Origin of the sequence: Akkermansia muciniphila (assembly GCF_040616545.1) — a bacterium.
GTDB classification, from domain to species: domain Bacteria; phylum Verrucomicrobiota; class Verrucomicrobiia; order Verrucomicrobiales; family Akkermansiaceae; genus Akkermansia; species Akkermansia muciniphila_E.
Genome location: NZ_CP156688.1, coordinates 691918 through 749588, shown reverse-complemented (window position 1 = coordinate 749588; position 57671 = coordinate 691918). Strand labels below are relative to the sequence as shown.

The following is a 57671-nucleotide window of genomic DNA, read 5'->3' as shown; positions in this document are numbered from 1 at the left end:
AAGCAGGAAGCCAGCGCCGTGGGCACCAAGCCGGTGGTTCAGTTGTGGGTGGAGGGTGACGTTCCCCACCAGCGCGTCATTGACGTGATGAACGCCTTGACGGAAGCCGGGATTACCACAGTGGCCCTGACGGACCTCAAGGACGACTAAGCCATTCGCGGATAGGCCCGTGTTATTGATTTTCAGCTTCCGGACGCCTGTTGGGCGCCGGAAGCTTTTTTTGTTGAATCAAGGGACGGAAGAATTCCGGGAAAAGATGATTGGCTGGCGCAGAAAACCGGAGAAACCGTTTCTTTACTCCTTAGGACTTCTTCATCAGGGCCCTCCGCTTTTATTTCTCTTCTTCCGCGCTCTCTTTTACGGTAACGGGAATGGCCTTTTTTATCCTCTGGTGAAGGGGGAAGGGCGCCTGGCGGTCGTTCCGTTGATGGCCGGAATCCGCTTCTGCCGGGAATGCCGGATTTTTTTGAAAGAGCAGGATTTCCGGAAGTAAAAAGGCCTTTTTGGTTCCAAATCCAACCCTCCGCTAAGGAAACGCAGGCGGGTAGAACTTTCTTGCAAGGATGACTAAAAAGACAGAACTTTCTGCTTTAGAGTTCGCCACATCCTGTTAGAATGACGCAATCCATTACAGATAGGTGCATTCCGTGCATTCGCACAAGTGTTTTTCTATCTATTATCTCTTCTGTTTCAACGAATTTTAAACACATGATCAAATCAAACTATACTACTGCACTGGCTGCAGGCCTGGTTTCCGTGTTGAGCATTGGGGCGGTGATGCCGTCCAGTGCACAGCATGGCCCGCGCGATTACCAGCGCACGGCCCTGACCGCCATGAAGGAAGGCAAGTGGCAGGAAGCCCTGGATGCCGTGGACCGCTGCATCCGCGTTTACGAGCCCCGTATCAAAACGCTGGGGCTTGATGACGGCTTTGGCTGGTTCTATTACCAGAAGGGCGTCTGCCTGGCCCAATTGAAGCAATACAAGGAAGCTGTGGAAGCGTTCAAGGCCTGCTACACCAAGTTCCCGAGCGCCAAGAACCAGCTCGTGAAAATGGCTCTGTTCCGTGAAGGGGAAAACTACTGCCGCCTTGGCGATTTTGCCAAGGGAGCAGAGCTGCTGGAAAAATTCCTGAAGGAGTACCGCAGTGATCCTGTCGCCAGGAACGTCAATGCCGGTGAAGTCCAGGGGCTGCTGGCCCAGTGTTATTTCAAGATGGATCCGCCCTCCTTTGAAAAGGGGCTGGAAAACCTTACCGCCTGCGTCAACTCCCGCTACAAGGGGCGCCGCATTACGGATGCCGTGATTACCAACGCCTTTCTGGCGATGGTGGACGCCGCTATCAAGACCGGCAAGTGCCAGGAAACGGTGAAATTTGTGGAAGCCCATCCTTCCGTGATGAACATCAGCCCCACCCGCGTGGCGCTGTATGCTCCCCGGCTGGTGAGCAACATTGCGGAGGTGCTCGGAAAATCCAGCGCTCTTCTTCAGGAAGGAAAGCAGAAGGAATCTGAAGATTACGCCTCCCTGGCCCTGGTGCTGATGGGGCTCCTGCCGGACCAGGCCGGAGTGATGGCGGACGCCAACCATTCCCTGGACCGCCTTGGCCGCGCCAACGGAGCGGTGCCCGGCGTGACGGACCTTTCCCACACGCTGGACAGGACGAAGGTGAACGCTCTGATCGAACAGTTCAACAAGATGAAGGAGGAAGGCAAGGTCATGGACGCCTTCACGTTCAGCTTCATGGGCAACCAGGCCCTGGTCCACGGCTCCCAGAGGGTGGCCCGCGCCGCCTACAAGCTCATCAATGATTCCTACCCGGACGCCCCGGGCAGGGAAGACAACCTGTACTACCTGGCCATGACCACGTGGCAGCTGGGAGAAGCGGACAAGGGCGGCGAGCTGGTGGCCCAGCACCTGAAGGAATTCCCGAATTCCAAGTATGCCCCCATGCTGAATACGCTGTCCCTGGAGGGCCTCCTGAAGGACAAGAAATTTGATCTCTGCGTCCAGCAGGCGGACAAGGTCATGGAGCTGCACAAGGACGACCCCACCCACAAGTTCTATGAACTGGCCCTGTACTGCAAAGGCGCCTCCCTGTTCAACCTGGGCGCTGCCGACGCCGCCCGCTACAAGGAAGCGGTGCCGGTGCTGGAACGCTTCGTGAAGGAATACCGGGACAGCTCCTACCTGAAAACGGCCATGTACCTGCTGGGTGAAACCTACACGAACCTGGGCAACATGGATGAAGCCATCCAGGCCTTCACCAATTACATTGCCCGTTTCCCGGACAAGAATGACGCCAACATGGCGGCCGTGCTGTATGACCGGGCCTTCAATTACCTGAACCGCAAGAACCCCGGAGACGAGGAGCTTGCCACGGCGGATGCGAAGGAAATCGTGGACAACTTCAAGGACCACCGCCTGTTCCCGTATGCCAACAACCTGCTGGCGAACCTGTACGCCGGCAGCAAGGAGCATGAACAGGAAGCGGAAGGCTATTTCCTGGCCGCGCTGGAATCCGCCAAGAAGCTGGGCGACAAGCGCCCCGCCGCGGAAGCCGTGTACAACCTGCTTATCAATGCCACCAAGAAGCCTCTTCCCGTGGAGCCCAAGGAAGCCGTGGAGGCTGCCAAAACGGCGCGCCGCGACGAAGTCAAGAAATGGTATGACGAGTACTGGAAGAACAGCGACCAGCCCGGCAGCCGCTACAGCCTCCAGCTGGCGGCCGCAGCCATGGACTTCTTCAAGGACGACAAGGAAATGTTTGATCCGGCATCCGTCAAGATGCAGGAAGTCATCGTGCGGGAAGGCAAGAAGGATGATCCCAAAATGACCGTCCTGCTGGAAGAAGCCGTCAACTCCTACACCAAGACGTACATGGCAGGCAATCAGGCCCTGGGCCGCAATCTGGACGCCAACGCCATGCGCAACCACTTCTACCGCTTCCCCGGCGTGGATAATGACAAGGACAAGACGCTGAGCGCCATGCTCCGCATGGCCGTCATTGCCCAGACGCAGGAACGTTATGAAAAGGCCCCCACGGAAACGGATGAACAGCGTGCCGAAAAAGCCGCTCTGGAAGGCCTGGTCAAGCAGCTCTTCGTGGAGCTGAAGCGTGACTTCAAGCCCTCCGACCTGCCTCCGTACACGCTCGTGAAGCTGGGCATGCACCTGGCCAATACGACCCAGCCGGAAGAAAGCATCGCCTACTTTGATGAAATCCTGGACCCCTCGGAACCGGATCCGGTGCGCAAGAAGGCCCGCATCAACGGCGTGTCCAAGTACCGCAAGAATGCGATCTTCGGCAAGGCCGTGGCTCTGGGCCGGAGCAAGGACACCGCCAAGGTGGACACCGCCATCAAGATGATGAAGGATGAACTCAGCAAGGAGGAATCCAGCGCCAACCCGGACCGCAAGGCCATGGAAGACGCCCAGTACAACCTGGTCAAGTTCACCTCCGCCCGCCAGGACTGGCCCGCCGTCATTGCCGCGGCGAACAAGTACCGCGAGAACAAGGCGTACAAGAAGAACCTGCCGGAAGTCCTCTTCCTCCAGGGCCAGGCCTACCTTCAGCAGAATGAGCTGGACAAGGCCCTGATCAACTTCATGAACATCACGGGCACATACAAGGGCCTCGTGAAGTGGTCCGCTCCCGCCGTACTGGCCCAGATGGATACGCTCTGGAAACGGAACAACATGTCCCAGGGCGCGGGCAAGCAGCCCTCCGACAGGTATGTTGCCTGGAAGGCCGGCACCCAGTACGTCCAGTTGCTGGATACTCCCGCCAACCGCAAGAAGATGACTGCGGAAGACAGCGCCCTGGTCAATGAGGTGAAGGATAAGACCGCCAAGTTCGGTTCCGATCCCGCCGTCAGCCAGGAACGGGCGGACATCGCCGCCTATGAAGCCGCCATCCGCGGCGCCAAGGGCCAGAAGTAACAACAAAAGGTTTAGCAATCAACAATATGAAAGCACTTTCAGTAATAATGGTACTGGCCGGCCTGTCCACCCTGGTTCCGGCCATGGCGCAGAATGTCCAGAACGCCCAGCGCCTGCGCGCCCGGGTATCCGCCCAGAGCATCAAGAATGGACGCCCTACGGATATTTTCATCCTTTCCTCCAATGGCCCTACGGTCCAGTTTGTGGAAACCAGGGAGTCCCAGGAAGTTCTCCAGCAGATGGCCAGCGCCTTCAAGACGCTGTACATTTTTGAAACGGATGACTTTGTGGACGCCAAGGTGGCCATGGAAAACCGGAAATACCAGGAGGCGCGCAACAAGTTCCACGCCCTGGTTAACAAATATGCCTCCACCCTTTCCATCAAGGACAGCCTGTCCGCCCGGGCGGCCGTTTATGAATTGGAAGCCGCCATGCGCATGATGGACTGGGCCGGGGTGAAAGCCCTGGTGGCCAGGTTCCCCGTGAGGGCCGGCAACCTGTCTCCCTCCGCCCAGGATGATCTGGAGGTAGCCAAAATCATGGCCCTCATCCCGGACAAGGACTGGAACGGCCTGAAAAGCCGCGCTGCGTCCTTCCTGGCGACCAAGAAGAACGCCACCCGCCTTCAGCAGGCGCGGATGAAGTACGCCCTGGGCGCCGCCGCCATGGTGGCCCAGGATTGGAACAAGGCTCTGGATGACTTTGCGGAAGCCCTGGTGCTGCTGCATGGTTCCGATGAAGAACTGGCCTCCGCCTGCGTGGTCCGTTCCCTGGATGCCTACCTGCGCATGCCGGACGTGGCCAAGTTCCTTGAAGACTCCGCCGTGGCGGCTGCCGTGGAAGCCAGAAAGCATAATCCTGAAACCGTGATCCCGGACATGCAGATGAAGGCGCGGCCCGCTCATGTCAAGGAAGCGGCGGCGTTGTACCGTCTGCATGAACTGATGCTTCCGGACAGGAAGCTGCCGGCCAAGTATGACGGCTTTGCGGTTTCCTACAAGCATCCTTCTGCGCCCGCAGCGGCCCAGGATGCCGCTAAGGCTCCTGCGCAGGCTCCCGCCCAGCCGGAGAAAAAGCAGTAATAAACTGGCGCGGCAGGTTTTCCCCCTAGCCGCCTATCATTTACCAGGGGCTGTCTTCCTGTGAAGGGAGGCAGCCCTTTTGCCGTTCTTCGGCCGTTTCTTCATGAAGGAGCATTCGGAATTCCGGAAAGGAGGCCGTGCCGTACGGGCTGAGGCATGTTTTTCTGGAAACGCAGGCCCGTGCTTTGTTCCGTTCTGGTCCGGAATACGGAAAAACGGCATGGCCGTTTAAAGCTTCAATGGCGGCCTGGGCCTCCCCTCCTTCAAGTTGGGAGGAGGGAATGAAGAATCCCGCATGGACCGACGGCGTGGCAGGTAAAACCCGCTGGCTGGAGAACAGGGGCGCGAGGTTTTTCTGTAGTATATGGTCTGGAGGGCGGCGTCAAGCCGAGGCGCGGCGGTGTAGCACAGACAGGGAGAAGCCAGGCAGGCGCAGGGCGGCCGCGGACGGCATTATGGCTGTGGAATAAAGTGGCGTGCCTTCATGGTAACATGCTCCGCAGGTGGCCGGGAGGGCTGCCATGCCGGAACGGGTGCACGGAGGGGAACCCCGTTCGTGCAACAAGTTGGCCACGGGGAACGGCGGGGAAGAAGGGCTTACCCCAGGACAGGAGCGCTTTTCACGTCCTCCATCCATTTCCTGTACAGGTCCGGGGAGATTTCAGAGGGCTTGATTTCCGAACGCTCTCCCCAGAAGACCGCCGTGTGCAGCACGGGAATGCCCACGGCTTCCAGATGGCGGTCAATGGCCGCCTTATGCTCAAGCACGGCATTTTTTTCCAGGCCGTGCACCACGCCCATGATCTGCGCGCCGCCGAAGATGTCTCCGCCGGTTCTCCAATAGCAGTGGGTCATGCAGATGTGGCGGCCGCATTCCGCTCCCGCCCGGATTTCCATGCCGGCGGGAACCGTCCAGTGGAACAGCCCGTTGTATTTGGTGACGGGGCCGTCATCCGTTTTGGCCCGTACGTGTTCCAGGAAGGTGGCAAAGCGGCCTATCACCTGCTTCCGGTCCAGTTCTTCCGCCGTGCGGCAGTATTCCTCCGTTTCCAGGCCAGCCTGGGCGGCCCGGAGGGACCAGGGGTCTTCCACCATTTCCTCCGGTCTGAGCTGTTCTTTCACGGAAAGGAGCACCTTCCATTCCTGACCAGAGAGGGAAACGGTTTTCGTTTCCTGCATGGGGGCCGGGTCCGGGGTCTTGTCCCCCGGTTGAAGGCCCCTGCGGCGCATGTGACCCACCCCCAGCGCAAAGACGCCGCGTGCGGGCAGCAGAACGTAGTTCTCCGCGCCGATGTGATGCTTGAGAATATCGCAGTGTTCCTCCAGTGTTCCGCAGCCCACGGGCACCTTGACCGTGGTCCAGAGCCTGTAATGGGAGCCGGGATTGGAGGCATCCGTGTTGCGGAGCACCACGTGGCCCGTGAAGGGGTCCTGCTCCTTCATCCAGTCAAAGGCAGCATCCAGGTTCTCCTCCGGCAGGGACCAGGCCACCAGGGCTCCCTGCGCCAGCTTGGTAGCCAGCAGCGTCTGGCGCACGCGGCGCACCACCCCGGCCTCCATCATGGCTTTCAGGCGCTCAATGACCACCGGGACGGGATGTCCGCATTGTTCGGAAATAGCATGAAAGGGCAGGCGGCGGAAACCCTTGACGCGGTCTTCCGCCACCATCAGGATGTCTGTGTTGACGGGATCGTTCGGAGAGGAGGGAATGCTGTTCATGACGGGTTAAAAAAGGGCCGGGCGATGGTGTCGCCCGGCCCGGAAAGCCGGAGTTGTTTTTTTGGTTTTACTGCCCGGACTGGTACAGGGCCTTGTTGTCGTACCGGGCGTCGTAAATGGCGAAGGATTCGCGGTGCTGGTTGTGGTCTCCGCGGAAGATCAGCCTGCCGCTGTGCTGGCGTTCCAGCTCCATGAGGAGGCTGGCGTCTTCATTCTTGAAGCGGGAGAGCACTTCCGAGTTCACGACGATGACCATGTCCCCGATGGTGTCCCGGTATTTCTGGATGCAGGCGTAAATCTGGCGCTGGATTTCCACGCTCATGGTCATCACGGATTTGACGCGGCCGCGGCCTGCGCAGTACGGGCATGGATCATGGACGGATTCCCGGAGGCTTTCATTGAGCCGCTGGCGGGTCATTTCCATCAGGCCGATGGGGGTGATCTGGAGCACCTGGGTCTTGGCCTTGTCACGCTTCAGGCGGTCCTTCATGGCCTTGTACACGGCCTGCTGGTCCTTCCGGTGGCGCATGTCGATGAAGTCCACCACCACCAGGCCGCCGATGTTGCGCAGGCGGAGCTGGCGGGCGATTTCATACGCGGCTTCCAGGTTGGTGTCCAGAATGGTCTTGTCCAGGTCCTTGGTGCCTTTGTTGCGCCCGGTGTTCACGTCAATGGCGATCAGGGCTTCCGTCTCGTCAATCACCAGGTAGCCGCCGCAGGGCAGGAGCACCTGCCGCTGGAAGGCTTCATTGATTTGCTTTTCAATCCCCAGTTCTTCAAAGATGGGCGTGCGCACGGGGAAGTGCTGGATATGGCGCTTGGCGCGGCGGGAGATTTTCCCCGCAATGGAGCGCATGTGCTCCGTGGTTTCCGCGTCGTCGCAGATGATGTTGTCCACGGTGTCCGTCAGGAAGTCCCGGGCCGTGCGTTCAATCAGGTCCGGTTCCTTGTACACGCAGACGGGGGCGGCATTGGCCTCCTTCTTTTCCTCCACGCCGTACCATTGCTCCAGCAGCATGGCGAGGTCGCGGACAAAGTGGCGGTAGCGCTGGCCCTGGGCCACCGTGCGCATGATGATGCCCATGCCGTCCGGCACGTTCAGCTTCTGCATGATTTGGCGCAGGCGCAGGCGTTCCTTGGGGTCTTCAATCTTGCGGGAAATGCCGAACTGGTCCGTGAAGGGCATCAGGACCAGGTAGCGGCCCGCCAGGGAGACGTTCGTGGTGACGCGGGGGCCCTTGGTGCCGATGGGACCCTTGGTGACCTGCACCATGATTTCGGAGCCGATGGGGTAGATGTCCGGAATGTCCTTGGACGTGATTTTGCGCTGCTGCTTCTTCGGGCGCCCTTCGCGTTCGATTTCTTCCAGGCTGGAATCCAGCGCGGCGGGCAGGGCGTCCCAGAAGTGGAGGAAGGCGTTCTTTTCCTGGCCGATGTCCACGAACATGGCCTTCAGGCCCGGCTCGATGTTTTTGACGCGGCCCTTGAAGATGCCGCCTACGATGTTGTCTTCGCCTTCGCGCTCGATGGTGTATTCTTCCAGTACGCCGTTTTCCAGAAGGGCTACGCGGCGTTCAAGTTTCTCGGCATTGATGATGATGGTGGAGCCTTCCATGGGATCACAGGATCCGAAGCCGAAGGCTCTTTTAATTTTTTTAAGCATTTTTGTAAACACGGGGTGTGAGTAAGCTAGGGTGTGCTATTGCCCGCAATGTTCCCGGGGGGCCGTCTCCCGTCAGGAGAGGCTGGAATTCAAGCTGTGGAGATGGCCGGAAAGGAGTCATGCAGGCAGATGCGTGGATGTGATGCGGCAGTACGTCAGGGGCAAGCCCGGAGCGATGGGGCTCCGGAGATTTCGTCTTCAGTCTTCCGCGTCAGTAACATTAGTGAAGAAGTCCAGTTCCTGAAGGGCCTTTCCGGTACCTTCCGCAACGGCGCTCAGCGGATCTTCCGCAATGTGGATGGGCAGGCCGGTCTGCTCGTGAAGGAGCTGGTCCAGCCCGCGCAGCAGGGCGCCTCCGCCGGCCAGAACGATCCCCCGGTCCACAAGGTCGGCGGCCAGTTCGGGGGGGCAGCGTTCCAAAGTCGTCCGCACGGCGTCAACAATCGTGTTGAGTTGTTCCGTGAGCGCTTCACGCACTTCTTCTGATCGGATTGTCACTGTCTTGGGCAGGCCCGCGACCAGGTCGCGGCCCTTGACCTCGATAGAGAGTTCCTGGGGCAGGGGATAAGCGGAGCCGATGCGGATTTTGATGTCCTCGGCGGTGCGTTCCCCGACCATAAGATTGTAGGTTCTCCTCATGTAGGAGATGATGGCGTCATCCAGCTCATCCCCGGCGCAGCGCACGGAACGGCTGTAAACGATGCCGGAGAGGGAAATGAGCGCCACTTCCGTGGTGCCGCCGCCGATGTCCACGATCATGTTGCCCGCGGCCTCCTGTACCGGAAGGCCTACGCCGATGGCGGCGGCCATGGGTTCCTCAATCAGGTGCACGCGGCGCGCGCCTGCCGCCTCCGCGGATTCCTTGACGGCCCTGCGTTCCACTTCCGTAATGCCGGAGGGGATGGCGATCAGCACGCGGGGCTTGATCAGGTAATACCTGGCGGTAGCCTTTTTGATGAAGTAACGGAGCATTTCCTCCGTGATGTAGAAGTCGGCAATGACGCCGTCCTTCAGCGGCCGGATGGCCGTGACGGAGCCGGGGGTGCGGCCCAGCATGCGCTTGGCTTCGTCCCCCACGGCCAGAACCTTGTCCCCCTTGACGGCGACGACCGAGGGCTCGCGCAGAACAATGCCCTGGTCCTTGACGTTGACCAGCGTATTGGCGGTTCCCAGGTCAATGCCAATGTCATAGGAGAAAAGTTTGACAATTTTCTGAAAGAAAGATGACATAAAAAACTAGTGGATAAAGGCGTAGTCCTGAAACAGCCGGAGGAGGAACGCCACGCTTTTTCCTTTTCACGGGACTGAAAGCCTGGCACCCGGACCGGGGCTGCGGGATAATCCCGTACAGGACGAATCGACTATGAAAAAACATGCCTTCCAGGTCAAGCGGAAGATGCCGGATGACATATGTATTTGCATTATCTGCAAGGATGTACTATAGGAATGAAAGATGGCGGCAATGTTTCTCCGTATATCAAAATCACATTTACCTATTCATTGATGAAAGTCACTAACATCCTAGTCGCGGCGGCTTGCGTAGCCGGTTCCTTCTCTCTTTATGCCGATACGGTTTCCGACCAGGAAGAAGCTGCGTCATCCACGGGAGCCTATTCCGTGGCGGGAGCCCTCCGCCTGCCGGAGAATATAACGAAAAGGGATGTCTACGGCATGAACGTGGGCTGGAAGCTGTTCAAGGGGAAGAATGCCCCGGAGGGAATAACCAGTCCGGATTTTAACGATTCCTCCTGGGAATCCGTCAACCTTCCCAACGGCATTGAGCTTCTCCCGGAAGAGGCCAGCGGCTGTTCCAACTACCAGGGGCCGGCATGGTACCGGAAGACGTTCACGCCCCCCGCCCAGCTGGAAGGAAAGAGGAACACCCTGTATTTTGAAGGCATCATGGGAAAGAGCGAGGTTTGGGTGAACGGGGAAAAGGCCGCGGAGCATTTTGGCGGGTATCTTCCCGTGATCGTTAATCTGGACAAGTGGCTGAAGCCGGGGCAAAAGAACGTCATCGTCGTGAAGACGGACAATTCCAACGACGGTTCCTATCCTCCCGGCAAGCCCCAGGAGAATCTGGATTTCTCCTACTTCGGGGGCATTTACCGTGACGTTTACCTGATTTCCACCGGCCCCGTGTACATCACGGACGCGAACGAGGCCGGAACCGTGGCCGGCGGCGGCGTCTTTTTCCGTACGGAATCGCTTGATCCCCGCACCCGCAAGGGCAAGGTGGGAGTGAAGGTGCAGGTGGCCAACCAGACGGACAAGGAGCAGAAGGTGCGCGTGCAGGCGTTGATGACGGACCCCAAGGGCGTGGACCCCGTCGGGGAGACCGCTCCCTTGGTCATCCCGCCCCACTCCACGGGTGAAGTGGACATTCCCCTGGAAATATCCAATGTGAAGCCGTGGTCCCCGGATAATCCCAATTTGTACACCCTGAGCGTGGAAGTGTGGAACGCCGCGGGCGGAAAGAATGCCAAGGATCCGGCCCACCTGCTGGACAACCGCTCCATGAGGGTGGGCGTCCGCACGGTGGAAATTACGGATAAGGGGCTGGTGCTGAACGGCTCCTTGTTCCCTGAAAAGCTGATCGGCGGCAACAGGCACCAGGATTTTGCCCGGCTGGGGAATGCCGCGCCCAACAACCTGCAATGGCAGGACGCCGTGAAGCTGAGGAAGGCGGGCATGCGCGTGATCCGGAGCGCCCACTATCCGCAGGATCCGGCCTTCATGGATGCCTGCGACCGTTTGGGCCTGTTCGTCATCGTCGCTACGCCGGGCTGGCAGTTCTGGGGCAAGGGGCCTTTTGCGGACCGGGTGTATGACGACATCCGCCAGATGGTGCGCCGGGACAGGAACCACCCCTCCGTGATGATGTGGGAGCCCATTCTGAACGAGACCCATTACCCGGCGGATTTCGCCAAGAAGGCCCGCGACCTGGTGCATGAGGAATATCCGTACAAGGGCTGTTACACCGCTTGTGACGCGGTGGCCCAGGGGAACCAGCATTACGAGGTGCTGTACGCCCACCCGGCCACGGGGGACAAGCACTGGTCCATCAAGGAGCGGAAGGACAGCAAGCCGTACTTTACCCGTGAATTCGGGGATAACGTGGATACCTGGTCCGCCCACAATTCCACCTCCCGCGCGGCGCGGCACTGGGGGGAAGGCCCTATGATGGTGCAGGCGCTCCATTACCTCAAGACTTCCTTTCCCTTCACCACGTATGATACGCTGAACGCCGCTCCGGCCTATCACTTCGGCGGCTGCCTGTGGCACCCCTTCGACCACCAGCGCGGCTATCATCCGGACCCGTTCTACGGCGGCATTCTGGATGCCTTCCGGCAGCCCAAGACCTCCTATTACGCCTTCATGTCCCAGCGGCCCCAGAAGACGCGCAACGAACTTGGTTCCGGTCCCGTGGTGTACATCGCCAACGAGTGCACGCCCTTTTCTCCGGAGGATGTGACCGTGTTTTCCAACTGTGATTCCGTTCGCCTGAGCGTCAACGGCGGCGCCCCGGTGGAAAAGAAGGTGGCTTCCTATCCCAACGGCCTCAGGCGCGTTCCCGTCGTGTTCCCGAAGGCCTGGGATTTCATGGAAAACAAGAAGCTCTCCCGCGGCGGCAAGGAAGGCGCGGTGAAGCTGGTGGCGGAAGGCCTGATAGGCGGCAAGGTGGTGACCAGGCATGAAGTGCGGCCGGCCCGCAGGGCGGAAAAAATCCGGCTGCGCCTGGACCGTGAGGAAGGCGTGGACCTGTGCGCCAACGGTTCCGACGTGTTTGCCGTGGTGGCGGAAGTTACGGACAACCGCGGAACGGTGAAGCGTCTGAATGACGAGGAACTTGTCTTCACCGTGGAAGGCCCTGCCGAGCTGCTGACGGATTCACCGGACGGTACCCTCACCCAGCCCGTCAAGTGGGGTTCCGCTCCGGCGCTGGTGCGCCTGGGCACGAAGCCCGGCACGGTGACGGTGAAGGCCTCCGTGAAGCACCCGGGCTCCCAAAAACCCGTCTCCGGCGTCTTAAAGTTTGACACGAAGGCCCCCGGGTTGAAAATGCTCTTCACGGAAGATGCCTTAGGCAAGGTGAAGAAGAACGCCGGCGCGCCGTCTTCCGCGGAAGCTCCTGCCTCAGAACGGGAGAAATCCCTCCAGCTGGAGCTGGAAAAGGTGCGCCATGAACTCAACTCCCTGCGCAATGACAAGGTAAGCGCCCAGCAGACACACTTTGAATAAAGGAAGGCCGCTCCATGCTGAGAGAAAAAATAGTCCGTATCTGCCTGCTCCTGCTCCGGCTGGGGATGGGGGGCTTTTTCCTCTTTGTGGCGGGGCGCAAGCTGTTTCACCTGGACCAGCTCCAGGCGACCATTGACCGGTTCGCCATTTTCCCGGAAGCCTGGGGGCATCCCCTGGCCTGCCTGGGGGTGGCGTGCGAGATAGTGGTGGGGCTGGGGCTCCTGTTCCGCAGAACTTGCGCCGGTGCCGCCCTGCTGGGCAGTGCGCTCACGTTCACGTTCGTGGCCCTCTTCGTGCAGGGCTGGATCAGGGGGCTTGCCCTCTCCTGCAACTGTATCGGCGTGGAAAGGGAGGTGACCAGCTATCCCTTTGAAGTGGCATGGAGGCTGGGACTGTTCCTGCTGATGCTGGTGATCCTGTGGAACTCCTGCCGCAAGGGGAAAACGTATTTCAATGTAACGCGGCTGGATTTCAGTGAAATGTGAGGGAAGGGCGGCGTGACGGGAGTTCAGAGTGGAGTTCTCTTTTCCTTCATACTTGAATCTTCTCCGGAGGGCGGCAGGGGGCTTTTAAGAAAACGCTTTATTTCTGCCGCCGTTCTTTCCCATGCAGGTAAAAGCAGGGCAGCCTCCGCAGAAGCTGCCCTGAAAATATTTACCCGCACTTTTACTGGTATTACAGCTTGTGGCCGAAGGAGTCTTCCGGCTTCAGGGACTTGACCAGTTCCAGCAGAAGCTTGATGGTGGCTTCCACGTCCGCGAGGGCGGCCGTTTCCACCGGGGAGTGCATGTAGCGCAGGGGTACGGATACCAGGGCGGAGGCTACGCCGTTGCGGGAGGTGTAAATGCTGTCCGTATCCGTTCCGGTGCGGCGTCCGGCGGCTTCATGCTGGAGCGGAATTTTGTTCTTGTCCGCCACGATTTCCAGGCGGGCCACCAGGTTGGGATGGTTGGCCGTGCCGTGGATGACCGCGGGTCCGCCGCCCAGCTTGATGTCTCCAAATTTGCCCTTGTCCAGTCCGGGGGAGTCCGTGGCGTGCGTCACGTCAATGCAGATGGCGGCGTCCGGACGCAAACGGTGGGTAATCATTCCCGCGCCGATGCAGCCCACTTCCTCCTGAACGGCGTTCACGAGCGCAACATTCCAGGCCAGGGGTTTTTTCAGCTTGCACAGTTTTCTGGCTATCTCCGCCAGGACAAAACCGCTCAACCGGTTGTCCAGGGCGCGGCATACCAGTTTGCTTTCATTCATCAGCATGGGGCCGTCGCAATAAACGCCCACATGGCCTATGCGCAGGCCGAGCTCCGCCACTTCCTTGTCGGAAGAGGCTCCTACGTCCACGTAGATTTCCCAGATTTTGGGTTCCTTCTCCCCGGGTTCCCTCAGATGGATGGCCGTGTTTCCGGTCACGCCCATTACTTCACCCTGGGATCCCAGGAAACGCACGCGGCGTCCGCGGGCGATGGCCGTGTCCGTGCCGCCCACGCGTTCCACGTACAGGAAGCCGTCCTTGGTGATATGGCGGATCATGAAGCCTATTTCATCCGCATGGGCTTCAATCATCAGCGTGGGGGCGTCTTCCGCATCCGCGGGGAAGACGGCCCAGGTATTGCCGTAGGTATCGCACTGAACGTCTTCCGTGTACTTGCGCAATTCATCCGCCCAGATGCGCTGGGCGTCTATTTCAAACCCGGAGGGGCTGGGCGTTTCCAGAAGTTCCGTTAAAAATTCAAGGCTGTCGTCGCTGATCTTCATGCCGATATAATAGCACTGGTCCGGGAAGCGCTCAACAGGAAAGGACGGCTGCGGCATGGGGGCGGGGAGCATGCCCGCCATAATAAAGGCCCCGCCCGCATGGACTGCGGCGGGGCCTGGAAAATAAGGCAGGGCAGGGAGGCGTCAGGCCTGCCTGTCTGCGGAAAGTCCCGCCAGCACGTCCTGCTTGTCCATGATGTACCCGGTGTCCGGGTCATGGTACTGCGTGGAGTACACGGAAGTTCTGGCGCTGCCGTAGGGGTCCGCTTCCCTGGCGACGGGGAGCCGGTCCGACAGGGAGGGGAAGCAGCTTTCCACCAGTTCAAAGGTGGTGACGGGTTCCGGAACCAGGTTCACGGAGAAGATGCCGCATTCCCACGCTTTCTCCACGTCCCTCACCAGGCGGTGCATGGGGTAGAGCTGGTGGCGCTCCAGCAGGAATACTTCCAGTTCCCCGGTTCCTTCCGCGGCGTTCACCAGCAGGTCCGCCACGCTCATCTCCGCGCCCGTTCCGGTGATTTCCGGCAGGTACACGTTCAGCACGCGCCCGAAGCGGAGGTTAATGAAGTCCCTCAGCTCCGCCAGGGCCGCAAGCCATGGATCTTCTGCTTCATGAAGCAGGGGGGAGAGTTCATTGCCCGCTTCCGGCTGGGTGTCAATGCAGGTGGCGTACGTCACCCGTTCCGCCTTCACTTCATGGAGGATGTTGACCAGGTTGTCCACCTGAGCCGCGAAGCGCGCCGGATCCTTCCGGCTTGCGCTGCACCCTTCCCAGAGGGAGGGGCAGATGATGACGGCCTGCCCGAAGTCCTTGCCGCGCAGTATGGGCAGGTTGCTTTCATCAATCAGGTAGTCAAAGTACCTTTTTGAGGACCAGAAGGCGCCGAGGGCGCAGGTGGAACCGATGAGTGCCGTGTCTGTCATGAGGGTGCGGAGGCTGGGCGGTTGAATGGGATGGTGCCGTTATTTGAGGGCGTCAAAGGCGGACTTGAAGAGGAAGTAGCCCCAGCCCCAGTCTTCATTGCCCGCCCAGTCCTTGTCGTAATGGTGGCGGGGCAGCAGGAAGCGTTCCGGATGGGGCATCAGGCCCATGGCGCGGCCGGTGGAGTCCTGAAGGCCGGCGATGCTGCATTCGCAGCCGTCCCGGTTGTCCACGTATTGCAGGGCCACGTTGCCGGCGGCCAGGTATTTTTCCGCGTCGCCGGGTTTGGTTACCAGGCGCCCTTCCGCGTGGGCGGAAGGCAGTTCAAATTCATCCGGCAGCCCTTGCAGGAAAGGGGAATCCTTGGCCACCTTCACCAGTTTGGCCCACACGCATTCAAAGCGTTCCTTCTTGTTGTCAATGAGGCTGGAGGAAGGCAGGATGCCCATTTTGGTAAGGATCTGGAACCCGTTGCAGATGCCCAGAATCAGGCCGTCATTGGCATGGTGCCTGTGCAGGGAGTCGCCCAGGAAGCGTTCCGTCTCCAGCTGGGCCAGGCGTCCGCTGGTGACGTAGTCTCCGTAGCTGAAACCGCCGCTGAGGACGACGAGCTGGGATTTGGCGACGTGTTCCTGCGTGGCCGTGGCGATGGGCTGGACCTGCGTGGAGAAGCCGGCTGCGCGCAGGGCGCGTTCCGTTTCCGCATCACAGTTGGTGCCGGGGTATTTCAGTAAAAGTGCGTGAGGCATGTCGTTAGATGGTAAATCGTTGATAGGGGTGAATCCTGGCTCCGGAAATCAATAGTAGGGGGTGAGGCCGTCCTTCCAGAGCTTCTTGAGCTTGGCTGCGTCGCACTCCAGCACCTTTTCCCCGCCGCAGCAGGTGGCCGTGAGGAGTTTTTCTTCCGTTGCCTTGCCGATGCAGGCGCAGGGGAAGCCGTTCATGGCCGCCTCAAAGTCCGCGGCAAATTCCGGGTCCACCTCCACCAGAATGCGTCCGGTGCTTTCACTGAACAGGGGGACTGCGGGGGATTTCCATCCGCCGGCGGTCGGCACCTTGGTCAGGTCCAGTTGAACGCCGCCCTTGCCGGAGAAGGCCATCTCCGCCGCCGTGACGGCCAGGCCGCCTTCGGAAACGTCGTGTGCGGAGAGCACCAGGCCGGAGGTCAGGGCATCGTAATAAGCCTTGTACAGGGCCATGTTCCTGGCGCAGTCCGTCTGGGGCACTTTGGCGTCTTCCACGCCGTGGGTGCGGGCGAAGACGGAACCGCCCATTTCATCTTCCGTGTTGCCGATGAGGTACAGCAGGCTGTCCGTGCGGCGCAGGGAGGAACCGGTGGCATGTTCCGGGCTTTCCACCACGCCGAAGCCGGAGCAGAGGAAGGTGACGGGCACGTTGATGGGGCCGTCTTCCGTTTCAAAGTAATTGTAGAAGGAGTCCTTGCCGGAGATGAAGGGGGCGTTGTAGGCGTCCGCCGCATGGGCGATGGCCTTCACGCATTCCACCAGGCGGCCGAGCTCCCTGGGGTCTTCCGGGTTGCCCATGCAGAAGTTGTCCAGGAGGCCGATCTTGTCCGGGTTGGACCCCACCAGGATGAGCTGGCGCACGCATTCGTCCACCGTGCCGGTCCCCATGGCGTACGGGTCCGTCTTGCCCCATTCCGGAAGAATGGCGCAGGCCATGGCCATGCACTTGTCGGAACCGTCAATGTCCACCACGGAGCCGTCCTGCGGAGCGTCGGACTGGGCGCCTGCCAGGGGCTTCAGGATGGTGTTGCCCTGCACCTCGTGGTCGTACTCGCGGATGATGGGCTCGCGGGAGACGATGGCGAAGTCCCCCATGATGGTTTCCATGGACTTGTTCAGGTCCTTGTCCGGCAGCGGCTGGCCGGTAAGGCCCTTGCCGGGGGTGAAGACGGATTCCAGTTTCTTGATGGGGGCGTCATGCAGTTTGGAATTGTCCAGGGAGCAGACCAGTTCCCCGTTGTGCCAGACCTTGAGGATGCCGGTGTCGTCGGAATGGCCCAGGACGGTCAGCTCCGTCTGGAACGTATCGGCCAGCTTTTGGAGTTCCGGCAGGTCCTTTTCCTCCACGGCGATGACCATGCGCTCCTGGGACTCCGACAGGAAGATTTCCCAGGAGATAAGGCCCGGTTCTTTCAGGGGGGCGTTGTCCAGGAAGATTTCCCCGCCCGTGACGGAGAGCATTTCCCCGGCTGCGGAGGAGAAGCCGCCCGCGCCGCAGTCCGTGATGAAGACGATCAGGCCGCGTTCCCGCGCTTCCATGATGAAGTCCAGCGTTTTCTTTTCTTCAATCGGGTTGCCGATCTGCACGGCGGTGAAATCCTCTTCATGGGAGGCTTCGTCCAAGGCGGCGGAGGAGAAGGTGGCTCCCTTCAGGCCGTCGCGGCCCGTCCGTCCGCCGATGACGATCACCTTGAGGCCCGGGCGCATCTCCTTCAGGATGTCCTCGCGGGGAATGACGCCGGCGGTGCCGCAGAATACGAGCGGATTGTAAATGTAAGTGGGGTCAAACTGGATGGCGCCGTTCACGGTGGGAATGCCCATGCGGTTGCCGTAATCCCGCACGCCGCGTACCACGCCGCGCATGATGCCCAGCGGATGGATGACGTCCGGGGCGGTGATGGAGGCGGGGTCCGTATCCGGAGCGCCAAAGCAGAAGACGTCCAGGGAGGCGATGGGCTTGGCGCCCTTGCCCGCGCCCAGGATGTCGCGGATGACGCCGCCCAGGCCGGTATTGGCCCCGGCGTACGGTTCAATGGCGGAGGGATGGTTGTGCGTTTCCGCCTTCAGGCAGACGGCCAGCTTGTCGTCCAGGGCAATGAAGCCGGCGTTGTCGTCAAACGCGCTGAGCACGAAGCCCGGCTTGCGTTCCATGATCTTTTCAGACGGCTTCTTGATGAACGTCTTGAACAGGCTGTTGACGGTTTCCGGTGCGCCGCCGTTCACGCTGTGGCTGATGTCTGCGGAGAAAATGCGGTGTTTGCAGTGCTCGGACCAGGTCTGGGCGATCACTTCCAGCTCCACGTCCGTGGGGTCGCGGTCGATTTCACGGAAAATCTGCTGGACCACTTCCATGTCTTCGCGGGACAGGGAAAGCTTCTGCTTCTTGCTGAGTTCAAGCAGTTCGTCGCTGCTCAGGTCCCTCACGGGAACGGTGCGGTAGGTTTTGGCGGACATGTTCTGAGAAAGGGGAAAGGGGGGTTAGGCGATGGTCCAGTTATGGATGGCGGGGTTGCAGACGTCCTTGGCGAAGAGCGCCGCCAGGGATTCCTTGTCCCCCTGGCCGAAGACGTACACGCGCTGGGTGATTTTCAGGCCGTCCAGGGTAAAACCCATGTTCTTGCGGCCGCGGTAATTTTGCAGGATGGCTTCCTTCTCCAGGTCCAAGGCACCGGCCTTCATGCCGTAGTCAATGGTGAACAGGGCGTCTTTCAGGATGGGGGCGTCCTGTTCGCTGCATTCCTGGGCGATGGGGTCCACCAGCACACTCAGGAGGTACTCGCGGGCTTTCTGTTCATCTCCGCTGATTTCCACGGTGTAAACGCGGCTGCGGCGGAAGGTGAGCCCGGCGTTCAGGGGAGTGTAGAGCAGGGCGTCGGCATTGGCCGCGGCCTGGAATCGGCTGATAACTTCAAAGTGGAGGGTCATATCGCTCAAGAATGTTGGTAAAATGAAAAATGGGGGCCGGTCAGACAACCGGCTCCCATGAAGGGGAAGGGGCTCAGGCCTTGTTCTGGAGCCGGGAGAGGACTTCCTCGTAGGCTTCCATCACGTTGCCCAGGTCCTGGCGGAAGCGGTCCTTGTCCATCTTCTCGCCGGTCTTGATGTCCCACAGGCGGCAGGTGTCCGGGGAAATCTCGTCCGCCAGCACGATCTGGGAGGGGTCTTCCGCCAGACGGCCGAATTCGATCTTGAAGTCCACCAGCGTCAGGCCTACCTGCTTGAAGAAATCAATCAGCACGTCGTTTACGATGCGGGCCTGGTCCTTCAGGAAGGCGCATTCCTCTTCCGTGGCGGCGTTCAGTTCGCGGGCGTAATCGTCATTGATGAAGGGATCGCCCAGATCGTCGTCCTTGTAGGAGAACTCCACAATCGGCTTCTTGAAGGGGGTGCCTTCCTTGACGCCCATGCGGCGGCTGAAGGAACCGGCGGCGATGTTGCGCACGATCACTTCCAGAGGGAGGATGGAAACCTTTTTCACGTCAATGTTGATGTCGTCCACGTCGGCGACCAGGTGGGTCTTCACGCCCTTGCTTTCCAGCATGCGGTAGATGACCAGGGTGATGGCCTTGTTCATCCTGCCCTTGTTCTCAAACTGGGCTTTCTTGGCGCCGTTTCCGGCGGTAGCGTCGTCCTTGTATTCCATGCGGAGGACGTTGGGATTGTCGGTCGTATAAAGCCGTTTGGCCTTGCCTTCGTAGATAGGTTCCATGATACGTGTTGCGCAGGGGTTGAATGCGTGCGGGGATGTTACGCCACCCTCCCCGCAGGGTCAAGCCGCAACTGGACGAAGGAGGGAGCGGCTTTGCGCGTCAAAAACGGGGCTTTACGGAAAAGGAATGGAAGAAAAAACAGGAAGGAAGGCGGATTCCCCGCCTTATGCAGGGCGCCGTTACGTGGAGAAGAACCGGAAGGGGGGAGCCGCAGGCCCTTGCGGCCGTCCAAATGATTACAAGGGCCGGGAGGCCCTTGATCCCGGCAGCGCGGCTGCCAGAGGGCAGCGTAGAAGGGCATGCCGCCATGGTTTGAACAGTATGCCGCCAGTTGGGAAAGGAGGTTTGATGCGCTCATCTTTCAGGTTCGCTTGCCCTTCGGACTTCAAGCTTCGCTTTCCGTCCAACCGGGAAACCCGGTTTTCCGGCCAATCTATCCCGAAGCGCCGCAGGGAATTTTTAAAGGCAGGGCCGACTGGTCCATATCCCCTGTGAAGGAAAGGTGATAATCAACTTGCCACCTGTCCCGGCGGATGTTAGGAAGATGATTGATGTTCAAACTGGCTGCATGTTTCTGCACGGCTCTCGCTCTCGCACTGCCGTCCCGGGCGCAGGACTCCTGTTATTCCGATGTGGAAAGCTGGAGTACTCTGCGGTGCCCGGTCCAGTATTTTGCGGTGGAGTCCCAGGATGGTCATTATTGGACGACTCTTTTTCCGGACAATCCGCCGTTTGTCTACGCGTGCCTGTACCTGCCTTCATTTGACCGGGAATTCGGCTTTTATCTGGACGGAAACGAACTGTGCTGGGCCAGGGCCGTCGGGCCGTGCAGCATGCAGATGCTGTCCCAGTTTCCGGTGGCGGATTTCCAGAACTCGGGGGTGGCGAAGGCTGCCGTGCTGGTGACCCGCCTGCAATTTCCCGTGTTAGGAAATCTTTTGGAAGGCTGGGACTGTCTTGCCGGCAGCACAGCGGAATGCGGCTCTTTTGCCGACAGCACGGCGGAATGCGACCCTTTTGCCGGGAGCACAAAGAGTATGGTTCCGAATCTTCCCCAATTCCGGGAGTATTGCGAGCTTTCTGCCGCCTGGGCGGAGGCCGTGGTCAATCCCGTTCTTTACAGTCATTTATTCGTTAAAAGGGGCCGGATGGCATTGCCCCCTGCCGTGGCGGACGAACTTCGCAGGACTTGGGATGAAGCGGTTGCGCGCAGAACCTTTCCCATGGACCTGTACCGCGAGTACGTAACCGGATGCGACGGGAATTACTGTTATTTCCGCGGGAAGTCCGGCGCTGTGGCGGAAGACCGGTGCATCGGAGCGGGCAGGATGAGGCCGGCCATGAGGTTCCTGGCCTGGGGACTGGCGGATATGACCATGATGGATGATTTGACCCCGGCGGGGGAGCAATGGCTGATGAAGCAGTGCGCCGCCGTCCGGGAGTACGCCGCAGAAGTGGGTGACGAGCCTCCCCCCATGGTGTCCGGGGAATGGGTGAAGGGATTCGCCAAACGGGTTTGGGAACGAATGGAGCGGGAGGAGAAAGCCGCCCGGGAACGGGAAAAAGGCGTTCACGGGGAGGATGCGGCCGTGGAAAAGAAGCCGGTGGAAAAAGCTCCTTCCCCGTATTCAGGGGGAAAATATGTCCGTGGCTTCCGGGAGCGTTTTCTAAAGCCTTTGGGAGAGAATCCCTTTTGGAAGGATTTGTTCCCGGTGGGAACAGAGGGGAAACCCGGCGTGTGCTGTTTGCTTCCCGGGCGCGGCATCTGCGGTTTTTATCTGGACGGTCCCCTCATGGGGCGTGCGGAATCCCGGTCACACCATCCCTGGGAGGTGTATGACGGCTGGTTTTCCCGCCGGGAGCCGGAGAAAGAGCTGTTCCCTTATGAGGGCATTCCGGATGCGCAGGGGGATTGTGAGGCCAGGGTGAAGAGGGAGTGGCTCACCGTTGGAAAGGAAACAGGCGGTTTGATGGAAGGGCTGCTCACCGGGATTGCGAGGGGGGAGCTGGGCGCCGGAAAGGGGAAAACTACCCATGATGCGGATGCCATTGACTTTTGCATCGTGCGCGGAGCTGACGGAACGGAGAGGATCATGTCTGCCGCTGATGCGGATTTGGGCGCCGTGGTGGAGCTGATGGATTTATTGTATACCATGGACCTGTTGTTCACTTGCGATGAGGATTATTTGCAGGGAATTGCACAGAAGCGTGCCGCGCTGCAGGGAAGAACTCCGGAGGAAGGGGAGCGGGAGTATCCCCGCGCAGGCGCCCTGTGAAGCAGCAAGGAGAGGCCGGGCCCGGCGGTTTTAGTCCGGGACCGGGAGGACTGCTCCCTATGCCTTTTCCCGGAACGTCCGGTTCATGGGTCCGCAGCGGCAGGCCCGGAGATGAATTTCCCTTATTAACTTGCCCATGGTATTTTGCCGGTTTAAAAAATGCTGATGTTCAAACAACTACTCTGGCTCTGGATGGCTTTTTTTCTGGTTCCTTCCCCATCGGCGGCAGACGGGGAGGCTGAGGAAGGAATGTCCCTCATCTGCCCCGGTCAATATTTCGCATGCACGTGGGAGGAGGCCTATTGGGGGGACGCCCGCGTTTATTGGGAAATGCTTTTCCCGGAAAATCCTCCTTTCACGTATGCCTGCATTTACCTGGGGTCCTTTGACCAGGAGTTCGGCTTTTACCTGGATGGGGACAAGCTGCACTGGGCGCAGTCTGCAGGCTTTCAGAGCATCCAGATGCTGAGCCAGAAACCTGTAGTGGATTTGCAGACCATGGATGTGTTCCGCGGAGTGCAGCTGCTTGTGCACTTGTGGGCGCCTGCCGGAGGAACTCTGCTGGATGGATGGGACTGGCTGGTGAAAATAAACCCCGGTTTCCTACTGGGGAAGGGAGAGGAAATGCGGTATGTATTCCGTTCTGAAGATGGAGTCGGGATGATGGCCGCATTCGTGGAATCCGTGGTTAATCCGTTCGTGTATTCCAGATGGTACGTCAGGAGGGGGCGGCGGGCATTGAGTCCGGCGCTGGCGGAGTCCCTGCGCCAAACCTGGGATCAAGCCGTGACCGGGCGGACTTGTTTCATGCGGGTGTACCGGGGCTTGCTGCAAGGGACGGATGGCAATTATTGTTATTTCCGCGGGGCTTCAGGTCCGGTGGGGGAGGATTTATGCTGCACCAGCGGAAAGATGAAAGCCTCCATGATGGATTTGGCCCATGGGTTGATCGATATCATGATGATGGATGATTTGAACCCGGAGGCGGAGCGTTGGCTGATGGAGCAATGCTCCATGGTGCGCCGGAATGCTCTTGAGCTGGGGGATGCTCTTCCCCCCATGGCGTCGGACGAATGGGCACAGGGGTTTGCGGACCGGTTTTTTGACAACCTTGAGAAGAAGCAGGCTGCTGCAAACAGGAAAAAGGAGCTGATAGAGCAGGGCCTGGTCGTTCCCAAGGAGGAGAAAAAAGATACGGAGGAATTGGCGCAGCAGGAAGAGAAGAAAGATGAAAGGAAGGAAGCCGTGGAACGGGCAAGATATGCCAAAGGGCACCGGGAGCGCTTTTTCCATCCCCTGGAGAAGAATCCCCTGTGGAATGACCTGTTTCCGAAAGGTTCGGAGGGGAAGGCCGGAGCCCTTTGGTTTGGGGAAAAGGGACTGACGGGCTTTTATCTGGACGGGACGATGATGGCCCGGGCTTCTTCCCTGAATTTGAACCCCGCCCAGATGTACTGCAATTGGTTTTTTGAAGGAACCCCTGAAAGGCGCCTTGTTCCCTATGAAGGCGAACCACTCTGGGAGGATGGCGCGGGCCTGGGCTGGGATTATTCACCCAGGGTAAAACGGGCGTGGATGGATATGGGGAAGGTCCTGTCCCGGCTGGTCATCCGGGTGCTGAACCATGCCGCTTCCGGAGAGATTGCCGCCGGGAAGGCGGAGGGTGATTCAGACCCGGATTCCGTGGGCATGGTGATCATCCGTGGAACGGACGGAAAAACCAGGATACTGACGCCGCAGGAAGAGGGGTTTGAGACCATGGAGAAGCTGCTGGAGTGTGCGTACAGCGCCTGCCAGAATGAAAGCGTGACGGACAGTGTGGGATATATCATGAAGTACTATGATATGTTGCAGGGGAAGGAGCCGCCGGCGGAAGGCTACCCCTGCAAAGAGTGCTTCGGAATCAATGGGAGCCGTTTTAACTGGTAGGGGGAAAGGGGGCAGGCAGCCCTGGATACGCTGGCCGTGCGCTCCTACGGGAATTTAGTCTTGATACCGGTAGGGGTGCGCGTATCATGTGCTTTAGTATGCACGCCGACTTGGAGAAATTATTGTCTCTGGGGAAAATCACCCCCTCTCTCGCTGAAAAACTTGATCGCATCGCACCTGGCCGTTACTGCTTCCATTCTTCATGGGGCGCCGGCAAAGTCATTTCCTGGAACCTGGCCGCCAAAAAGCTGGTTATTGATTTTGAGGAAAATCCGGAACATGAAGTTGCCCTGGAATTTGCTCCCAAAATTTTGGAGTTCCTCCATGATGACCATTTCCTGGCCAGGCGGTATGAAGATACGGAATCCCTCATCAACCTGTCTGTGGATGATCCGGTGGAATTGGTCCGCGTTACCCTGCAGGGCTACGGCAATTCCCTTACCCCGGAAAAGCTGGAATCCGCTCTGAAAGGCACCGTGATCGCGGAGGATAAATGGAAGAACTGGTGGGACAAGGTGCGCGCCATGCTCCGTTCCAACGTCCAGTTCATGATGCCCACCCGCAAGGGAGAGCGCATCACGCTCCGCACGAATATTCTTTCCCGCGCCCAGGCCGCCCTGGAGGATTACAACAAGGCCGCCGACCTGAAAGCCAAGGTGCGCGTGCTGGACGCCATCAAGATGGAAGCGGTCATGACGGAGCCGGACGCCGTCAAGGCCCTGGTTCAGGCAGTGGACGCGGATGTGCGCAACGGCGGCAGCCTGGCTCTCCAGCAGGTGCTGGAACTGGCCGTGCTCCGGGACGACCTGATCGCTGCCGTGAAGGACACGGAGGCGGCCGGGGAAGCCTATCCCCTCCGCTCCATCGTGGAAGCCAACATCGGCGATGTGGAACACTTGGCGGAAGTGCTCAATTCCATGCCTGCTGTACGCCAGAAGCGCGTGTATATGACGCTGCCAGCCATCTTTGGCGAGGAGTGGACGCAGAAGGCCCTGGAGCTGTTTGACGCAAGCGGCGCCCGCGCCGTGGGTGAAATAGCCAAATTCCTGATTGAAGAGGGGCAGGACAAGGCCCTGGTCAAGCATCTGAAGCATGAACTGCTGCGCCAGACCCTTCCGGCGGAATCCCTGATCTGGATCTGCCGCCAGCGCCATGACGCCTCCAAGCCCCTCTTCGGGCTTCCGGTGGGCATCGCCATGCTCTCCCTGATTGAGCAGGACCACATGGACGGGGGCCCCAACCGCATGCTGCGCCTGAAGAACCTGTTCATGGAGGACAAGAACATCATCCAGGAAATGATCAAGGGGCAGGACGTGGCGGAAGTGCGCCAGTTCGCCAAGATGCTGTACAATACGTCCGCCTTCTCCGAACAGGACCGCGGCGCGCTGATGGCCCGCGTGATCGGCGTTTTCCCGAATCTGCACTCCATCGTGCTGGACGCCATGGTGGATACCTCCGACAAGCCGGAACCGATCTTCGTTTCCTGGGACAGCCTGGAAGCCCGCAAGAAGGAGCTGGAGGAACTGGTAAACGTGAAGATTCCGGAAAACCTGCACAACAAGAAGATTTCCCGTGCGGAGGGGGACCTCCGTGAAAACGGCGGCTACCAAGACGCCAAGGAAGTGGAAAAGGTGCTCAACCGCCGCCGCTCCGAACTGGAGCACGCGCTGGCGCTGGCCCGCGGCACGGACTTTGCCGTGACGGATACCTCCAGAGCCGCCATGGGGATGAAGGTGACCCTCCAGCCCCTGGCCGGGGGAGATGCCGTGGTATACACCATTCTGGGGGCATGGGACACGAATCCGGAAAAACACATTGTCTCCTATCTTTCCCAGGTGGGCAAGGAGCTGACGGGCAAGAGCGTGGGAGACCAGGTGAAGATCGTCCCGATGGACGGAGACAAGAAGAAGGTGTTCACGATCACGAAGATTGAAGCCGCTTTTTAGGAAAGCCGCTTTCTTTTTTGACTTAGGCCTTTAAAAAGCTCCCCTTCCAGAGAGAAGGGGAGCTTTTTTGTTGTTCATGGAAAAGCCTTCCGTTGTTTTGCGAATTTAGAATCCGGGGTCAACAAAAAAGACCAGAGCTCCGATTATTATTTCATTAGTATGAATGCCTTAATCAAATAGCTCATTGATTGAGGGGCTAGATAATCTCTCAGGCAAAGACTTGCCTTTCAAGGCGCGAAAAACAAAACTGACTCATTTTCAATGAAATATATAACACATTTCCTAGATTTTTCTTCTAACATACATAACGGATTCTAAATTCGTTATTTGTCGCGGAATGGAAGTGGCGTTTCATCATTTCCAACCACATATCCCATAGACACCATGAAGAAAACATTATTCATTCTGGCAACCATGGTTGCGGCGGCCGTGGCGGCTGAAGCCTCTACGGTTCTGATCTCCTTCGGGATCAATTCAGGCAATGGCACTGCCGTTGTGGATGGCACGTATCTTGGAGAGTCCGGACAGAAAGTGAACAAAATTTCCACCGGACAGAGCAACTCCTATACTTCCGGCACTTTGGTCACTACCGGGGGGGACGGAACCGGCATTACCCTGACGACCGGAGGGCTCTGCTGCGGCGGACCCGGTGTCATGACCGATTCCACCGCCAAAGGCTCAGCCCTGGGCCAGGACAACAAGTTTTACGACGTTTTCGGCCAGGATATGACCACGGGGAATCCCATGGGCGGAGCGGTCAATACCAGCGGCTCCGCGAATGGCAACTTCACGATGTCCCTGAACAATCTGTCCTCCGGCACCTACACGCTCACCATGCTGGTGGGACGCGGAAACAACTACGGTACGGGCAATACCTCTTCCTTCAGCATTGACGGCAGCGGCATCTCCAACATTTCCGCCAGTCTGGATGATTATTCCACCGGTTCCGGCGCCACCCTGAACGGTACAACCGTCACGGGCAGCACGCATACCGGGGACTGGATGCTGATTACTTACACGTTTGACGTGGCGGAGGACGGCACCCAGCTTAATATCAAGTCCCAGGGGGGTACCGGCAACATCAATACCCTGGCGCTGGCCTCCGTTCCGGAGCCGGCCACGGCCAGTCTCGGCCTGCTGGGCCTGGGCGCTCTGCTGATGCGCCGCAGGCGCGCGTAATGTTGTTCTTCATGCAGGCGCCGGCGGTTCGTAAAAGGGACAGCCGGCGCCTGTCTGTTTACGGAAGGGAAAATCATGATGAGAAAACTGAATTGGTGCGGATGGATTCCGGCCGCAGTGGCCGCCTGCTGTCTGGCTCATGCGGAAGAAATAGGGATAGGGGTGCTGAACGGAGCTGCTGCCACGGAGACGGCGTTCCAGCAGGCGCAGCCCGGGACTGTGGCGGAGGAAGGGAAAACCTGGAATTTCATCAAGCCCGCGGCCAATGCCACGACGACCGCCTCCGCCCTGAAAACTACGGAGGGAGTGTCCACGGAAGCCTCCTGCGCCATCAAGCCGGGTTACTGCGCCAGCAACGGCGTCTTTGCGCCCGGCAAAAACCGCGATTATGTTCTCATGGATTCCTGGGCAGGCATCCGGGGGACGGAAAATGTCGTGATTTCCCAGCTTCCGGAGTCCATGGCGGAATACTGCCATGTGGAAATTTACGGGGATTGCAATGATTCGGACCGGGACATGGTTTATACGGCCAACGGCCTCTCCGGCGTCATTCAGGACCGCGGCACGTTTTCCGGCGCTTTTCAGGAAGGAGCCAACAAGCTGACGCTGAAATATGTTCCGGTAACGAACGGGACCATCACCATCACGGGAAACGGGGCTTCCCTGACCCGTTCCGCCATTAATGCCGTCCGCCTGGCGGCGCCCTCTCCCGGCATCGTGTCCTTTACGGCTACTCCTGCGGAAATCATGGAAGATTCGGCTTCCGGAGCCGTGCTGAGCTGGAAAACCTGGAAATGCGGAGCGGTCACGCTGAGCACCAGGGACGGGCAGGACATTCCGGCCACCACGGAGAACGGCGCAGGCTCCGTCACGGTAAAGCCCGGGACCACGACGACTTACGTTCTCCGCGCCGCTTGTGAGGACGGGACCGCTTCCGCGGAAGAAGTAACGGTGACCGTCAAGAAGCAGGAGCCGGAGATACTTCTCTTTGAATCGGACAAAAAGAGGATTACTCCCGGCAGTCATGAAAAGGCCACCCTGACGTGGAGTACGGTGAAGGCGCAAACACTCACCCTGACCGCCAATGGAACGGAGGTGCCCGTCACCAGCACGGCGGGCGCCGGCAGCGTGCAGGTAGCTCCTGCGGAAACCACGCAGTACACGCTGACGCTGACCGCGGCGGACGGCACGGAGAAAAGCAAGTCCCTGATCATTTCCGTTCTGGCGGAGAATGCGCCCAACGTTCTGGTGTTCCTGGTGGACGACATGGGCTGGCAGGATACGTCCGTGCCATTTTACTATAAGGACGGCCAGCCCGTCGTCACGGAGTTGAACTCGTTTTACAAAACGCCCTCCATGGAAAGACTGGCGGTGCAGGGGATGAAGTTCACGAACGCCTACTCGTGCCCCCTGTGTTCCCCGGGCCGCACGTCTCTGATGACGGGGAAGACCTCCGCCCGCCACCGGGTTACCAACTGGACGGCCGTGAATGCCCCCACGCTGAATGAATTCAGCGGCGGGCTCCCCCACATCCGGGCTCCCCAGTGGAACATGGCCGGGATGAGCCAGCAGGAGATTCCCCTCCCCCGGGTTCTTCAGGAAGCGGGTTACAGGACGATTACGGTAGGGAAGGCCCACTTTGCTCCGTCCAACCAGCGTTATTCCAATCCGGCCAATCTGGGATTTGACGTCAACATTGCCGGCTGTTCCGCCGGGCAGCCCGCCTCCTACCGGGGAGAAGACCATTTCGGCTCCGGGAATACCCATGTTCCGGACCTGGAGGAATATTACGGAACGACCACGGCGGAAGACAGGAAGAAGAACTTCCTGACAAATGCCCTGACGCTGGAGATGAAGAAGCAGATCAAGGCCGCCGTGGATGATAATGCGCCTTTCTTCGCGTACATGACCCATTACGCCGTGCACCAGAGGCACGACCAGCCGGACCCCAACGGGGATTATGATACCTACCCCTCGGGAACGACGTTTGAACCGGGAGTTTCCATCGGCGGCAACCTCCGCAACTTCGGCACCCTGATCGGGGGCATGGACAAGTCCCTGGGGGATCTGATGGATTACCTCAAGGAGCTGGGCGTCGCCAACAGGACGCTGGTCATTTTCATGTCTGACAACGGCGGGGACGCACCCATCCAGCAGAGCTATGACGGGAATATTCCGTGGCTTGAGAAGATAAGCGCCGTGGCCCCCCTGAGAGGACGCAAGGGCAGCCGTTATGAAGGGGGAACGCGCATCCCGATGATCGTGGGATGGGCGGAGGCGGACCCCTCCAGCTCCATCCAGCAGGAATACCCCATTCGGCAGAATGCCGTAAACCATGACATCGTGGCTATTTGGGATATTTATCCCACTATCCTGAATATGCTGAAGCTGAAGGTTCCGGTGGGCCAGCAGGTGGACGGGGAGGACATCAGCCCCTATTTCAGGGGAGACGCCTCCTTCCACCGCACCCAGAAGATATTCCAGCATTTCCCCCACCACCATTCCTACGCCAATTTCTATTCCACCTACCGGGATGGGGACTGGAAAGTCATTTACAATTACATGGACCAGTACGCCCATACGGACCTGTATTCCGGCAACGGCTACAAGACGGCGGGCCGCTTCCCGTGGCAGCTCTTCAACCTGAAGGACGACATAGGAGAGAGCAATGACCTGGCCCGGGACCCGGCGCAGCAGGAACGCCTGATGCGCATGGCGCGCGCCCTGATCCGGGAGCTCCGGCAGGTGGATGCGCAGTATCCCGTGCTTACCAGGAACGGCCAGGCGGTCGGCACGGCCTACATCCGCATGCCCGATCTTCCGGACGTGGATTCCGACGGGGACGGCGTTCCCGACCTTGTGGAAGACGCCAATGGAAACGGCCTTGTCGATCCCGGGGAAACGGACCCGGACGATGCCTCCTCCGTGGTTCCCATCCGGCAGTAAACCTCTCACCAACTGGACAAGACTTATGAAGAAAACACGTTGTTTTTCCGTTCTTTCCGGCCGTCTGGGCCTTCCCGGGGTTGCCCTTGGGGCCGCCGCCCTTCTTTCCGGGGCGCTTTTGCTGGCGGATGTGCTGGTCAATGCAGGCGGAGGTTCCAGCAATGCGGATAAAACCGGCAACGGCGGCGGCACGCTGGATTACGGCCGGGTCACGTTCTCCGGTTCCGCCTCCTATGACAACAATACGGTGCGCGGCTTCTCCCAGGGCGGAGCGGTTTATGCCGGCTCCGTGGTGCAGCAGGCCGCCGTTTCCTTTTCCGGCAACAGGGCGGAGCAGGGCAGCGGCGGGGCCATGTACAGCCGTGGAAACGTGCAGATAGCCGCGGGTTCTTCCTTTTCCGGCAACGCGGCCGGCCATAATGGGGGCGCCCTGTGCCTGGACGCCAATGACGGCGAGGATGAGCGCACCGTGAGTGTGGAAGGCGGCTGTACCTTTTCCGGCAACAGCGCCGGCAATCTGGGCGGTGCCGTTTATGTCTCCGGCAACAGCGCCGCGGCTCCCACCGTGCTCAATCTCCGTTCCACGGATTCTTCCCGTCCCGTTTCCTTCAGCGGCAATTTCCGGGGGCGTTCCGTGGGGGCTTCATCGGGCGGCGTGCCCAACTCCATCACAGTCATGGGCCATGTGCGCATGGTGGCGCATGCGGACCGGGACTGCCTGGTCAGCATGGAAGATCCGCTTTATTCCTTCGCCGGGTATTCCTCCACCTCCAGCCTGAGGAAGACGGGGGACGGAACGCTGGGCTTCGGCGACGGCGTTTCCCTGTGCCATTTTCCGGTAAGCGTGGAAGGCGGGACGGTGCGGCTCGGCACGAATGCCGCCATACGGGGAATGACGCGGCTGGACGTGGCTGCAGGAGCATGCCTGTCCTTTTCTCTTCCCCGGGACCCCGGCCGGGAGGCCAAGTGGAGCGCGGAGGGTCCGGTCTCCCTGGACGGCGGCGCGGAGGTCCATGTGGCTCTCCCTGCCATGGACGGGAAGGAACGGGAGCAGAGCTGGAAGCTGGTGGAGGGTACCACTCTTTCCATGGCGGCGCTTCCCTCCGTTTCCTATGACGCCGCCAGCGCGGAAGCCTGGAAGCAGGCGGGCGGTTTTTCCCTGAAACAGGAGAATACGGCGGGTAAAAGCGCCCTGGTGCTGGCCTGGACGCGCACGCCTTCCCCCTATGACCAGTGGAAGAAGGACCATTTTCCCGATGGAACGCCAGAGGACCAGACGGCCCCGGATTCCTGCCCGGCGGGCGACGGCATTACCAACCTGATGAAGTACGCCACGGGGCTGGATCCGGACAAGCCCTGCGGAAGCGTCACAACGCTGGTGGCCAGGGAGGAAAACGGTGAGCGCCGCCTGGCGCTGGAATGGCCCGTGAACCCTGCGGCCACGGACGTGACGTTCAGCGTGGAAAGCTCGGAAGACCTGGTTTCCTGGAGAGAAGAGGCGGTGATTGAGCCATCCGGAAACCGGGCTGAATACCTTGATACGGTGGTGATAGACGGCAATGCTCCGGCGCGGAGGTTTTTACGGCTGAAGGTGACCAGGGAATAGACCGCCTTCCCCGCTCATTCTCCGGGCGCACATAGATGCGGCGCAGGCTCTACGGGGCTTCAGGACAGGAGCGGCCAGCCCTGCTCCCGTTCTGAACCGCCATAAGCAAAGGGCTGTTTCACACGCGGTGAAACAGCCCCTGAAAAGGAATAACGGCAAAACGCCGCAAGTTATTTGGCGAGCACTTTTTGAACGGCGGCGACGACGTTGTCCACGTTCATGCCGAGTTCTTCCAGCACCTGTGCGCCGGGTGCGGAGAAGCCGAAGCGGTTGATGCCCACGGCTTCACCCTGGCAGCCCAGGTATTTCCACCAGAGGTCCGTGATCCCGGCTTCCACGGACACCCTCTTCACGCAGGAGGAGGGGATCACGCTTTCCCGGTATTCCGCGGGCTGGGCGTCAAAGCGGAAGAAGCTGGGCATGGAAACCACGCGGATTCCTTCTCCCACCTGTTCCGCGGCTTTCAGGGCCAGTTCCAGTTCCGAACCGCTGGCCATAATGACGGCTTTCAGTTCCCCCTGTTCCCGCCGGGCGATGTAGCCGCCTTTCAACACGCCCTGGCGGCGCGTTTCCACGGGAATGTCATTCAGGGTGGCGACCTTCTGCCGGGTCAGGATCAGGGCGGTGGGACCCTCGGCGCGTTGCAGGGCGGCCATCCAAGCTCCGGCGGTTTCTTCCGGGTCTGCCGGACGGATGACGTCCAGGTTGGGAATCACGCGGAGGCCGGAAACGGTTTCCACCGGCTGGTGGGTGGGGCCGTCTTCGCCCACGGCCACGGAATCGTGCGTCAGGATGTAGGTGACGGGCAGGCCGCTGAGGGCGGCCACGCGGATGGCGCCGCGCATGTAGTCCACAAACACGCAGAACGTGGCGGCGCTCACGCGGAACAGCCCGTCATAGGCCATGCCGTTGCAGATGGCGGCCATGGCATGTTCGCGGATACCGAACCAGAAGTTGCGGCCTTCCGGATTTTCCGCGGAGAAATCCCCCGCGCCGGAAAGGTAATTCTTGTTGGAGCTGTACAGGTCCGCGCTGGTGGTCAGGAACCACGGGTCCGCCTTGGCAACGGCGTTGATGGCCACGGAACCGGCGGAACGGGTGGCGTCACTGTAATCTGCGGGGAAGGGGGGAATGTCCTTGTCCGTGATGGCGGCGTCCACGCCCCTGGCGCAGGCGTCCATGCCGGAGTCCAGCTCTGCGGCCAGTTCCGGATAGGCGGCGCGCCATTTCCGGTACGTGGCTTCCCAGGCGGTGAAGGCGGCTTCCCTCCCGGCCCGGAGGCCGTTGAAGAAGCTGCGGACGTCTTCAGATACATAATAGCGTTCTCCCGCGGGAATTCCCCAGTTGGCGTGCGCTTCCTCCTGGAGCTTGGCGCCGCCTTCCCCGTGGCCCTTGGTGGTGCCTTCAATGCCGGGAATGCCTTTGCCGATGACGGTCTTGGCAATGATGAGCTGGGGCTTGCCGTTTTTGGCCGCCTTGGCGGCTTCCACCGCTTCCGCGATGGCCTTGAGGTCATGGCCGTCAATCTGGCGCACGTCCCAGCCCAGGGCTTCATACATGGCGCGCGGGTCCGCAATCTGGGTGCGGTCCGCCGGGGCGTCCAGCGTGATGTCGTTGGAATCGTAAATGAGAATGAGGTTGTCCAGTTTCAGGACGGCGGCCAGGGCAATGGATTCGCGGGCCACGCCTTCCTGAAGGCAGCCGTCCCCCGTCAGGCAGAAAACGTGCTGGGTGAAGATGTCCATGCCGGGCCTGTTGAACCGGGCGGCGGCGCGCCTGGCGGAAAGGGCGAAGCCTACGGCGTTCGCAATGCCCTGGCCCAGGGGCCCCGTGGTGCATTCCACACCCTCCGTATCCCGGAATTCCGGGTGGCCGGGCGTGATGGACCCCTTGTGGCGGAAGCCTTTGAGGTCTTCAATGCTGATGTTGAATCCCGACAGGTGCAGCCAGCCGTAAAGGAACATGGAGCCGTGGCCGGCAGAGAGAATGAAGCGGTCACGGTTGAGCCAGCGGGGCTGCGCGGGACAGATGTTGAGCAGATCGCCGAACAGGACGGCCCCGATTTCTGCGCATCCCAGCGGCAGGCCCAGGTGGCCGGACGCGCAGTCGTGAACGGCATCCATGGCAAGTCCCCGCGCCTGGTTGGCGGCTTTTTGGAGAAGGTCAAGATTCATGCCCGGGCAATATGAGCAGATCAGCCACATATTGAAAGCCTAAAATGCGTCTCCGGCAACAGGGCGGAAACGCGGAAAGCGTTGAAGATGGAAGCGCCGGACATTCCCTCCCGGAAGCCCCAGGCAGCCCGCCCGGCATGCGCAGACGGTTCAGGCCATGGTGCTGCGGGGTAGCGTGGCGGGCGCCTTACCCCATTTCTCTTTCACGGCTCCATTTGACCCTGTTTTTGATGGCTCTGGCCGGGTTCCCCGCCAGAACGGTGAATTCCTCCCGGAAGGGTTTGGTGACGACCGCTTGCAGGCCTACAACCGTATTTGCCGGGATGATGGCGTTTTTGGTGAAGACGGCTCCCTGCCCAATCCAGCAGTGGTCGCCAATGAAGACGCCCTGCGGCCGGCCGTTGAGCAGTTCCCCGGTGTCCGCGTCCATCAGGCGATGGGAATCGTTTGCCCAAATGGTGATTTTGGAAGACAGCATGCAATCGTTCCCAATATGGCATTGGCCGCCCGCAAGGACGACCGTTAGTCCTTCGATGCTCGTTGAATGGCCGATGGACAGGGCGCTTCCGGATGCCGCCGCCAGAATGCTCACATTGTTCCAGTGGCTGTGATCGGCCGCGGAAGAGCCGAATTCCATTTTCACGCCGCGGACATGCTTCCAGATGTGGATGGAAACATTGTTTAAGGAGAGCGGGGCATGGAAGATGAGCGTGTTGTGTTCCCCCTCAATGTTCAGCCGGACGGAGCCGGGAATCTGGAACGGCTCCACAAGCTGTTTTTCTCCGGAAGGATGAATGAGAAAAATACGGTTCCCTTCCGGGTTCACGTACCCTTCTCCCCCTGACTTCAAGCCCAGGCGGATACGGCGTTTTTTTCTGGTTTGCGAAGAAAAAGAGAGGCTGCAATAGATTGCTGCAAGAAAACGGTTCATGATGAAAACCCCGATTCTTCATCGAGAAAAGCACTGTCCCGGATTCTCCATTCAGGGTCAAGTGGAAAAATGGCGGAACGGGCCACCTCCGGAACGCCGGTTTTCCAGGCGGAACGGCATTCCCAGGTCCGTTTTCCCCTCCGCGGAAGGAGGCCGGAGGCAGGCTGCCTTCCTTCCCGGGATTTGAAAGAAACTTTGTTGACACCATTGAAAAAATTAGTTTATAATAATTATAAATAAAAAACCATGAGCGATCAAAAGAATTTGACAACGTCGGTCGGGGCTCCCGTTTCTGATAATGAAAACGTGCTTACGGCCGGCCCCCGCGGCCCCATGCTGTTGCAGGACGTATGGTTCTTGGAAAAGCTGGCCCATTTTGACCGTGAAGTTATTCCGGAAAGGCGCATGCACGCCAAGGGCTCCGGAGCTTTCGGCACCTTTACGGTGACTCATGACATCACCCGGTATACCAGGGCGGCACTGTTTTCCGGGGTGGGCAGGAAGACGGACCTGCTGGTGCGGTTTTCCACGGTGGCCGGGGAGAGGGGCGCGGCGGACGCGGAACGGGATATCCGCGGCTTTGCCATCAAGTTTTACACGGAGGAAGGCAACTGGGACCTGGTGGGCAACAATACGCCGGTTTTCTTCCTGCGTGACCCGCTCAAGTTCCCGGACCTGAACCACGCTATCAAGCGTGATCCGCGCACCAACATGAGGAGCGCGCGCAACAACTGGGACTTCTGGACCTCCCTTCCGGAAGCCTTCCACCAGGTTACCGTGGTCATGAGCGACCGCGGCATTCCAGCCTCCTACCGCCACATGCACGGCTTCGGCAGCCATGCGTTCAGCATGCTGAATGCGGATAACGAACGGGTGTGGGTGAAATTCCATTTCAAAACCCAGCAGGGCATCAGGAACCTGACGGATGCGGAGGCGGAAGCGATCATCGCGAAGGACCGGGAAAGCCATCAGCGGGATTTGTATGAAAGCATTGAACGGAAAGACTTCCCGCGCTGGACGATGTACATCCAGGTGATGACCCAGGAGCAGGCGAAGGCATGCCCCTTCAATCCGTTTGACCTGACCAAGGTATGGCCGCACGGGGATTACCCCCTCATGGAAGTGGGCGTGCTGGAACTCAACCGGAACCCGGACAACTACTTCGCCCAGATTGAGCAGGCGGCGTTCAATCCGGCCAACGTCGTGCCCGGCATCGGTTTTTCCCCGGACAAGATGCTCCAGGGGCGCCTGTTTTCCTACGGGGACGCCCAGCGGTACAGGCTGGGCGTGAACCATAACCAGATTCCCGTGAATGCTCCCCGCTGTCCGTTCCACAGCTACCACCGGGACGGCATGATGCGCGTGGACGACAATGCGGGAAGCACGCTGGGTTATGAACCGAACAGCTACGGGGAATGGAAGGAACAGCCGGAGTTCCGTGAACCGCCGCTTGAGCTGGACGGCGCGGCCTGGCACTGGGATTTCCATGAGGACGACCATGACTACTATTCCCAGCCCCGCGCCCTGTTCCGCCTGATGACGCCGGAACAGAGGGAAGCCCTGTACGGCAATACGGCCCGCGCCATGGGGGATGCGCCGGATTTCATCAAGCAGCGCCACATTGACCACTGCATGGAATGCGATCCGGAATACGGGGAAGGCGTCGCCAGGGCCCTGGGCATGTTTCAAGGGTAGCCGTACCCGCTAGAACCTTTCCCGGACGGAAGCTTCCTGTTGCGGAAGCTCCCGTCCGGTTTTTTCTGGTGTTGGGGCGCCCTGTCCGGCGCTTGCCGGGAGGAGGTTCACAGATGTTCCGGACCCCGGAGGCCCTTCTGCCCTTCTTCCGCGAAAATGGAAGAAAAGCGCACAGCTCCGGCGTGCAGAAGGGAAAGGGCCACGGGCATGGTTCCACCATGCTCCCTGCATGTGGTCGTGTCAACGGTTGTCTTTTGCCGGAAGTCTTTGTTACTCAAAAGTTATTTTGAATGAAACCTCCCGGGGGAAAGAGAGGGCGGGATTCGCAAGGTTTTTTTGATGGAGGGAAACCGTTCCTGATTCCTGAGCCATGCGGCAGCCGTTTTTCAGGGAAGGGACGGCACCGCCGTGCGGATGGGACTTTGGCCGGGAAGAACGTGCTTTCTCCTTCCCGCGGGAACGGCGTGTGATGTATAATAGGGGGCAGACGTATGAAAATCGTAGTGAAGGTAGGGACGGGCGTGCTGACCCGTGAAAACGGGACATTGGACGGTTCTTCCATCGTGCATCTGGTGAGCGCCCTGGCGGACCTGATGCAGCAGGGGCACCAGGTGGTTCTGGTGAGTTCCGGCGCCGTCGGTTCCGGAGTGTCCGTGCTGGGGCTGCCGTCTTATCCGCAGGAGTTGTCATTGAAGCAGGCCTGCGCGGCGGTGGGGCAGACGCGGCTGATGCAGACGTATGAGAATCTTTTCAGCCATTTTGATGTGGACGTGGCCCAGCTTTTGCTGACGGCAGAGGATTTGAAACGCCGCCGCCCCAACGTGCAGGCCACGCTGATGCGCCTGTTTGAGCACGGCAGGATTATCCCGATCGTGAATGAAAATGACACCGTTTCCGTGGAAGAGCTGAAGTTTGGGGATAACGACATTCTTTCCGTCCACATGGCGCGCATGGTGGGGGCGGACGCCCTGTTCATCCTGACGAGCGTGGACGGCCTGTATCCCCCCGGCGGCAGCCGTGACGCCATCATTCCCCGGGTGGAGGATGTGGACGCCGTCCTGGCGTTTGCGGAGGACGACCGTGGACGTTTTTCCATGGGCGGCATGAGCGCCAAGCTCCAGGCCGTGCGGGAGGCCGTGAATGCGGGCATAGGCACTTACATGATGCATGGGCGCCATCCGGAACGCATCGGCCTGCTGCTGGAGGGTGGTTCGGAAAGCGCCGGAACGTTTTTTGTGCCGAAAGGAGCGGGAAGATGACTGCGGAAAATCCTCTTGAACCGGTGGGGCGCGCCGCCCTGGCGGCTTCCCGGGAGATGCTGGCCCTAGGGCCGGAGGAAAAGGCGGAGGCCCTGCGCCTCATGGCCGCGGCGGTACGCGCCGCCGCGCCGCGCGTCTTGCAGGAGAACGCGCTGGACATGGAGGAGGCCGGGGCCGCCGGGCGCAATGCCGCGTTTCTGGACAGGCTGCTACTGACCCCTGACCGCGTGGAGCGCATGGCGCACGGCATGGAGCAGGTGGCGGAATTGCCCGACCCCGCGGGCGAGTGCATCCGTGAGTGGACGCGCCCGAACGGGCTGCATATCAGCCAGGTGCGCGTGCCCCTGGGGGTGATCGGCTTTATTTATGAGAGCCGCGGCACGGTGACCTGTGACGCCGCCGCCCTGTGCCTGAAGTCCGGCAACGCGGTCATTCTGCGCGGCGGGAGCGAGTCCCTGCGCACCAACCGCGTTCTGGCGGAGGCGCTGCGCGGCGCGTTAAAGGAGTCCGCCGTTCCGGTGGACGCCCTCCAGCTTCTGGCTTCAGGCAGCCGTGACGAGGTACGGCAGTTGTGTGAGCTGGATTCCTGCCTGAATGTCATTATTCCGCGTGGCGGGAAGGGGCTCATCCGCACTGTCATGGAGTACGCCAGAGTGCCCGTGCTGAAGCATTTGGACGGCGTTTGCCATGTGTACGTGGACGCCGCGGCGGACCTGGAGATGGCCGTCAACATCCTGGACGACGCCAAGACGCAGAGGCCGGGCGTCTGCAACGCGGCGGAAACCCTGCTGGTGGATGCCGCCGTGGCGGAACGTTTTCTTCCCATGGCGGCGGAACGCATGCGCCTGCGCGGCGTGGAGTGCCGCGTGTGCGGACGGAGCAGGCCGTTTTTCGGTCCGGAAGCCGCCGCCGCGTCAGAGGAAGACTGGTCCGCGGAGTATGAAGACCTGATCCTGTCCGTAAAGGTGGTGGACGGCGTTCGCGGCGCGGTGGAGCATGTGAACCGCTACGGCTCCCACCACAGTGATTCCATTGTGACGGAGGATGCGCAGGCCCGTGATTATTTCATGCGCCGGGTGGACAGCGCCTGCGTTTACCATAATTGCTCCACGCGGTTCAGTGACGGGGAGGAGTTCGGCTTCGGCGCGGAGATAGGCATAGGCACGGACAAGTTCCATGCGCGCGGGCCGATGGCCCTGCGGGAGCTGACCTCCTACAAGTACGTTATTGAAGGCAGTGGACAAATGAAAGACCCCTCCCGGATTCCGGGGAAGAACCGCGCCTGAACAGGGCCGCCCGCCATGAAAAAGGGAGCACCGCAGCATGGCCGCGATGCTCCCGCTTGTACACACCCCTGAAGAGGTCCGGTCAGAACGTCATCCGGTAGCCGATGCTGCCGTTGACGCTGCTGGCCCGGCTGCGGAAGTCCGCATTAACGTCCGCAAAGACGGAGCTTGTGTAACCCACCGGAATGGTGAGCCCCGCGCCCACTTGTAAGCCGGTGGCTTCTTCCCGGGAGCCGTTCACGCGGAAACCCGCTCCCGGCGCGCCTACGGGCGTCAGCGCAGCCGCCGCCTTCCGGTCGCCCAGGTTCTGAACCACCTGTGCCCGCAGTTCGCCCATGCAGGCGCGGCCCGCCAGGTTGCTGGAGAGTTCCCCCCGCAGCCTGCCGCCCAGCCCCACGGTGCCGTAGGTGGATTCCATGTCGTCCACGCTCATGCCCAGGCCGCCGGATTCCGTAAAGCCGTCCATGCGGCTCCTGTAGACGGAGGCGTTTGCCAGGGGCTGGAACACGGAGGTCTTGTTTTCGTTCAGGTACAGGTCATAGGTGCCTTCATAAAACACGCCGTAGCTGCTGCCGCTGGTGCTGCCGTGCATGGTGTACATGGCGCCGGGAACGCCCGCCGTGCGGTCCAGGGAGGCATCATTCCACCCGTAGGTGAGAATGACGTTGTGGGCCCAGCGGCCGGACTGAATGCGGAAGAACAGGTTGCCGTAATAGGAGTCCAGATCGCCGTTCGCCATGTAGGCGTCCAGGTCGCCGTAGCTGGCGGAGAAGGCCGCGCCCCACACGAAGCTGTCGCTGCACGTGACGTCAAAGCCGAAGGTGCCGCCCCAGGTGTTGAGCTTGTAGCCTGATTCGTCCGTGCGGTCGTCCCGCTTGCGGTAGCCGCCTTCCCCTTCAATCCAGGCGTTGAAGCGGGGCAGGTCGTCATTGATGTACTGTGTGGAGGCTCCCATCTGGGTGAGACGGTTGCGCAGGTGCAGCACCTGGTCCTTCAGGGCTCCCTTCTGGGCGGAGTGCAGGGCGGTCACGCCGCTCCCCGCATAAGAGGAAAGGGCGGATTGGATGGTGCCGGCGTCTCCCAGGGCCTGGGCCGTTCCCACGGCGTTCAGGAATTCCAGCATGGCCGGGGTGATGTTTTCCGGGGAGGAGGTAACGGCCCACAGGCTGGCCGCCGCGGCTTTCTGGTTGTCCGTGGAGGCGTAGCCTTTCAGCGGGCTGTCCCCCAGTTTGGTGAAGTGGACCTGGAACAGCTTGCCGTCGCCGGAGACCAGCTTGTCAATACCGTAAACCAGGTTGGCGAAGCCCGCATAAGTCAGATTCACCATGTCCGCGGTCCAGGTATCCCCGTCAGCCGTGACCAGGCCGTTTTCCGCATAAAGGGCGTTGACGGTGAATTCCGGCAGAATGGCCCAGTCCCCGGCGGTGCCGAGGCCGTAAATGTTGACATTGATGGACGGTTCCGCCCCGGTGATGCGGATGGAGCCGTTTTCCGCCTTCACGGAGGCCCAGGCGTTGTCCGCCGTGCGGGCCAGCGTTTCCGTATTCACGGTAATATCCAGGGTGGAGCCGGAAGCCAGGTCCGCCGCCACGCCGCCGTTATTGCCGGTCAGCACCAGCTGCACGGCCCTCTGGTTGGGATTGCCGCCCAGGTACAGCTTGCCGTTGGAGGCGACGGAAAGCGTATTGGCCGTGGTGTCGTTCAGCAGGGAAAGGTCCGCCGTGACGTCCGGATTGGCGGCGTCACGGGTATTGCTGCCCAGGGAGATGTCCCGGTAGGCCATGGAGCCGCCAGCGGCCAGGCCGCTGTCTCCCAGGACCAGGTGGCCTCCCGCCTGCGTATGGCTGACGTCCACATGGCCGTTCCCGGAGGAGAGGATGATCTGCGTGCCTTCCCCGCGGTGGGTGATGGAGCCTGTGCCGGTGATGTCCCCCTTGAAGGAGTAGGTTTTGCCGTCGCCGGAGGCCAGTTCCAGATGGCCGTCCGCCCCCAGGTGGAGCGCGCCGCCCTCCCGGTCCTGGTGGAGCCCTTCCAGGGCAATCGTGGAGCCGTCCCGCAGGCGCAGGCTGCCGCCGCCCAGATGGAGCAGTACGTCTTCTCCCAGGTTGCTGTCCGCGCCCAGAATCAGGTTGCAGTTATCCAGCTTCAAGGTTCCCGTGCCGGTGATGGCAGCGTTAAGCATCAGGTCTGAAAGCGTGTCCCTGGTGATGGTGAGCAGGGCCCCCCCGTTCAGGTTGACGGTTCCGGAGCCCGTCAGGTCCGTAGCGGCCAGGGAGGCGGAATTCAGGGTCAGCGCGGCATCCTGTTCCACATTCAGCGCGCCGGAAATGATGGAGCTTTGCGTCCGGTTTTGCAGCACCAGCTCCCCGGCCTGCACGTCCAGCGCGGCAGCGGTGACCCGGCCGTCAATGGTCAGCCTCTGGCCACCGTCCTTGACAAGTTGTGCCGCCCCTTCAATGGAGCCTGCGTAAGCGGTATTGCCGGGTTTGTCCGGGTCTGCGGAGGTCTCATTCAGCAGCGTGATAACCACGCTGCTGTCCGTCCCGGTATTCACCATGGCATCCGATTCCGTTCCCGCCAGGTAACGGAGGGTGGTCTTCTTGTCTTCCGGTGCGGTTGCCCCGGACAGGTTGATATTCAGCGTTCCGTTGTTGGTGACGCTGGGCGTTGCCCCCAGCGTGTCGGAGGAGGTGATGGTCTTGATGCCTCCTTTGTCAATAATCAGGGCGTCCAGCTGGCCGAAGGAGATAATCACCTGGCCGCCTTCTGTCCGGGTGATGTCCCACGCCATGCCGTTGTATTCGCTCAGCGTAATGTGGTTGGTATCCGCATGCAGCGTGCCGTTGGTGATGTGGAAGGCGTAATCCCCCGGAGCGGTGAGCAGGGCCACGGCATCCGCCGTCAGCGTCAGGGTCAGATTCCCCAGCGTCAGGCTGGAACCGGACGGGTCGTTGAACAGAATGGCTCCCGCGCCGTCCGCGCCCATGTTGGCGGCGGAAAGCCTTAACTGGGTATCCGCACCGGACAGGTCCGCATGGCCCGCCAGTCCGGAGATGGTTCCGGCGCCCGCTCCCATGTTGATGGAGTTCAGCTTGCTGCCGTCCAGGCCCCCCAGGTTGATGTTTCCGGTGATGCCGGAGACGGAAACGCTTTTGGCTCCCAGTCCCGCCGTGTTGGCAAGCGCCCCGGCGGAGATGGAGATGCTGCCGGATACGGCCTGCCCGGCCAGGTCCAGCGTTCCTCCCTCCACCCGGTAGGTTCCGGTTCCGGTGTCTGCGGATTTGAGGGTCAGGTTGTGCGAGGTGCGGATCGTGCCGTTGTTGGTGATGTCCAGCGTGGCCCCCTGGTCCCGGTTGAACCGTAGGGCGGAGCCTTCATCCACGGCCAGGGAGGTAACCGTATCGCCCAGGGCCAGGTCCAGCGCCAGGTCCGAATTTCCGGTGACCTGCACCTTGTCAAAGTTCTGGAGCGTTCCCAGGAAGCTGGCGGCGTAGTGGTTGAAGACGAGCTTCTTTTCCCCGTTCACCGTTCCGCCCCCCTTGCCGTCGATGGTGCCGGCGTATTTGTCAAACTTGTGTTCGGACCCGTCTCCGGTGGTGGCGGCAATATCCTTCAGGGTGATGGTGGTGCCTCCGTTGATGGTGCCGCTGGCCTTGTTGCCGCCGCACAGGAGCGTCCATGCCCAAGTGTCGCCGTCCGCCTTCCCCAGGATGGCGTCCGTTCCGGTAATGGTCAGGCTGGTTCCCCCGGAAATGGTGCCCTGCGTCTTGTTCCCGGCATAAATTTCATTCATGAACGTCCCGCCATTGATGTAAATGGAGGTGGAGCCGGAGATGACCTGGGTCCCGGTGTAAAGGCCGCCGAAGATGCGGTGGGAGAACACGCCGTCATTGAACACCAGGGTGATGTCTCCGTCCACGGCGGTGGCATAGGCTCCCGCCACGGAGGTGCGGTCCGCCTCCCCGTTGGTGAAGGAGGTGTCATAGGTTCCCGTGGAGGAGGAGAATTCCAGGTAAATGTCCCCGTGGACGGTACCGCCGTTGACGACGCCGAATACCGTGGATTTGCCGATGGCTCCTTCCGCCAGCCGCAGGTGGATGTCCCCGTACAGGTCGCCCGACGTGTGGCCGCCTATCCAGCCGTTATTGCTGCTAATGCCTTCCCCCAGCGTCACCCACAGGTCCTGGTGGCTGTCCGCGCTGCCGTAGGCTCCGTTGTTGGCGTAAATGAATTTGGTGCTTCCCGTTCCCGTGATGACGGCAATGTTGGAGCTGGTGCCGTTGCGGACATTGTACGTGGCGTTGGCCCCGGCCGTGGCTATGGCGGTGGCGGCGGCATCCGTGGTCCATTCAATCATGCCCGGTTTAAGGAGGGATGGTTTTCCTCCGTTTACCAGGTAGAGGGCTTCCGGGCCGGTGATGCCGGCGGTGGCGGGAGCGTAGGAAAGGGAGCCGTCCAGCGCCAGATTGGAGAGGATGGCGTCCAGCGTGCCGGAATAACTGAAGGTGAGTCCGGAGGAGCTGGCTCCCGCCGCCGTCTGCGCTTCACCGATGAGGACGTCCCCCAGCCAGATGTAGTAGCCCGCGCCCAGGCCGTTGGCATTGTCTCCCGCCACGTAGGCCACGCGGATGGCGTCCGCATTGGCGGACATGTCCTTGGAGTACAGGATGGTGCTTCCCCACTGGATGTACGCCTCATTGACGTTCAGTGTTCCGTTGCCCAGATTCAGGGAGAAATTGTTCGTGGTGTCCCAGCCGCCCGTGGCGCCGTTGCCCAGGCGCAGGGTGAAATCTACCGTGTACCCCCCGGACTGTCCCTGGGAGGCGCCCCAGTTGTAGGTGAGGGTGCTGCTGCCGGACTTGTTGAAGTTGATCGTGTTGTTGGAGATGGTGACGTTGTTGGCGGTAAAGCCTTTGGCCGTCAGCGTCTGCTGGGTGATGGCCGGGGCCTGCCCGAAGTTGACGCCCAGCTCGTGGGCGGCCTTCCTGGCCTGTCCGGCGGAACGCCCGGCGTAGCCCATGCCCTTGGCCATGTTGCCGGCCATCAGGAGGTCTCCCTGGGCATTGGGATGCAGGCCGTCCGCCGTGGGATTGTTGAACATGGAATGCACCCCGAAGAAGGGGTTGGAGCTGGCCACGTCAATGATGCCTGCATTAATATCAATCACCTTCACTCCGTTGGCGGCGTTTTTGGCGCCCCATTCTTTCAGGGATTCGTTGTACGTGGCTACGGCCTGGTGCGTTTCATCCATGTTCCCGTTGGCGTGCTGCGTCCAGCAGGGGACGGTCATCACGAAAATGTCCGCCTTGCTGTTGGCAGTGCGGATGGAGGAAACCATGGAATCCATATCGTTCAGCAGAAGGTAGGTCACTCCGTCCAGGCGCAGGTGCAGCGTACTGTTGTTATTGTCGGAAAGGAGGTCGTTGGTCCCGGCCAGCAGGAAAAACGTATCCGGCGTGTTGGCCCCGGTGAGGGTCTGGCCCGTGTAGGTTCCCCCCTTGGTCTTTTCCGTGCTCAGGCCCAGCCAGTTCTTGAGGTTGGAACCGTTAAACCGCCCGTAGCTGCTGCCGTCCGCCCTGCCGGCTATTTCATAGGCGCGCGCGCTGGCCGCGGAGGAATGCAGATTCTGGAAAACCCTGCCGCCGTAGGAGGTTCCCGCAGCCACTCCGCCGCTATGGTTGCCGGTCATGATACCTTTTTCGGTATAGCTGATGCCGTTATCCGCAAAAATTTTGTGCATGGCCCACCGCCAGGAACCGCCATTGACGCCATGGGTGACGGAGTCCCCCACATACATGACGTTGCCCAGGTCCCCGTTGGAAACGGAGGCGGAGGCCACAGTGGTAAACAGGGCGGCGCACGCCAGTAAAACGTATCTCAGAGAGAGGGGTAATCTTAAACGCATATCCTAGCAGTATGCGAATTAGGAATCCGTCCTCAACTCAAAATGTTGAAGATTAGTATATTATAGATTCCAATACATTGAGATTGAGACTATTGTCCTACGACTGGTCTTTTTAAAGCTTGCTTTTTCCCCTGATTTTTGCAGGGCTGCCGCTCCACCGTGTTTTCAGCGGTAAATAACGGATTCCTAATCCGTTGCCGCATTAATCGCAAAGGCACTGGTTCATGTCCAGCGCGGGATTGTCCGGAATGGAGTCGCTGACGATGACGGCGGGAACGCCAGCTACCGTGGTATGGGGCGGGACGTCTTCCAGAACGACGGAGCAGGCGGCGATCTTGGCGCAGGCGCCGATGGTGACGCGGCCCAGGATTTTGGCCCCGGCGCCGATCAGGACGCCGGATTCCACAATGGGGTGGCGGTCTCCTTCTTCCTTGCCCGTGCCGCCCAGCGTGACCTCATGCAGGATGGATACGTTGTCCCGGATGATGGCGGTTTCCCCCACCACGAAGCTGGTGGCGTGGTCCAGCAGGATGCCGCAGCCGATGACGGCCGCCGGGTGGATGTCCACCGCAAAGACTTCACTGGCCAGGCTCTGGAACTGAAGGGCCATGATCGTGCGCCCGTGCTTCCACAGCCAGTGGGAGATGCGGTACGTGGTGATGGCGTGGAACCCTTTGTAAAAGAGCAGGGGCTCCAGCGGCGTGCGGCACGCGGGGTCCCGGTCCACGATGGCGATCAGGTCATGGGCGATCTGGCTGAGGATGTTCTGGTCTTCCGCCAGCGCCTCCCGGATGAGGGGTTCAATCAGCTCCCGCGGCATGTCCCGGCGGGAAAGCTTGCGCGCCAGCCGCGCCGCGATGGAGGTGGCCAGGGAGTTGCGGGACAGGCACACGTCATCCAGAATGCCGCGCATGGCGGGTTCTTCCTCCGCCGCCTCACGGGCGCATTCCACCACCCAGTCCCATACTCCGTTGATCACGCATTCGCAATTGGTGCAGCGGCGGAGTTTTGTGCGTTTCAGGCTGGTCATGGCTGGCGGAAAGGTTGAAAAAGGAAGGAGCGGCCTTCCGGGCTGGAAGGCCGCTCCTTCATGAGTACCAGAGTGCGCCGCGTTTGAGAACTGGAAAGTACGTCCTATGGCGCCGCGCAGGATTTGCCCGTTAGCCGAAGATCACGTGGAAAATGTTCATGAACCAGGCGTCCACGGACCATGGGCCGGGGCCTGTCAGCAGCAGGGCAAGGGCGCAGCCCGCATAAAGAAGGTGGAATTCCACGCCTTCCCCGGCCTTTTTCCCGGACCAGTTGGCAAAGTAGCCATTCTTGACGTGCTTGGTCATGGCGACGGCCATCAGGATGATGGCGCCCAGGGCCGCTAGGCGGGTGAAGAAGCCCAGCGCCATGCAGATGGGCGCGACGAATTCCGTGACCATGGCCACTTTCGCAAAGAAGGGCGGAATGCCCATTTTTTCCGTAAAGGCCAGGTAGGTTCCATTCCATCCCGCGCCGCCGAACCAGCCGAGCACCTTCTGGGCGCCGTGGGGCCACAGGATCATGGCCAGAGTAAGCCGGAGGACCAGCAGCCCCCATGCCGCCGCGATGATGGTAATGGAATCAATGGTATCCATGAATTTGAAATGATTGAAGAAAAGACCCTTTTCTTGTCTGCGCCGTTCATTGCGTAGAATAGGAAAGGCCGGAAAAGAAGGTCATTGCCTTCCTTTCCGGCCTTTGAAGCGGAATTGTTGCGGACGGTTCGGTTACCGGGGAATGGAGTGGTACAGTTGTTCCAGAGCCAGCACGCAGTAGGCGGTGACCAGCACGGGGTCCGCCTCCCACCAGCGGTTGTTGGTGTTTACCCAGGAGCCGTCGCTCTTCTGGATGGAGATGAGCTTGCCGGCCAGTTCATCCCGCCAGTCCACCTTGCGGCCGTCTTCCAGCGTCAGAGTGTCAATACCCATGGCGCTCAGCGCCTTGGACATGGCCTGGTAGTAATAGTAAAGGCCCTGGACGCCCATGCCGGGGTTTTCATCCAGGTTGTAGCTGTTTTCCAGCCATTTGAGGGCCAGCTTGACGCGGGGGTCATTCTTGTCCACATTGGCGTAAATGAGGGACTGCATGCCGGCATACGTCATGCTGCCGTAGGCCTTGGGCGGCTCCGCCTTGTCAAACGCGGCGCTCTTTTTATCCTTGGCGCTGGCTACGCCCGGACGGTACACGAAGCCGCCGAGCTGGGATTTGTCATCAGACACCCAGGGTTCCTTGTTCACGGCGGGGTTCTGCTGGCAGCGGTTGATGAATTCCGTGGCGGCGTTCCAGTCCAGGTCCGGCTGTTCCCCGTACTTTCCGTCCTTGGCCAGCTTCTGGGAGTAGTAAATGGCTTCCAGCGCCAGGGAGGTGTTGGAAAGGTCCGCGATGGGGGGGGCCTGCTTGTCCCCGTAGCCGATGCCGCCGTTGTAGGGGTTGTCCGGGGCAAAGTGGTTCTGCTGCTTGATGAGGTAGGCGCGGCCCTTGAGGATGGCGGGGGCGTATTCCTCCTTGTTGGCGGCCAGCAGGGCCATCATGCACACGGCGGTGTTATAGGAGGACATGCCGCGGTTGAAGATGGAGCCGTCCTCCTTCTGGGATTTCAGGATGAAGTCATACCCCTTCCGGATGTATTCCGGAACGGGCTTGCCCTGGTTGGCGGGGTCGCGCATGTAGGCGGTGACTGCCAGGGCCGTCAGGGCCGGGTAGGAGGGCTGCGCCCAGTAGCCTTCCGGGTTCTGCTTGCTCTTCAGGTATTCGTTTCCCTTTTCAATGGCGCGCAGGATTTCCTGGCTGATGGAGGCGTATTTGGAGGAGGCCGCTTCTCCGGGAACGGCCGTCAGGGTGGTCTGGCCGAAGGCGGCTGTGCCCAGCGCGGCGGCCAGCGTTAATGTAAGTACAGATTTAAACATGATGTTTTATTGCTTGGGTTGGACCGGTTTCTGGGAAATGGTGACGGTGACGTTCGTGCCCAGGGGCAGGTTCTTCTTCGGGTTGACGATCCAGCCCGTGTCGTTGACGCCGTCATGGAAGTCGCCGATGTAGTTGATGGGGGAAGTGCGGCTGGCGAAGATGGAGATTACTTCACCGCTCAGGCTGGCCTGGTAGGCGCCTTCGTAAAAGAAGGAGTTGGTGTAAAGCCAGTCGTTGGGGTCCAGCCCCTTCCGCGTCTGGGAATTTACGACGATGTCGGAAAAGTCGCTCTTCTGCTCCTTGCCGTTCTCCGTGTAGGTCATGACGACCTGCACGTAGCAGTCCGCATAGTCCGCGGGCTTGGGCTCCGTGAAGGGGAGCCATTCAAAGTTTTCATCCCGCACGGGGAAGAACTTTTCAAAGCGGTGGAATTTGAGCAGCGTCATGCCCAGGCTGATGTGCAGGGGGTCCGCCTCCGTCACCAGCAGGGATTCATGCAGCTTGCCGTTGGGCATGCAGCAGACGTATTCCAGAATGCCCTCTTTCATGTTCACCTGGGCCTGGAAGCTGACGGTGCGTTCCTTGTGGTTCACGATCACGTTGCCGATCTTGATGCGGTGCTCGTCCAGGGGCTCGAACTTGGGGACCGTTTTGCCGTCCGGCAGGGGGATTTCCCGCGGGGCTTCCTCCGGCGCAGGGGCCTCCGGGGCGCCCGCGGGGGTGGAGACGTCCTGCGCATGGGCAAGGCCCCAGGAGCAGGCAAGCAGGGTGATCGTAAATTTCAGGAACATATTTATGGGAATTAGATTGTAAAAAGGAAAGCTTCGGTTCAATGAAAAAGGCATCCGTGATTGATTTGTTACTTTTGAATCACGGATGCCTTAAAGAAGTGGGAGGGGGCGGTTTTAGACCAGTTTCATTCTGGCGAGGTCCTGAAGGTCAATGATGCCTACGGGAGCCATCTCTGCGTTGAGCACCACCAGGTCGTCAATGTGGCGGTTGCTGACGGCTTTTACCGCCTCGGCGGCCAGGTCGTCTTCCATCACGTAGATGGGGTTGCGGGTCATCAGGCCGCTGACGGGCTGCTCCCCGATGAGGGGATTGGCTCCGTATGCCCGGACAAAGTCCCCGTGGGTGAAGATGCCGGCCAGCTTGTTGTCCGCCGTCAGCAGGATGCAGGCGCCGGTGTGGGCGGTGGTCATGGCCTTCAGGCAGTCGTTCACGGAGGCGGTTTCCGGCAGGATGGCCATTTCTTCTCCCTTTCGCATGATGTCGCCCACCTTGGTGAGCAGGGCGCGGCCCAGGGAGCCGCCGGGATGGCGTTTGGCGAAGTCCCGCGCGGTGAAGTGGCGCGCTTCCACCAGGGCCATGGCCAGGGCGTCCCCCATGACGAGCATGGCCGTAGTACTGGAGGTGGGGGCCAGGTTCAGCGGGCAGGCTTCACGGGAAACGCCCGTGTCCAGCACGATGTCTGAGTACTTCGCCAGGGAGGAGGCCGTATTGCCCGTCATGGAAATGATAGGCAGTTCAAAGCGTTTGATGAAGGGGAGAAGGGCCAGCAGTTCCGTGGTCTCCCCGGAAAAGGACATCGCGATGCAGACGTCCCCGTCCTGGACAATGCCCAGATCCCCGTGCAGGGCGTTCAGGGAATCCAGCAGGACGGTGGGCGTTCCCGTGGAATTCAGGGTGGCTACGATTTTGGCCCCGATGTTGCCGGATTTGCCCACGCCTACAATGACAATCTTGTTGCCGCGGTCCAGCGCCCGGGACATGAGGTCCACGGCCTGGTTGAAATTGTCATCCAGCCGGGACAGGACGCCGCGCAGTTCTTCAATCTCCATTTCAAAAACGGATTTGGCGCGTGTTAAATGATTCATATCTGGCGGGAATGATGCCAGATGCCCCTGTGGGCGTCAATTTTTCATTGCGGCTCCCTCACGCCCGTTTTCCCGGCATTTGCACGCGGGATTGGGCGCCAGGGGAACGGTGGTGAAACGCATGCGCAGCGTATCTGCGGAAAGCATGGCCCCCACCAGCGGGGAGGGAATGCCGGCAAGGTATTTTACCGCTTCCAGCGCCTGGATGCAGCCGATCATGCCCGCATGCGCGCCCAGGATGCCGGCGGCGGAGGCGGTGTCTTCCTCCTCCATGGGCGTGCCGGAGGGAAAGAGGCAGCGGTAGCAGGCGGTGCCCTCATGGGGGGCGAATACGGCTACCTGGCCCAGGAACCCTTTCACGGCTCCGTACACCAGGGGAAGGCGCAGGGCGCAGGCGGCGTCCGCCATGGCGAAGCGCGCCGCGTAATTGTCTGAAGCGTCCAGGACAAGGTGGCACCCCTCCAGCAGGCTCCCGGCGTTCTCCGGCGTGAGCCGGGTGCGGACTTCCATGACGTTCACGGCGGGGTTTAATGCGCGTAGGCTCCGGGCGGCGCTGGCGGTCTTGGCCGTACCCTCCGCATCCGTGGCGTGCAGGATTTGCCGCTGGAGGTTGGAGAGGCTGACCGTGTCCGGGTCAATCAGGGTGATGCTGCCCACACCTGCGGCGGCAAGATAAAGGGCCGCGGGGGAACCAAGTCCCCCGAGGCCCGTCAGGGCGACGTGCGCCCGTTTGAGTTTTTCCTGGCCCTCCTCACCCAGTTCCGGAAGGGAAAGATGCCTTGCGTAGCGTTCGGTTTCTTCCTGGGTGAGGGGCATTGACTTATGGGATTAACGGCGGGAGGAGCTGCCGCTGAAAGCGTACAGGAGCAGTGTCCAGCCGGAGAAGATCAGTTCCACCGCAATCAGGGTGCCGATGAACCAGGCTGTGGATTCAGGCCAGCCGAAGATGACCATGAGGCCCAGGATCAGCGTGATGATGACGTTGAACAGGCGCCAGCCGCTGGCGGGCAGGGAACGGGTCTGGAACCAGATGGCACCCTGGAAGACGGCTGCGATGACCAGCCCCCACCCGATGATGAGCGTGGTGATGGCCAGGGAGACATTGGGATCCTTGAACAGGAACCAGCCCGCGATGCCGTACAGGATGGCCGTCACCAGGTTCCACCAGCGGGAGGAGGGAACGGTGAAGGTGTGGATAAGCCGGACGACGGCCAGGATCATCAGCATGATGCCGATGACCCAGATGAAGCTGGCCCCGACAATCCAGGGAGAAGCGAGGGCGATGAAGCCAAGAAATAGCTCGATGACGCCAAGGATACCCATCCACCATGAGTTGCCGGATACCGAGGAGCTGCTGACTTGAGGTTGAGTTGTCATATGGCGGTATGACCGGACCCGCAGCGGAAACGTTGAAGAATGACGATTTTATTTGCCGGGGACTGCCGCCTGGGGAGTGTTTTTCGGGTCCATGGTCTTCAGCAGCTCCGGGGTGACGTTGATCAGCACGGGGCCGCTCCTGGGGTGCGCCTGCGGGGGCACGAAGTAGGAGAACGCCCTGGCGGGAAGCTGCCCCGGGATTTCCGGCATGATGTACACTTCCACGAGGACGGCGCCTTTCTTGCCGTTCGGGCTGTCCGAGAAGTTCAGCGTGAGCGAGTTCGTACCGTCCCGCAGGCCGCCGGAGATGACTTCCGCCAGGCGCGTGTTGTCGAATTCATGAGGAGAAATATTATTCACGTTCGCCTTCACGGTGCGGCCGGGGCAGTCCACCAGAATTTTTGCGATGTATTTGGGCGGCGGGCAGACGGGCGGCACGGCGGGAATTTTCCCAAGGGGCTGGAAGCCGTCCTGCTCCATCAGGACGGTGGCGTCTCCGCGCTTGAGGCGTTCCTTGACGGCGGGCAGGCGGGTGAGGTTGAAGAAGCGCGCCTGGTCATATTTCCATTTGCCGTTTTCATGGGTGAACAGCAGGACCAGGGCATTGGCGTCCGTAGGTTCCTGGCCCAGTCCCAGGTCCACCTTGCCGTAATAGGTGGCCGCTGCCGTGGGGCCGTCCACCACGGAGCCCACGTACATCAGCGAGACGAGCGCGGGGGGGGCCATGGGCTGCCGGAACAGGGAGGCGGGGAAGGGGCGTTTCTCGGAAACGGCCAGATTGCGCACTTTCACCTGGCGGTAGGCGGAGGTGGTGGCCCTCCACCCGTCATAGTTGCCGCGCAGCAGATGCAGGCGCCAGGTGTTGTAAGCTACGTCCAGATCGTCCCTCAGCTTGGCGTCTCCGGGCTGCGGAGCGGCGGATGCGGAAGTGAGAAGGGCTGCGGCGCAGCACGCCATGGTGAGAAGGGAACGAAAAGTCATTACACGATTATTTAGACATCAAACTTGCGCGGAGTGCAACACAATTGCATCATGAAGCCGTTCTTATGGAATTGTTCACGGAAGCCGATCATCTGGCGGAAGCCCGGTACAGGAAACTGTTGCGGGACCAGCCCGGCTTTGTGTGGAGGCGGTTTGCGGACGGGGAGGAGCTGATGGCGTATGTCTTTTTTCCTCCCGGCCATGATGCGGCCGCGTCTGCGCCCTCCGTGCTGTTCTTCCACGGCGGCATGTGGGTGGGCAAGAGCCTGGGGGACTTTGTCCCGTGGGCGCTGCACCTTGCGCAGCAGGGTATTGTGGGCATCATTCCCATGTTCCGCACCCGGGGCGCCTATGAGGTAGAGCCCATGGACATTCTGGAAGAGGGCCGGGAAGCCTGGGCCTGGGTGTATGAAAATGCCTCTTTGCTGGGGCTGGACCCGGCCCGCATTACCGTGGCGGGGAGTGATGCGGGCGGCCTGATGGCCCTGCATGCGGCCCTGCCGGACCATCCCGCGCGCTGGTCCCTGTTCCGTAAAAAGGCCCCCCTTCCTCCCGGTCCCGCCGCCGTGGCCCTGTTCCGCGGCGTGTGTGACCTGGCGGCGCAGTCCGCCTTTAAGCTGGGCGGCATGATGCCGCCGGACCAGCGGGATGCCGTCAATCCCCTGCGGCGCGTGCAGAAAGGGCTGCCGCCCCTGTTCGCCAGCCATGGCGGAAGGGACAGGCTGCTGCCGTGGCGCAACAGCGAGCGGCTGGCGGAACTGTGGCGGAAAAAGAAGAACCGCTCCAGATTTGAGCTTCTGGATGTGGCGGACCACACGTTTTACCATTTCAATGTGAATGCCGCCTACTTTGAGCAATTGCTCAACAGTTGGAGCTCCTTCATGGTGGAGCAGGGCATCTGGGAGTATAGCGAGGGGATGGATGCCGGATTGCTGGGCTGACCCGGAGAGGAATGTCCGGTGGATGTGCCGCCCGTGAAATATGCGGAGGGTGTGGGGTGTTTTCCTGTCAGCGTCCACCCAGCATGTTCTCCCGGATTTCCTGCATGTCCCGGCGGAAGGCGGGCTGCGTCTGCGGGGTGGGCGGCTGGATATCCCATTCCTTCATCTTTCTGCGAACCTTGAGGAAAGCCTCCTGTTCGCTGGCGCCGTATTTCTTGCAGACGGTGGAAAGGGTCAGTTCCGGTCCTGTAAAATGCCCTTTCAGGAAGAACGGCAGGTCGTGCTGCCAGGCGCGCCGGAAATCCTCCGGGCATCCCTCCGTGCTGATGGGGGAAAAGAGCGCCTTCACCTGGCTTTCCCGGATGCCTCCGCTGTTCATGCAGATGGCGGTTTCCATGTAGGCCAGCGTGAATTCCAGCATGACCCGTTCAATGGACTGCCTGGCCTTGGCCAGCTGGGCCGGGGTCAGGCCCATGATTTGCGCGCGCAGGACGGCCAGGGCGTTCAGAATGGCCTTGGGGTCTCCGCAGGTGCGCGGGTCCATGCGGGGAATTTGTTCATCCTCGTCGTAAAGGGGGATGGGCGGACGCACCTGGGGATTGATCTTGAACAGTTTGCCCTGGAGCCGTTCCCGGAGGTCCTTCAGGCTCACGCCGTACTTGCGCAGGACGGGGGCCGCGTAATTGCGCCCCGGCTTGTCCGCCTGCCGCAGCCATGCTTCCTGAAAGTCCGCGGGGCATTGCTGGAGCCCCGCCGCCAGCATGGCGTTCCGGAAGTCCTCCGCCTTGGGCGTTTTGTTGGCATAGGCGTGGGTCCATTCCATTTCCAGCATCCAGATGGCGGTCAGGCCCAGGAATTGTTCAATGGCCTGTTTGGGTTCCACGGTTTCCGGCGCCGGGAGGGCGGAGGCCGGAGCGTGCCAGCAGAACGGGAGCAGAAGGGAGGAAATCAGCAGGGAGCGCAGCGTATGCATAGGAAGAAGAATTGGTTGGAGAGGACCGGCATCATTCAGCCGTCACCGTGATGTCCAGCGGACGGTCGGAGACGGGGAATTGCAATTCATAAAAGCCGTTCCCCAGGTCTTTGACAGGGGTATTTCCCGCCTTGACGGCGCTTTTCCCGTGCCAGACGACCACCGGGCCGGACTCCTTCACGCGGAAACGCAGGGCGTCCGCCCCGTATTCCGGAGCGGCGGCCAGGGCGCACGGGGAGAGGAACTTGTCACCCCTGCCGATGACGGCCCAGCCCCGGACGATGGGGGCCATGATGAACAGGCGGTCCTTGAAGCCCGTGAGCTCCACGTCCAGCTCCGGCTGTTCCTGGGTCAGGGCGCGGCCGCCTTCTGCGGAATAGGCCGCGATTCCTTCCGGGGGAAGGCTGGCATACGCCTCCGCCGCCTTGCCGTTCAACAGGGCTGCGGCATTGTTGTAATCCGTCAGGGAAATCCTGCCCCGGACCGGTTCCGCCGGGGAGGGGTGCCTGAGGTTGTACAGCACTACGGCGGCGCTTTGGCCGGGCAGGGGGGCGATCACCCGGTAAAGGCGGTTCTCGTTCATGGCGTCCAGAAAGACGGAGTCCGGCAGGGGAACGGCGGGAGCCAGCGGGCGCAGCAGCAGGCCGTCAGACCACACCAGGGGCATGATATGTTCCGGGTTCAGCTTGTCCGCGGGGTCTGAAAGATAAACCGGGCCGCCGGAAACGGCTTTGGAGACGGCCATGAGCCGCGCGCTGGTGGGGTCCGTGGAGTGGAACATGTCATGGTCCGGCCACGCGGTCTGCCCCAGCCAGAGCGTATTGGCATAAGACTGGAGGATGTGGGACTTGCCCATGGCTTCATCCCCCAGCTTGTAGTCAATACTGCACCGGGTGACGGCGCTGTAGCGGGTATTCTGGATATTGACGGTGCCCTGCGCCATGCAGTTGACCAGGTTGAGCCCCATTTTCCGGCAGGCCTGCTCCAGGGCCTCCGAGCACTTGGTGTTGTGGTGCACCGGGTTGTCCAGACCGTCCGCGTGCTTCAGGTATTCCGCCTGCACGTCAATCTTCACGAAGTCGAACCCGGCGTCCTTGACGGACTGAAGGAACGGGCCGTAAAACGCCCCGGCTCCTCCGGGACCGTCACCGGGAAGGATTTTCCCCTTGGAGGTGGTGACCAGCCCACGGGCCGTCTGGGCGTCCAGCCGGTGTTTGGGGTGGATGCCGTTCCAGAGGCCGTAGTAGCAGTGCCATAACCCCATCCACTTCAATTTGGGGCTCTTGTGCTTCATCAGTGGCGCCCATCCCTGGGGGAACTTGCCCTTGTTGGTCTGGAAGCTGATCAGTTTAAGGCCCTCCTGGGTCTGGAAGCCGTCGTCCACCAGGATCCACCGGACGGGAACGGGGGAGGCCTCCAGCTGGCTGGCCGTCTGTTCAAGCAGTTTGGAGGAGATATTCTTTTTATACTGCTCCCAGCTGCACCAGCCCAGGTATTTGAACGGTTCCGGGTAGGCCTTTTTTTCACGGGGGAAGGTTCTTCCCTTGATGAAGGGGAGGGAGAGGGCTTTGCTCCATGCGGCGGAACAGGCGCGGTAAATATCCTTGTCCACGGCAGTGACGGCCAGCACTGGCTGCGGCTTAACCGTGGAAGTTCCCAGCGTACCGTATTCCACCAGGAATTTGCCGTTTCCATCAAGCTTCAGCCACGCGAGAGAATCAGGAGTAGCGACGGGGAGCACCGCCATGAAACGCCCGTCCTTCAGGTGGAACAGTGCAAACATGGCATGGTCCCCGGGCTTGGCAGTGCTGGGGTTCGGCTTGCTGTCCAGCAGGTTGCCGGGGTCCGTCTTGCCGAACCAGGGCAGAACCCGGTTGCCGTCTCCGGGCCAGCGGCCCCGGTCCGCTGAAAACCAGCAGAAGGACTGGTAGGGAGGGACCGGAAGGGGCCGCGCGGTTTTCCCCGGCAAAGGGGTAATGGAGGATATCTGGGTCTGGGCTGCGGCGGTCCAGACGGTCAGGGCCGCCAGGACAAGGGCCGGGAAGGTGAACGCTCTCATGGGATCATCATTAAGTTAAGGAAGCCGTTGAAGGGATGCGCGCCTCTGTTCTCAGGAAAAAAGACGTTGCGTTATGATGGCAGAGCATTTCCCGGAGACGAGCAAAAAATGATTTTTCCGTTCCGGTTCCCTCCTTTTTCCTGTGAAGACGGATTGTGAATCCGGGGTCAATTTAAAAAGAGATGAATTCCTGATTTTCCAATGATTTCACCCATTGGAAATGGATCATACGCCATTTCCGATTTAAGCAAACATGCCGGCTAAATAAAATTAATAATTTCATGTTGAATATATTACATCATTGATGAAATTTTACGGATTCACAATCCGATATAGAAAAACCCGGAGCTATGGTTACATGCCTGGATTTTTGATCGCAAAACGCTCACGGGAACGGATTTGTGAAGCATGGAGGCAATATTTGCAACTGTTGGCGCCCATCTTTAATTCCTGATATCATGAAGAAAACTCTAATTATTGCCTGCTGCGCTCTGGCTGCCGTATCCGGTTTCAGCATGGCGGCAACCTATCAATGGACGGGCAACGGTGACGGCTCCTCCTGGACGGACGCGGGCAACTGGTCGGAATCCGGGGTGCCTCCCACCACTCTTGGTGCGGGAAACAGCATCATCATTAACAGTGATGCCTCCATATCCACCGCCGGGGCCGGAAACTTGAATTACAAGGGCATTGACCAGCTTGTCCTGAAGGGTACGGGCACCCTCAGCAACAACACGGGCGGGGCCTTGATCCTGGGAAATGTGGAGATGGATAAATCCTTCACCCTGAATTCCAGCAATACGCAGCTCTGGGGCAACCTGGCGATTGATTCCGTGATTAATTCCGGAGCCTTGGGCGGGGGACTGTCCGAGGGGTATGTGTGGGATTTCGGCCTGAACGGGCGCCTTGCGACGACGAGCCTTTGGATCAATGCAAACGGGGGTACTATTCAGGCTATCATTGATCCGTATACCACCACGGGCGCCTTTGGGACGGTGGTGCGTGAACTCCTGGGGCAGAACGCTTCATCCTCCTCGGGCGGCAACGGCTTTGATACGGTGGACTACGTGGTCAGGGATGCCGATGGGAATATCCTGACCCGTGCGGACGGTCCTTTGGAGGCCACTGCTGAGAATGTGGGCAAGTACTGGATTACCACCAATGGGGGAGCGTGGGCCAACGTGAAGATTCATTATATCACCGGGGCGGCTCCCGTTCCGGAACCTGCTGCGGCCGGCCTTTCCGCCGCCGGGCTGTTGCTGGCCCTGCTGCGCCGCCGCCGTATGCGCTGAGTCCGGCATGGCCTGAGCCTGATTTTTTGAACATGCTTCCCCCTGCACGGGGGAGGCATTTTTGTTTGCCTGCCTGTCCATGGCTCCGTTTTCCCGTGGTCCGGGAAAGGGGCGGTTTTTATGTTTTACGGGGTCCGTAAAAGTTCCCTGGAAAGGCTGTTACAGTTTAATGAACAGGCTGCGCCGGAAGAAGGCGAATAAAACCAGCCATTGCAGCAACAGAAGGGAGACGGCGAGAAAGACGGGCTGAACGGAAGGAAAGAAATCCGCCGCGCCGCTGAAAATGCGCCTGTTGAGTTCATGCACGTTCACCAGGGCGTG

Annotated in this window: 39 protein-coding genes (2 of these 39 only partly in view); 16 read left to right on the top strand and 23 right to left on the bottom strand. The window is 60.4% G+C overall.

The genetic code is table 11. The features are described 5' to 3' along the window. The 3 genes from ABGM91_RS03065 to ABGM91_RS03055 form a co-directional block, all read left to right on the top strand. Positions 1-150 carry the 3' portion of a biopolymer transporter ExbD gene (locus tag ABGM91_RS03065; protein ID WP_354833575.1) on the top strand. The gene continues 309 nt to the left of window position 1, outside the view, so 150 of the gene's 459 nt are visible here — the last part of the coding sequence; its start codon lies beyond the left edge, outside the window; it ends in the stop codon at positions 148-150. 558 nt (positions 151-708) lie between these two features. Then, positions 709-3942, top strand: coding sequence for a tetratricopeptide repeat protein (locus tag ABGM91_RS03060; RefSeq protein WP_290566385.1), 3234 nt, complete (start codon positions 709-711; stop codon positions 3940-3942). Between the two features lie 26 nt (positions 3943-3968). Then, a complete protein-coding gene (locus tag ABGM91_RS03055) occupies positions 3969-5024 on the top strand; it encodes a hypothetical protein (RefSeq protein ID WP_354833573.1) in 1056 nt (351 codons plus the stop codon). A 597-nt stretch (positions 5025-5621) separates the two neighbouring features. Here ABGM91_RS03055 and ABGM91_RS03050 read toward each other — a convergent pair. The 3 genes from ABGM91_RS03050 to ABGM91_RS03040 all read right to left on the bottom strand — a co-directional run bounded on the left by ABGM91_RS03050 (position 5622) and on the right by ABGM91_RS03040 (position 9636). Beyond that, a complete protein-coding gene (locus ABGM91_RS03050; protein WP_354833571.1) occupies positions 5622-6743 on the bottom strand; it encodes an Lrp/AsnC family transcriptional regulator in 1122 nt (373 codons plus the stop codon). Positions 6744-6810: 67 nt separating this feature from the next. Further along, positions 6811-8406, bottom strand: a complete 1596-nt coding sequence (locus tag ABGM91_RS03045) for an Rne/Rng family ribonuclease (RefSeq protein ID WP_180972294.1) — start codon at positions 8404-8406, stop codon at positions 6811-6813. A gap of 198 nt (positions 8407-8604) precedes the next feature. After that, positions 8605-9636 carry a rod shape-determining protein gene (locus ABGM91_RS03040; protein WP_012419593.1) on the bottom strand — a complete coding sequence of 344 codons (1032 nt, stop codon included), beginning with the start codon at positions 9634-9636 and terminating at the stop codon, positions 8605-8607. Positions 9637-9909: 273 nt separating this feature from the next. Here ABGM91_RS03040 and ABGM91_RS03035 point away from each other — a divergent pair, with 273 nt between their 5' ends. Together ABGM91_RS03035 and ABGM91_RS03030 are read left to right on the top strand one after the other, a co-directional pair. Then, entirely contained in the window at positions 9910-12648 is a 2739-nt protein-coding gene (locus ABGM91_RS03035; RefSeq protein ID WP_354833566.1) for a glycoside hydrolase family 2 TIM barrel-domain containing protein, read from the top strand. A gap of 14 nt (positions 12649-12662) precedes the next feature. Beyond that, positions 12663-13133, top strand: a complete 471-nt coding sequence (locus ABGM91_RS03030) for a MauE/DoxX family redox-associated membrane protein (RefSeq protein WP_290566380.1) — start codon at positions 12663-12665, stop codon at positions 13131-13133. A gap of 190 nt (positions 13134-13323) precedes the next feature. On the opposite strand, the gene ABGM91_RS03025 is transcribed toward ABGM91_RS03030, so the two are convergent. From ABGM91_RS03025 to purC, 6 genes are all read right to left on the bottom strand, one after another. Further along, a complete protein-coding gene (locus ABGM91_RS03025) occupies positions 13324-14475 on the bottom strand; it encodes a M42 family metallopeptidase (protein ID WP_354833564.1) in 1152 nt (383 codons plus the stop codon). A gap of 72 nt (positions 14476-14547) precedes the next feature. Continuing rightward, on the bottom strand, positions 14548-15327 hold the full coding sequence (locus ABGM91_RS03020; RefSeq protein ID WP_354833562.1) for a hypothetical protein: 780 nt from the start codon (positions 15325-15327) through the stop codon (positions 14548-14550). 39 nt (positions 15328-15366) lie between these two features. Then, the gene (locus ABGM91_RS03015; RefSeq protein ID WP_354833560.1) at positions 15367-16074 is read right to left on the bottom strand and encodes a phosphoribosylformylglycinamidine synthase subunit PurQ; all 708 of its coding nucleotides are present in this window, start codon (positions 16072-16074) and stop codon (positions 15367-15369) included. A gap of 48 nt (positions 16075-16122) precedes the next feature. Then, a complete protein-coding gene (gene purL, locus ABGM91_RS03010; protein ID WP_290566376.1) occupies positions 16123-18525 on the bottom strand; it encodes a phosphoribosylformylglycinamidine synthase subunit PurL in 2403 nt (800 codons plus the stop codon). A 24-nt stretch (positions 18526-18549) separates the two neighbouring features. Further along, on the bottom strand, positions 18550-19005 hold the full coding sequence (locus ABGM91_RS03005; RefSeq protein WP_290566375.1) for a hypothetical protein: 456 nt from the start codon (positions 19003-19005) through the stop codon (positions 18550-18552). 64 nt (positions 19006-19069) lie between these two features. Continuing rightward, the gene (gene purC / locus ABGM91_RS03000) at positions 19070-19780 is read right to left on the bottom strand and encodes a phosphoribosylaminoimidazolesuccinocarboxamide synthase (RefSeq protein WP_022397579.1); all 711 of its coding nucleotides are present in this window, start codon (positions 19778-19780) and stop codon (positions 19070-19072) included. A gap of 552 nt (positions 19781-20332) precedes the next feature. Between purC and ABGM91_RS02995 the strand changes: the two genes are divergently transcribed. The 6 genes from ABGM91_RS02995 to ABGM91_RS02970 all read left to right on the top strand — a co-directional run bounded on the left by ABGM91_RS02995 (position 20333) and on the right by ABGM91_RS02970 (position 31663). Beyond that, positions 20333-22057: a hypothetical protein gene (locus ABGM91_RS02995; RefSeq protein ID WP_354833557.1), complete on the top strand. Its 1725-nt coding sequence runs from the start codon at positions 20333-20335 to the stop codon at positions 22055-22057. A gap of 165 nt (positions 22058-22222) precedes the next feature. Then, positions 22223-23986: a hypothetical protein gene (locus ABGM91_RS02990; RefSeq protein WP_354833555.1), complete on the top strand. Its 1764-nt coding sequence runs from the start codon at positions 22223-22225 to the stop codon at positions 23984-23986. A 98-nt stretch (positions 23987-24084) separates the two neighbouring features. Next, complete coding sequence (locus ABGM91_RS02985; protein WP_290566372.1) at positions 24085-25932, top strand: GreA/GreB family elongation factor; 1848 nt, start codon at positions 24085-24087, stop codon at positions 25930-25932. Between the two features lie 384 nt (positions 25933-26316). Beyond that, the gene (locus ABGM91_RS02980; RefSeq protein WP_354833553.1) at positions 26317-27111 is read left to right on the top strand and encodes a PEP-CTERM sorting domain-containing protein; all 795 of its coding nucleotides are present in this window, start codon (positions 26317-26319) and stop codon (positions 27109-27111) included. A 75-nt stretch (positions 27112-27186) separates the two neighbouring features. Continuing rightward, on the top strand, positions 27187-30057 hold the full coding sequence (locus ABGM91_RS02975) for a sulfatase-like hydrolase/transferase (protein ID WP_354833551.1): 2871 nt from the start codon (positions 27187-27189) through the stop codon (positions 30055-30057). 25 nt (positions 30058-30082) lie between these two features. Continuing rightward, the gene (locus ABGM91_RS02970; RefSeq protein WP_354833549.1) at positions 30083-31663 is read left to right on the top strand and encodes a hypothetical protein; all 1581 of its coding nucleotides are present in this window, start codon (positions 30083-30085) and stop codon (positions 31661-31663) included. Positions 31664-31833: 170 nt separating this feature from the next. Here the strand turns inward: ABGM91_RS02970 and tkt are convergent, their stop codons facing one another. Further along, positions 31834-33837, bottom strand: a complete 2004-nt coding sequence (gene tkt / locus ABGM91_RS02965) for a transketolase (RefSeq protein WP_354833547.1) — start codon at positions 33835-33837, stop codon at positions 31834-31836. Between the two features lie 187 nt (positions 33838-34024). After that, positions 34025-34768, bottom strand: coding sequence for an acyltransferase (locus ABGM91_RS02960; protein WP_354833545.1), 744 nt, complete (start codon positions 34766-34768; stop codon positions 34025-34027). A gap of 246 nt (positions 34769-35014) precedes the next feature. Here ABGM91_RS02960 and ABGM91_RS02955 point away from each other — a divergent pair, with 246 nt between their 5' ends. From ABGM91_RS02955 to ABGM91_RS02945, 3 genes are all read left to right on the top strand, one after another. After that, a complete protein-coding gene (locus tag ABGM91_RS02955; protein ID WP_215429354.1) occupies positions 35015-36463 on the top strand; it encodes a catalase in 1449 nt (482 codons plus the stop codon). A 491-nt stretch (positions 36464-36954) separates the two neighbouring features. Beyond that, complete coding sequence (gene proB / locus ABGM91_RS02950; RefSeq protein ID WP_354833543.1) at positions 36955-37722, top strand: glutamate 5-kinase; 768 nt, start codon at positions 36955-36957, stop codon at positions 37720-37722. Next, complete coding sequence (locus ABGM91_RS02945) at positions 37719-39008, top strand: glutamate-5-semialdehyde dehydrogenase (RefSeq protein WP_354833541.1); 1290 nt, start codon at positions 37719-37721, stop codon at positions 39006-39008. The genes proB and ABGM91_RS02945 overlap by 4 nt, the downstream gene beginning before the upstream one ends. Before the next feature lie 82 nt (positions 39009-39090). Here ABGM91_RS02945 and ABGM91_RS02940 read toward each other — a convergent pair whose 3' ends face one another. The 9 genes from ABGM91_RS02940 to ABGM91_RS02900 all read right to left on the bottom strand — a co-directional run bounded on the left by ABGM91_RS02940 (position 39091) and on the right by ABGM91_RS02900 (position 52085). Next, positions 39091-44913: an autotransporter domain-containing protein gene (locus ABGM91_RS02940; RefSeq protein WP_354833539.1), complete on the bottom strand. Its 5823-nt coding sequence runs from the start codon at positions 44911-44913 to the stop codon at positions 39091-39093. Between the two features lie 202 nt (positions 44914-45115). Beyond that, entirely contained in the window at positions 45116-45943 is an 828-nt protein-coding gene (cysE, locus tag ABGM91_RS02935) for a serine O-acetyltransferase (protein ID WP_290566067.1), read from the bottom strand. 130 nt (positions 45944-46073) lie between these two features. Continuing rightward, positions 46074-46538 carry a DoxX family protein gene (locus ABGM91_RS02930; RefSeq protein ID WP_290566068.1) on the bottom strand — a complete coding sequence of 155 codons (465 nt, stop codon included), beginning with the start codon at positions 46536-46538 and terminating at the stop codon, positions 46074-46076. 132 nt (positions 46539-46670) lie between these two features. Next, entirely contained in the window at positions 46671-47849 is a 1179-nt protein-coding gene (locus ABGM91_RS02925; RefSeq protein WP_290566069.1) for a prenyltransferase/squalene oxidase repeat-containing protein, read from the bottom strand. 6 nt (positions 47850-47855) lie between these two features. Continuing rightward, a complete protein-coding gene (locus ABGM91_RS02920; protein ID WP_354833536.1) occupies positions 47856-48641 on the bottom strand; it encodes a YdjY domain-containing protein in 786 nt (261 codons plus the stop codon). A gap of 114 nt (positions 48642-48755) precedes the next feature. After that, positions 48756-49727, bottom strand: a complete 972-nt coding sequence (locus tag ABGM91_RS02915) for a KpsF/GutQ family sugar-phosphate isomerase (RefSeq protein ID WP_215429375.1) — start codon at positions 49725-49727, stop codon at positions 48756-48758. 36 nt (positions 49728-49763) lie between these two features. Continuing rightward, positions 49764-50543: a HesA/MoeB/ThiF family protein gene (locus ABGM91_RS02910; RefSeq protein WP_354833534.1), complete on the bottom strand. Its 780-nt coding sequence runs from the start codon at positions 50541-50543 to the stop codon at positions 49764-49766. Positions 50544-50555: 12 nt separating this feature from the next. Continuing rightward, positions 50556-51104, bottom strand: coding sequence for a DUF308 domain-containing protein (locus ABGM91_RS02905; protein ID WP_354833532.1), 549 nt, complete (start codon positions 51102-51104; stop codon positions 50556-50558). Between the two features lie 48 nt (positions 51105-51152). Beyond that, positions 51153-52085 carry a hypothetical protein gene (locus ABGM91_RS02900; protein ID WP_215429381.1) on the bottom strand — a complete coding sequence of 311 codons (933 nt, stop codon included), beginning with the start codon at positions 52083-52085 and terminating at the stop codon, positions 51153-51155. A 65-nt stretch (positions 52086-52150) separates the two neighbouring features. On the opposite strand from ABGM91_RS02900, the gene ABGM91_RS02895 reads away from it, so the two are divergent. Continuing rightward, positions 52151-53026: an alpha/beta hydrolase gene (locus ABGM91_RS02895; RefSeq protein WP_354833530.1), complete on the top strand. Its 876-nt coding sequence runs from the start codon at positions 52151-52153 to the stop codon at positions 53024-53026. Between the two features lie 67 nt (positions 53027-53093). Here the strand turns inward: ABGM91_RS02895 and ABGM91_RS02890 are convergent, their stop codons facing one another. Together ABGM91_RS02890 and ABGM91_RS02885 are read right to left on the bottom strand one after the other, a co-directional pair. Next, complete coding sequence (locus ABGM91_RS02890; RefSeq protein WP_354833528.1) at positions 53094-53999, bottom strand: hypothetical protein; 906 nt, start codon at positions 53997-53999, stop codon at positions 53094-53096. Between the two features lie 31 nt (positions 54000-54030). Next, positions 54031-56058 carry a Sip1-related alpha-galactosidase gene (locus ABGM91_RS02885; RefSeq protein ID WP_354833526.1) on the bottom strand — a complete coding sequence of 676 codons (2028 nt, stop codon included), beginning with the start codon at positions 56056-56058 and terminating at the stop codon, positions 54031-54033. Positions 56059-56516: 458 nt separating this feature from the next. Between ABGM91_RS02885 and ABGM91_RS02880 the strand changes: the two genes are divergently transcribed. Further along, positions 56517-57350, top strand: coding sequence for a PEP-CTERM sorting domain-containing protein (locus ABGM91_RS02880; protein WP_354833524.1), 834 nt, complete (start codon positions 56517-56519; stop codon positions 57348-57350). 159 nt (positions 57351-57509) lie between these two features. On the opposite strand, the gene ABGM91_RS02875 is transcribed toward ABGM91_RS02880, so the two are convergent. Then, on the bottom strand, positions 57510-57671 hold the end of the coding sequence (locus ABGM91_RS02875) for an acyltransferase family protein (RefSeq protein ID WP_354833522.1). 936 nt of this gene lie beyond the right edge of the window; only the last 162 of its 1098 coding nucleotides appear in the window; the start codon falls outside the window, past its right edge — the gene reads right to left on this strand; it ends in the stop codon at positions 57510-57512.

What these genes read in the sequence shown, in the direction of transcription:
- ABGM91_RS02940 (WP_354833539.1), bottom strand. Translation starts at nt 44,913, where the DNA reads ATGCGTTTAAGATTACCCCTCTCTCTGAGATACGTTTTACTGGCGTGC.
- proB (WP_354833543.1), top strand. Translation starts at nt 36,955, where the DNA reads ATGAAAATCGTAGTGAAGGTAGGGACGGGCGTGCTGACCCGTGAAAAC.
- ABGM91_RS02915 (WP_215429375.1), bottom strand. Translation starts at nt 49,727, where the DNA reads ATGAATCATTTAACACGCGCCAAATCCGTTTTTGAAATGGAGATTGAA.
- ABGM91_RS02985 (WP_290566372.1), top strand. Translation starts at nt 24,085, where the DNA reads ATGCACGCCGACTTGGAGAAATTATTGTCTCTGGGGAAAATCACCCCC.
- ABGM91_RS03055 (WP_354833573.1), top strand. Translation starts at nt 3,969, where the DNA reads ATGAAAGCACTTTCAGTAATAATGGTACTGGCCGGCCTGTCCACCCTG.
- ABGM91_RS02900 (WP_215429381.1), bottom strand. Translation starts at nt 52,085, where the DNA reads ATGACTTTTCGTTCCCTTCTCACCATGGCGTGCTGCGCCGCAGCCCTT.
- ABGM91_RS02905 (WP_354833532.1), bottom strand. Translation starts at nt 51,104, where the DNA reads ATGACAACTCAACCTCAAGTCAGCAGCTCCTCGGTATCCGGCAACTCA.
- purC (WP_022397579.1), bottom strand. Translation starts at nt 19,780, where the DNA reads ATGGAACCTATCTACGAAGGCAAGGCCAAACGGCTTTATACGACCGAC.
- ABGM91_RS03060 (WP_290566385.1), top strand. Translation starts at nt 709, where the DNA reads ATGATCAAATCAAACTATACTACTGCACTGGCTGCAGGCCTGGTTTCC.
- ABGM91_RS02890 (WP_354833528.1), bottom strand. Translation starts at nt 53,999, where the DNA reads ATGCATACGCTGCGCTCCCTGCTGATTTCCTCCCTTCTGCTCCCGTTC.
- ABGM91_RS02955 (WP_215429354.1), top strand. Translation starts at nt 35,015, where the DNA reads ATGAGCGATCAAAAGAATTTGACAACGTCGGTCGGGGCTCCCGTTTCT.
- ABGM91_RS02885 (WP_354833526.1), bottom strand. Translation starts at nt 56,058, where the DNA reads ATGAGAGCGTTCACCTTCCCGGCCCTTGTCCTGGCGGCCCTGACCGTC.
- ABGM91_RS02945 (WP_354833541.1), top strand. Translation starts at nt 37,719, where the DNA reads ATGACTGCGGAAAATCCTCTTGAACCGGTGGGGCGCGCCGCCCTGGCG.
- ABGM91_RS02930 (WP_290566068.1), bottom strand. Translation starts at nt 46,538, where the DNA reads ATGGATACCATTGATTCCATTACCATCATCGCGGCGGCATGGGGGCTG.
- ABGM91_RS03035 (WP_354833566.1), top strand. Translation starts at nt 9,910, where the DNA reads ATGAAAGTCACTAACATCCTAGTCGCGGCGGCTTGCGTAGCCGGTTCC.
- ABGM91_RS02925 (WP_290566069.1), bottom strand. Translation starts at nt 47,849, where the DNA reads ATGTTTAAATCTGTACTTACATTAACGCTGGCCGCCGCGCTGGGCACA.
- ABGM91_RS02910 (WP_354833534.1), bottom strand. Translation starts at nt 50,543, where the DNA reads ATGCCCCTCACCCAGGAAGAAACCGAACGCTACGCAAGGCATCTTTCC.
- ABGM91_RS03020 (WP_354833562.1), bottom strand. Translation starts at nt 15,327, where the DNA reads ATGACAGACACGGCACTCATCGGTTCCACCTGCGCCCTCGGCGCCTTC.
- tkt (WP_354833547.1), bottom strand. Translation starts at nt 33,837, where the DNA reads ATGAATCTTGACCTTCTCCAAAAAGCCGCCAACCAGGCGCGGGGACTT.
- ABGM91_RS02880 (WP_354833524.1), top strand. Translation starts at nt 56,517, where the DNA reads ATGAAGAAAACTCTAATTATTGCCTGCTGCGCTCTGGCTGCCGTATCC.
- ABGM91_RS02970 (WP_354833549.1), top strand. Translation starts at nt 30,083, where the DNA reads ATGAAGAAAACACGTTGTTTTTCCGTTCTTTCCGGCCGTCTGGGCCTT.
- ABGM91_RS02980 (WP_354833553.1), top strand. Translation starts at nt 26,317, where the DNA reads ATGAAGAAAACATTATTCATTCTGGCAACCATGGTTGCGGCGGCCGTG.
- ABGM91_RS03050 (WP_354833571.1), bottom strand. Translation starts at nt 6,743, where the DNA reads ATGAACAGCATTCCCTCCTCTCCGAACGATCCCGTCAACACAGACATC.
- ABGM91_RS02920 (WP_354833536.1), bottom strand. Translation starts at nt 48,641, where the DNA reads ATGTTCCTGAAATTTACGATCACCCTGCTTGCCTGCTCCTGGGGCCTT.
- ABGM91_RS03025 (WP_354833564.1), bottom strand. Translation starts at nt 14,475, where the DNA reads ATGCTCCCCGCCCCCATGCCGCAGCCGTCCTTTCCTGTTGAGCGCTTC.
- ABGM91_RS03015 (WP_354833560.1), bottom strand. Translation starts at nt 16,074, where the DNA reads ATGCCTCACGCACTTTTACTGAAATACCCCGGCACCAACTGTGATGCG.
- purL (WP_290566376.1), bottom strand. Translation starts at nt 18,525, where the DNA reads ATGTCCGCCAAAACCTACCGCACCGTTCCCGTGAGGGACCTGAGCAGC.
- ABGM91_RS02990 (WP_354833555.1), top strand. Translation starts at nt 22,223, where the DNA reads ATGTTCAAACAACTACTCTGGCTCTGGATGGCTTTTTTTCTGGTTCCT.
- ABGM91_RS02895 (WP_354833530.1), top strand. Translation starts at nt 52,151, where the DNA reads ATGGAATTGTTCACGGAAGCCGATCATCTGGCGGAAGCCCGGTACAGG.
- ABGM91_RS02960 (WP_354833545.1), bottom strand. Translation starts at nt 34,768, where the DNA reads ATGAACCGTTTTCTTGCAGCAATCTATTGCAGCCTCTCTTTTTCTTCG.
- ABGM91_RS03040 (WP_012419593.1), bottom strand. Translation starts at nt 9,636, where the DNA reads ATGTCATCTTTCTTTCAGAAAATTGTCAAACTTTTCTCCTATGACATT.
- cysE (WP_290566067.1), bottom strand. Translation starts at nt 45,943, where the DNA reads ATGACCAGCCTGAAACGCACAAAACTCCGCCGCTGCACCAATTGCGAA.
- ABGM91_RS02995 (WP_354833557.1), top strand. Translation starts at nt 20,333, where the DNA reads ATGTTCAAACTGGCTGCATGTTTCTGCACGGCTCTCGCTCTCGCACTG.
- ABGM91_RS02975 (WP_354833551.1), top strand. Translation starts at nt 27,187, where the DNA reads ATGATGAGAAAACTGAATTGGTGCGGATGGATTCCGGCCGCAGTGGCC.
- ABGM91_RS03045 (WP_180972294.1), bottom strand. Translation starts at nt 8,406, where the DNA reads ATGCTTAAAAAAATTAAAAGAGCCTTCGGCTTCGGATCCTGTGATCCC.
- ABGM91_RS03030 (WP_290566380.1), top strand. Translation starts at nt 12,663, where the DNA reads ATGCTGAGAGAAAAAATAGTCCGTATCTGCCTGCTCCTGCTCCGGCTG.